Origin of the sequence: Saccharopolyspora sp. NPDC050642 (genome assembly GCF_040654735.1) — a bacterium.
Taxonomy (GTDB): domain Bacteria; phylum Actinomycetota; class Actinomycetes; order Mycobacteriales; family Pseudonocardiaceae; genus Saccharopolyspora; species Saccharopolyspora elongata.
The window spans coordinates 1-56,064 of sequence record NZ_JBFAIN010000016.1 but is presented as its reverse complement, the minus strand read 5'-3'; the positions used below and the strand labels follow the sequence as shown (position 1 = coordinate 56,064).

56 protein-coding genes and 1 pseudogene are annotated in these 56,064 nt (G+C 70.7%); 37 read left to right on the top strand and 20 right to left on the bottom strand.

The features are described from left to right. Positions 1-55 precede the first annotated feature (55 nt). Positions 56-556, top strand: a complete 501-nt coding sequence (gene rbfA / locus AB0H93_RS24000; protein WP_358575309.1) for a 30S ribosome-binding factor RbfA — start codon at positions 56-58, stop codon at positions 554-556. A gap of 164 nt (positions 557-720) precedes the next feature. After that, complete coding sequence (locus AB0H93_RS23995) at positions 721-1,677, top strand: DHH family phosphoesterase (RefSeq protein ID WP_358575444.1); 957 nt, start codon at positions 721-723, stop codon at positions 1,675-1,677. A 203-nt stretch (positions 1,678-1,880) separates the two neighbouring features. Here AB0H93_RS23995 and AB0H93_RS23990 read toward each other — a convergent pair whose 3' ends face one another. Next, entirely contained in the window at positions 1,881-2,408 is a 528-nt protein-coding gene (locus AB0H93_RS23990; RefSeq protein ID WP_358575307.1) for a CGNR zinc finger domain-containing protein, read from the bottom strand. A 69-nt stretch (positions 2,409-2,477) separates the two neighbouring features. Here AB0H93_RS23990 and AB0H93_RS23985 point away from each other — a divergent pair, with 69 nt between their 5' ends. Continuing rightward, positions 2,478-3,806: an MATE family efflux transporter gene (locus tag AB0H93_RS23985; RefSeq protein WP_358575306.1), complete on the top strand. Its 1,329-nt coding sequence runs from the start codon at positions 2,478-2,480 to the stop codon at positions 3,804-3,806. Between the two features lie 15 nt (positions 3,807-3,821). Here the strand turns inward: AB0H93_RS23985 and def are convergent, their stop codons facing one another. Next, positions 3,822-4,319, bottom strand: coding sequence for a peptide deformylase (gene def, locus AB0H93_RS23980; protein ID WP_358575305.1), 498 nt, complete (start codon positions 4,317-4,319; stop codon positions 3,822-3,824). 72 nt (positions 4,320-4,391) lie between these two features. Between def and truB the strand changes: the two genes are divergently transcribed. The 10 genes from truB (at position 4,392) to AB0H93_RS23930 (ending at position 14,173) form a co-directional block, all read left to right on the top strand. Further along, complete coding sequence (gene truB, locus AB0H93_RS23975) at positions 4,392-5,300, top strand: tRNA pseudouridine(55) synthase TruB (protein WP_358575304.1); 909 nt, start codon at positions 4,392-4,394, stop codon at positions 5,298-5,300. A gap of 129 nt (positions 5,301-5,429) precedes the next feature. Next, entirely contained in the window at positions 5,430-6,071 is a 642-nt protein-coding gene (locus tag AB0H93_RS23970) for a DUF4232 domain-containing protein (protein WP_358575303.1), read from the top strand. Between the two features lie 88 nt (positions 6,072-6,159). Beyond that, a complete protein-coding gene (locus tag AB0H93_RS23965; protein WP_358575302.1) occupies positions 6,160-7,146 on the top strand; it encodes a bifunctional riboflavin kinase/FAD synthetase in 987 nt (328 codons plus the stop codon). A 168-nt stretch (positions 7,147-7,314) separates the two neighbouring features. Beyond that, entirely contained in the window at positions 7,315-7,803 is a 489-nt protein-coding gene (locus AB0H93_RS23960) for a helix-turn-helix transcriptional regulator (RefSeq protein WP_358575300.1), read from the top strand. A gap of 52 nt (positions 7,804-7,855) precedes the next feature. Beyond that, complete coding sequence (locus AB0H93_RS23955) at positions 7,856-8,425, top strand: 2'-5' RNA ligase family protein (protein WP_358575299.1); 570 nt, start codon at positions 7,856-7,858, stop codon at positions 8,423-8,425. Positions 8,426-8,569: 144 nt separating this feature from the next. Next, positions 8,570-8,839: a 30S ribosomal protein S15 gene (gene rpsO / locus AB0H93_RS23950; RefSeq protein ID WP_093261676.1), complete on the top strand. Its 270-nt coding sequence runs from the start codon at positions 8,570-8,572 to the stop codon at positions 8,837-8,839. A gap of 251 nt (positions 8,840-9,090) precedes the next feature. Beyond that, a complete protein-coding gene (locus AB0H93_RS23945) occupies positions 9,091-11,337 on the top strand; it encodes a polyribonucleotide nucleotidyltransferase (protein WP_132487404.1) in 2,247 nt (748 codons plus the stop codon). 111 nt (positions 11,338-11,448) lie between these two features. Continuing rightward, positions 11,449-12,786 (top strand): pitrilysin family protein, encoded by a 1,338-nt coding sequence (locus AB0H93_RS23940; protein WP_358575298.1) that lies wholly within the window; start codon positions 11,449-11,451, stop codon positions 12,784-12,786. Positions 12,787-12,952: 166 nt separating this feature from the next. Next, entirely contained in the window at positions 12,953-13,705 is a 753-nt protein-coding gene (gene dapB, locus AB0H93_RS23935; RefSeq protein WP_358575297.1) for a 4-hydroxy-tetrahydrodipicolinate reductase, read from the top strand. Between the two features lie 15 nt (positions 13,706-13,720). After that, complete coding sequence (locus AB0H93_RS23930; RefSeq protein ID WP_358575442.1) at positions 13,721-14,173, top strand: hypothetical protein; 453 nt, start codon at positions 13,721-13,723, stop codon at positions 14,171-14,173. An 18-nt stretch (positions 14,174-14,191) separates the two neighbouring features. Here AB0H93_RS23930 and AB0H93_RS23925 read toward each other — a convergent pair whose 3' ends face one another. Genes AB0H93_RS23925 through AB0H93_RS23910 form a run of 4 tightly spaced genes read right to left on the bottom strand, consistent with a single transcriptional unit; the run spans position 14,192 to position 16,993 of the window. Then, positions 14,192-14,866: a response regulator transcription factor gene (locus AB0H93_RS23925; RefSeq protein ID WP_358575296.1), complete on the bottom strand. Its 675-nt coding sequence runs from the start codon at positions 14,864-14,866 to the stop codon at positions 14,192-14,194. Further along, a complete protein-coding gene (locus tag AB0H93_RS23920) occupies positions 14,863-16,014 on the bottom strand; it encodes a sensor histidine kinase (RefSeq protein ID WP_358575295.1) in 1,152 nt (383 codons plus the stop codon). Before AB0H93_RS23920 ends, AB0H93_RS23925 begins: the two co-directional genes overlap by 4 nt. A 29-nt stretch (positions 16,015-16,043) precedes the next feature. Then, positions 16,044-16,496, bottom strand: coding sequence for a hypothetical protein (locus AB0H93_RS23915; protein WP_358575294.1), 453 nt, complete (start codon positions 16,494-16,496; stop codon positions 16,044-16,046). Then, on the bottom strand, positions 16,496-16,993 hold the full coding sequence (locus AB0H93_RS23910; RefSeq protein ID WP_358575293.1) for a DUF1772 domain-containing protein: 498 nt from the start codon (positions 16,991-16,993) through the stop codon (positions 16,496-16,498). The genes AB0H93_RS23915 and AB0H93_RS23910 overlap by 1 nt, the downstream gene beginning before the upstream one ends. Before the next feature lie 640 nt (positions 16,994-17,633). Here AB0H93_RS23910 and AB0H93_RS23905 point away from each other — a divergent pair. The 5 genes from AB0H93_RS23905 to AB0H93_RS23885 all read left to right on the top strand — a co-directional run bounded on the left by AB0H93_RS23905 (position 17,634) and on the right by AB0H93_RS23885 (position 23,027). Next, a complete protein-coding gene (locus tag AB0H93_RS23905) occupies positions 17,634-19,454 on the top strand; it encodes a hypothetical protein (protein ID WP_358575292.1) in 1,821 nt (606 codons plus the stop codon). A gap of 157 nt (positions 19,455-19,611) precedes the next feature. Next, complete coding sequence (locus AB0H93_RS23900) at positions 19,612-21,267, top strand: hypothetical protein (RefSeq protein WP_358575291.1); 1,656 nt, start codon at positions 19,612-19,614, stop codon at positions 21,265-21,267. Positions 21,268-21,286: 19 nt separating this feature from the next. Next, positions 21,287-22,522: a YeeE/YedE family protein gene (locus AB0H93_RS23895; protein WP_358575290.1), complete on the top strand. Its 1,236-nt coding sequence runs from the start codon at positions 21,287-21,289 to the stop codon at positions 22,520-22,522. Between the two features lie 45 nt (positions 22,523-22,567). After that, positions 22,568-22,759 (top strand): hypothetical protein, encoded by a 192-nt coding sequence (locus AB0H93_RS23890; RefSeq protein WP_132487414.1) that lies wholly within the window; start codon positions 22,568-22,570, stop codon positions 22,757-22,759. Positions 22,760-22,793: 34 nt separating this feature from the next. Beyond that, positions 22,794-23,027, top strand: coding sequence for a hypothetical protein (locus AB0H93_RS23885; RefSeq protein WP_358575288.1), 234 nt, complete (start codon positions 22,794-22,796; stop codon positions 23,025-23,027). A gap of 130 nt (positions 23,028-23,157) precedes the next feature. Here the strand turns inward: AB0H93_RS23885 and AB0H93_RS23880 are convergent, their stop codons facing one another. Together AB0H93_RS23880 and AB0H93_RS23875 are read right to left on the bottom strand one after the other, a co-directional pair. Beyond that, complete coding sequence (locus AB0H93_RS23880) at positions 23,158-23,649, bottom strand: VTT domain-containing protein (RefSeq protein WP_358575287.1); 492 nt, start codon at positions 23,647-23,649, stop codon at positions 23,158-23,160. An 82-nt stretch (positions 23,650-23,731) separates the two neighbouring features. Next, positions 23,732-24,295, bottom strand: a complete 564-nt coding sequence (locus tag AB0H93_RS23875) for a GNAT family N-acetyltransferase (protein WP_358575286.1) — start codon at positions 24,293-24,295, stop codon at positions 23,732-23,734. A gap of 150 nt (positions 24,296-24,445) precedes the next feature. Here AB0H93_RS23875 and AB0H93_RS23870 point away from each other — a divergent pair, with 150 nt between their 5' ends. Beyond that, entirely contained in the window at positions 24,446-25,663 is a 1,218-nt protein-coding gene (locus tag AB0H93_RS23870; RefSeq protein WP_358575285.1) for a crosslink repair DNA glycosylase YcaQ family protein, read from the top strand. Between the two features lie 45 nt (positions 25,664-25,708). Here the strand turns inward: AB0H93_RS23870 and AB0H93_RS23865 are convergent, their stop codons facing one another. Next, complete coding sequence (locus tag AB0H93_RS23865; RefSeq protein ID WP_358575440.1) at positions 25,709-26,095, bottom strand: helix-turn-helix domain-containing protein; 387 nt, start codon at positions 26,093-26,095, stop codon at positions 25,709-25,711. Between the two features lie 97 nt (positions 26,096-26,192). Between AB0H93_RS23865 and AB0H93_RS23860 the strand changes: the two genes are divergently transcribed. Then, positions 26,193-26,885, top strand: coding sequence for an NADPH-dependent F420 reductase (locus AB0H93_RS23860; protein WP_358575438.1), 693 nt, complete (start codon positions 26,193-26,195; stop codon positions 26,883-26,885). Between the two features lie 96 nt (positions 26,886-26,981). Here the strand turns inward: AB0H93_RS23860 and AB0H93_RS23855 are convergent, their stop codons facing one another. After that, positions 26,982-27,983 carry a DUF4097 family beta strand repeat-containing protein gene (locus AB0H93_RS23855; RefSeq protein ID WP_358575284.1) on the bottom strand — a complete coding sequence of 334 codons (1,002 nt, stop codon included), beginning with the start codon at positions 27,981-27,983 and terminating at the stop codon, positions 26,982-26,984. A 15-nt stretch (positions 27,984-27,998) separates the two neighbouring features. Continuing rightward, complete coding sequence (locus AB0H93_RS23850; protein WP_358575283.1) at positions 27,999-28,562, bottom strand: toxin-antitoxin system HicB family antitoxin; 564 nt, start codon at positions 28,560-28,562, stop codon at positions 27,999-28,001. Between the two features lie 163 nt (positions 28,563-28,725). On the opposite strand from AB0H93_RS23850, the gene thyX reads away from it, so the two are divergent. The 6 genes from thyX (at position 28,726) to AB0H93_RS23820 (ending at position 35,085) form a co-directional block, all read left to right on the top strand. Beyond that, on the top strand, positions 28,726-29,478 hold the full coding sequence (gene thyX, locus AB0H93_RS23845) for an FAD-dependent thymidylate synthase (RefSeq protein ID WP_358575282.1): 753 nt from the start codon (positions 28,726-28,728) through the stop codon (positions 29,476-29,478). A gap of 223 nt (positions 29,479-29,701) precedes the next feature. Then, entirely contained in the window at positions 29,702-31,147 is a 1,446-nt protein-coding gene (locus AB0H93_RS23840; protein ID WP_358575281.1) for a serine/threonine-protein kinase, read from the top strand. Positions 31,148-31,191: 44 nt separating this feature from the next. Then, complete coding sequence (locus AB0H93_RS23835; protein WP_358575279.1) at positions 31,192-31,818, top strand: TIGR03085 family metal-binding protein; 627 nt, start codon at positions 31,192-31,194, stop codon at positions 31,816-31,818. A gap of 148 nt (positions 31,819-31,966) precedes the next feature. Beyond that, positions 31,967-32,899, top strand: a complete 933-nt coding sequence (dapA, locus tag AB0H93_RS23830) for a 4-hydroxy-tetrahydrodipicolinate synthase (protein WP_358575278.1) — start codon at positions 31,967-31,969, stop codon at positions 32,897-32,899. 7 nt (positions 32,900-32,906) lie between these two features. Continuing rightward, positions 32,907-34,631 carry a ribonuclease J gene (locus AB0H93_RS23825; protein ID WP_358575276.1) on the top strand — a complete coding sequence of 575 codons (1,725 nt, stop codon included), beginning with the start codon at positions 32,907-32,909 and terminating at the stop codon, positions 34,629-34,631. A 214-nt stretch (positions 34,632-34,845) separates the two neighbouring features. Then, complete coding sequence (locus AB0H93_RS23820) at positions 34,846-35,085, top strand: hypothetical protein (RefSeq protein ID WP_358575275.1); 240 nt, start codon at positions 34,846-34,848, stop codon at positions 35,083-35,085. A 124-nt stretch (positions 35,086-35,209) separates the two neighbouring features. Here the strand turns inward: AB0H93_RS23820 and AB0H93_RS23815 are convergent, their stop codons facing one another. Beyond that, entirely contained in the window at positions 35,210-36,790 is a 1,581-nt protein-coding gene (locus AB0H93_RS23815) for an alpha/beta hydrolase (RefSeq protein WP_358575274.1), read from the bottom strand. Between the two features lie 132 nt (positions 36,791-36,922). Next, positions 36,923-37,759, bottom strand: a complete 837-nt coding sequence (locus AB0H93_RS23810) for a lysophospholipid acyltransferase family protein (protein WP_358575273.1) — start codon at positions 37,757-37,759, stop codon at positions 36,923-36,925. Between the two features lie 119 nt (positions 37,760-37,878). Between AB0H93_RS23810 and AB0H93_RS23805 the strand changes: the two genes are divergently transcribed. Together AB0H93_RS23805 and AB0H93_RS23800 are read left to right on the top strand one after the other, a co-directional pair. Next, on the top strand, positions 37,879-40,374 hold the full coding sequence (locus AB0H93_RS23805) for a DNA translocase FtsK 4TM domain-containing protein (RefSeq protein WP_358575272.1): 2,496 nt from the start codon (positions 37,879-37,881) through the stop codon (positions 40,372-40,374). 215 nt (positions 40,375-40,589) lie between these two features. Then, on the top strand, positions 40,590-41,870 hold the full coding sequence (locus tag AB0H93_RS23800; protein ID WP_358575271.1) for a sialidase family protein: 1,281 nt from the start codon (positions 40,590-40,592) through the stop codon (positions 41,868-41,870). Positions 41,871-42,021: 151 nt separating this feature from the next. Here AB0H93_RS23800 and AB0H93_RS23795 read toward each other — a convergent pair whose 3' ends face one another. The 4 genes from AB0H93_RS23795 to AB0H93_RS23780 all read right to left on the bottom strand — a co-directional run bounded on the left by AB0H93_RS23795 (position 42,022) and on the right by AB0H93_RS23780 (position 45,152). Then, a complete protein-coding gene (locus AB0H93_RS23795; RefSeq protein ID WP_358575270.1) occupies positions 42,022-43,239 on the bottom strand; it encodes an alpha-hydroxy acid oxidase in 1,218 nt (405 codons plus the stop codon). 131 nt (positions 43,240-43,370) lie between these two features. Beyond that, positions 43,371-43,940, bottom strand: coding sequence for a phospholipase (locus tag AB0H93_RS23790; protein WP_358575269.1), 570 nt, complete (start codon positions 43,938-43,940; stop codon positions 43,371-43,373). A gap of 120 nt (positions 43,941-44,060) precedes the next feature. Next, positions 44,061-44,594 (bottom strand): amino-acid N-acetyltransferase, encoded by a 534-nt coding sequence (locus AB0H93_RS23785; protein WP_358575268.1) that lies wholly within the window; start codon positions 44,592-44,594, stop codon positions 44,061-44,063. A gap of 51 nt (positions 44,595-44,645) precedes the next feature. Then, the gene (locus AB0H93_RS23780) at positions 44,646-45,152 is read right to left on the bottom strand and encodes an amino-acid N-acetyltransferase (protein WP_358575267.1); all 507 of its coding nucleotides are present in this window, start codon (positions 45,150-45,152) and stop codon (positions 44,646-44,648) included. Positions 45,153-45,279: 127 nt separating this feature from the next. Between AB0H93_RS23780 and rimO the strand changes: the two genes are divergently transcribed. The 7 genes and pseudogenes from rimO to AB0H93_RS23745 all read left to right on the top strand — a co-directional run bounded on the left by rimO (position 45,280) and on the right by AB0H93_RS23745 (position 51,859). Next, positions 45,280-46,716 (top strand): 30S ribosomal protein S12 methylthiotransferase RimO, encoded by a 1,437-nt coding sequence (gene rimO / locus AB0H93_RS23775; RefSeq protein WP_358575266.1) that lies wholly within the window; start codon positions 45,280-45,282, stop codon positions 46,714-46,716. Beyond that, on the top strand, positions 46,713-47,342 hold the full coding sequence (gene pgsA, locus AB0H93_RS23770) for a CDP-diacylglycerol--glycerol-3-phosphate 3-phosphatidyltransferase (RefSeq protein ID WP_358575265.1): 630 nt from the start codon (positions 46,713-46,715) through the stop codon (positions 47,340-47,342). The genes rimO and pgsA overlap by 4 nt, the downstream gene beginning before the upstream one ends. Further along, positions 47,339-47,830, top strand: a complete 492-nt coding sequence (locus tag AB0H93_RS23765; RefSeq protein ID WP_358575264.1) for a CinA family protein — start codon at positions 47,339-47,341, stop codon at positions 47,828-47,830. The genes pgsA and AB0H93_RS23765 overlap by 4 nt, the downstream gene beginning before the upstream one ends. 170 nt (positions 47,831-48,000) lie before the next feature. Continuing rightward, positions 48,001-48,474 (top strand): helix-turn-helix transcriptional regulator, encoded by a 474-nt coding sequence (locus tag AB0H93_RS23760; RefSeq protein ID WP_358575262.1) that lies wholly within the window; start codon positions 48,001-48,003, stop codon positions 48,472-48,474. Between the two features lie 255 nt (positions 48,475-48,729). Further along, a pseudogene (locus AB0H93_RS23755) lies at positions 48,730-49,443 on the top strand (PspA/IM30 family protein); the annotation flags it as partial. A 134-nt stretch (positions 49,444-49,577) separates the two neighbouring features. Next, a complete protein-coding gene (locus AB0H93_RS23750; protein ID WP_358575261.1) occupies positions 49,578-50,423 on the top strand; it encodes a hypothetical protein in 846 nt (281 codons plus the stop codon). A 158-nt stretch (positions 50,424-50,581) separates the two neighbouring features. Continuing rightward, the gene (locus AB0H93_RS23745; protein WP_358575436.1) at positions 50,582-51,859 is read left to right on the top strand and encodes a solute carrier family 23 protein; all 1,278 of its coding nucleotides are present in this window, start codon (positions 50,582-50,584) and stop codon (positions 51,857-51,859) included. 278 nt (positions 51,860-52,137) lie between these two features. Here the strand turns inward: AB0H93_RS23745 and AB0H93_RS23740 are convergent, their stop codons facing one another. Genes AB0H93_RS23740 through AB0H93_RS23730 form a run of 3 tightly spaced genes read right to left on the bottom strand, consistent with a single transcriptional unit; the run spans position 52,138 to position 54,393 of the window. Beyond that, positions 52,138-52,917 carry a DNA-formamidopyrimidine glycosylase family protein gene (locus AB0H93_RS23740; protein WP_358575435.1) on the bottom strand — a complete coding sequence of 260 codons (780 nt, stop codon included), beginning with the start codon at positions 52,915-52,917 and terminating at the stop codon, positions 52,138-52,140. Positions 52,918-52,924: 7 nt separating this feature from the next. Further along, entirely contained in the window at positions 52,925-53,560 is a 636-nt protein-coding gene (locus AB0H93_RS23735; RefSeq protein ID WP_358575259.1) for a LysE family translocator, read from the bottom strand. Continuing rightward, positions 53,557-54,393, bottom strand: coding sequence for a ParA family protein (locus tag AB0H93_RS23730; protein WP_093261620.1), 837 nt, complete (start codon positions 54,391-54,393; stop codon positions 53,557-53,559). The genes AB0H93_RS23735 and AB0H93_RS23730 overlap by 4 nt, the downstream gene beginning before the upstream one ends. A 163-nt stretch (positions 54,394-54,556) precedes the next feature. Between AB0H93_RS23730 and AB0H93_RS23725 the strand changes: the two genes are divergently transcribed. Then, complete coding sequence (locus tag AB0H93_RS23725; RefSeq protein WP_358575258.1) at positions 54,557-55,288, top strand: class I SAM-dependent methyltransferase; 732 nt, start codon at positions 54,557-54,559, stop codon at positions 55,286-55,288. A gap of 230 nt (positions 55,289-55,518) precedes the next feature. Further along, positions 55,519-55,938 carry a DUF3040 domain-containing protein gene (locus AB0H93_RS23720; protein WP_093261617.1) on the top strand — a complete coding sequence of 140 codons (420 nt, stop codon included), beginning with the start codon at positions 55,519-55,521 and terminating at the stop codon, positions 55,936-55,938. Positions 55,939-56,064: the final 126 nt, after the last annotated feature.

The window sequence follows — 56,064 nt, the reverse complement described above, 5'->3', positions numbered from 1 at the left end:
AAGCGGCTAGCGCCGCTTTTCAGACGAACTGAACTTTCCCCGAAGGAGGTGCGCCGTGGCTGATACGGCGCGCGCCCGCAAACTCGCCAAGCGCATCGCCCAGATCGTGGCATCCGGGCTGGAGCACGAGGTGAAGGACCCGCGGCTGGCGATGGTGACGGTCACCGACGCGCGGGTCACCCCCGATCTGCGGGATGCCACTGTCTACTACACCGTGTTCGGCGACGACGCCGACCACGCCTCCACCGCGGCCGCGCTGGCGAGCGCGACCGGGGTGCTGCGGTCCCGGGTCGGGCAGCAGACCGGCGTCCGGTTCACCCCGACGCTGACCTTCGTCGCGGACACCGTGCCGGACAACGCGCGGCGGATGGAGGAACTGCTCGCCAAGGCCAAGGAGGCCGACGAGGAGGTCGCCCGGTTGGCCTCCGGAGCGTCGCCGGCCGGCGACGCCGATCCGTACCGAGCCAGCACCGACGATGACGAGTTCGCCACCGACGGTGCCGACGAGGGGTCGTTTTCCGACGCCGATGTGCGTCGTGGGCCACAGAGTGGTTGAGTCGCAGCTCAGCATCAGGTGCGTTGGACATCGGCGGCCGGAACGGCCACCGATGTCGTGGAGGTGAACCTGTGCGCGGGCAACCCGATAGCGGCCGCACCGGCGGCGGCCAACCGGTCACCGTCGATCCGGTCGAGCAAGCCGTAGCCGAGGCCGCTCGCAAGCTGTCCGAGGCCTCGGACGTGACGTTGTTCGCGCACATCAACCCGGATGCGGACGCGCTCGGCAGCGCGCTGGCGCTGGGCCGGGCGCTGCGGCGGCGTGGCTGTGCGGTCCGGGTGTCCTTCGGGATGCCGGACCTGCCGCCGTTCTCGCTGCGCGATCTGGACGGCGACGACCTGGTGGTGTCGGCGGATGAGGTGCCCGCCGCGCCGCCGGTGCTGGTCGTCTGCGACACCGGGAGCCTGCAGCGGCTCGGCAAGCTCGCCGATCGGGTCGAGGCGACGATCGCCGCCGGCGGCGACGTCATCGTGATCGATCACCACGTGTCGAACACCCGCTACGGCACGCTGCACCTCGTCGACGAGCACGCCGAGGCGACGGTGATGATCGTGCTCCGGCTGCTCGACGAGCTCGGCGCGGAACTCGACCTGCCGACCGCGCGGTGCCTCTACGCGGGCCTGGTCACCGACACCCGGTCGTTCCGGCACGCCAGCGCGTCGACGCACCGCGTGGCGGCGCGGCTGCTGGAGGCCGGGGTCGACCCGGAGGCGACGACGCGGCCACTGCTGGACACGCATCCGTTCGCCTGGATGAACATGCTGTCCGGGGTGCTGGGCGAGGCCCGGCTGGAGCCGACCGCGGCGCAGGGCCTCGGGTTCGTGCACGCGACGGTGCGGCTGGCCCATTCCGACGGGCTGCGCAGCGAGGACGTGGACAGCGTCATCGACGTGGTGCGCACGACGAGCGAGGCCGAGGTCGCCGCGGTGCTCAAGGAGACCGCGCCGGATCACTGGTCGGTGTCGTTGCGCTCGGACAGCCGCATCGATGTCGGCCACGCGGCGGCGGCCTGTGGCGGTGGCGGGCACCGGCTCGCCTCCGGTTTCACGGCGCAGGGCCCGGCGGAGGAGATCATCGCGGCGATGCGCAAGGCCCTCGACGAGGCCCCGCTCCTGGACTGACGCCCGCAGGGGTCCTGCTCCCACCGGGTCCTGCTCCCGTTCGGGTCCCCGCAATTTCCATTGAAATCGAACCTTCGATTTCAATGGAAATTGCGGACCTCCGGTGTGTCGCATCCCGACATGCCGGAGGTTGTGGACAAATTGCCCGACTTCCGTGGGGATTCGAGGTCCAGTTTCAATTGAAACTGCCGGAGAACTCGGGCTCAGGTTCGGCGGCGGGCTCGGAAGGCCGCGACGTGCATGCGGTTCGCGCAGCGGGGGCTGCAGAAGCGCTTGGCCTGGTTCGTCGACGTGTCCAGGAAGTAGGTGTAGCAGCCCTCGGCTCCGCACCGTCCCCAGCGCGTCGTGCCGTGCTGGACCACGCCCTGCGCCAAGCCCCACGCGGCCGCCGCCGCGACTTCGTCGACCGCCGGTGCGTCCGGGCCGGCGACGTGGACGTGCCAGTTCGGGGTGCCGTCGCGGCTGCCGTGCCCGGAAAGCCTGGGCCGGGGCGGGTGCGCCGACAGCAGGGCGTTGATCTCGGCGAGCACCGTCTCGCCGTCGTCGGCCACCATCGCGTCCAGCGCCCGGCGCAGCCCGGCCCCCACCGAGCGCAGGAGCGGCAGGTCGTTCGCGTGGAGCCGGTCGGCCCACCAGGGCTCGTCGTGGAGCGCGGCGCGCACCGCGTCGAGGCTGCTCAGATCGGCGTTGGCGATCCGCAGCGCAACGGCGGCGTAATCAGCGTTGTCCATCTGTGGTCCTTACCAGTACCCTTGGTCGTCAGGGGCGAACCCGCCGATCACAGCTTACAAGGAGACAGGGTGTCGGATCTGGGGGAGCGCGTATCGCCGCGCCGGGTGCTGGCGCTCGCGGTGCCCGCGCTCGGCGTGCTGGCCGCCGAACCGCTGTACGTGCTCGTGGACACGGCCGTCGTCGGTCACCTCGGAGCGGTGCCGCTCGCCGGGCTCGCGCTGGGCGGCACGCTGTTCACCCTGGTGTCGAGCCAGCTGACGTTCCTGAGCTACGGGACCACCGCGCGCACGGCCCGGCTGCACGGCGCCGGTCGCCGCAAGGACGCCGTCGCGGAGGGCGTGCAGGCGACCTGGCTGGGCGTCCTCGTCGGCGTCGTTCTCATGCTGCTCGCGCAGCTGCTGGCCGTCCCGATCGCGGAGCTCATGGCGGGCCCCGGGCCGATCGCCGATGCGGCCGCGACCTGGATGCGCATCGCGCTGTGCGGCGCGCCGATGGTGCTGATCACCATGGCCGGCAACGGCTGGATGCGCGGCGTGCAGGACACCGCGCGGCCGCTTCGGTACGTGCTGGTGGGCAACGGTGTTTCCGCCGTGCTGTGCCCGCTTTTCGTCTACCCCTTCGGCTGGGGTCTGGAGGGTTCGGCGGTCGCGAACCTGATCGGCCAGACGATCGCCGCCGCGCTGTTCGTGCGCGCGCTGTTCGTCGAGCGGGTGCCGCTGAAGCCGGAGCTCGCGAAGATGCGTGCTCAGCTCGGGCTCGGCCGCGACCTGGTGCTGCGGACGCTGGCGTTCCAGGCGTGCTTCCTGTCGGCGACGTCCGTGGCGGCGCGGACCGGCGCGGAAGCCGCGGCGGCGCACCAGGTCGTGTGGCAGCTGTGGGCGTTCCTGGCGCTCGTGCTCGACTCGTTGGCCATCGCGGCGCAGTCGTTGGTCGGCGCGGCGCTCGGGGCCGGTTCCGCGCCGCGCGCCAAGGGAATCGCCCGGCAGGTCACCTGGTACAGCCTGGGGTTCGGCATCGTGCTCGGGTTGGTGTTCGCGGCGCTCGCCGGTCCGCTGCCGACGTTGTTCACCACGGACGGCGCGGTGCTTGAGGCGATCCCGCACGCGTGGTGGTTCTTCGTGCTCATGCAGCCGGTTGCGGGCGTGGTGTTCGCGCTGGACGGGGTGTTCCTCGGCGCCGGTGATGCCGCCTACCTGCGAACCGCGACGTTGCTGAGCGCGGCCATCGGTTACCTGCCGCTGATCTGGTTGTCGCTGGCGTTCGGCTGGGGCCTGGTGGGGATCTGGACCGGGCTGACCCTGTTCATGGTCCTGCGGCTGATCACGCTGCTGCTGAGGGCCCGCTCCGGCCGCTGGGCCGTCGTCGGCGCCACCCGGGCCGAAGCCACCGCGGGGTGATCCCCGCCGCGCGGGTCACTGCCAGAACCAGGACTGCTCCCGGACCTGGCGGTAGGCCTCGCGGCGGCGCTCCGGGTCGAGGCGCTGGATGTAGACCATGCCGTCGAGGTGGTCCGTCTCGTGCTGGAGGCAGCGCGCCATCAGGCCGCTGCCCGACACCGTGACCGGCTCGTTGTCCGCGTCCACGCCGCGCACCACCGCGTGCTGGGCGCGGCGGGTTCCGAACCCGAGCCCGGGCAGCGACAGGCACGCCTCCACGTCGTCCTGCACCTCGTCGGAGAGTTCGACGATCTCCGGGTTGACGACGTACCCGATCTCGCCGTCGACGCGGTAGCTGAACGCCCGCACCCCGACGCCGATCTGCGGCGCGGCGACCCCGGCGTGCCCGGGCGCGTCGACGGTGTCCAGCAGGTCCGCGACGATCGAGCGCAGCCGCTGGTCGAAGACCGTGACCGGCTCGGCCGCCATGCGCAGCACCGGGTCGCCGAAGCGCCGGATCGATCGGAATGCCACCGCTGACCTCCTCGCAGTTCCGCCGCCACCCTAGCGACGCGTGCCGCGCCGGGTCGGGGAAGATGTCTCCTCGTGTCCGAGCACTCCCGCAAAACGCGTCCCACCGTTCCACCCGGCCTGCTGGTGATCGACAAGCCGGCGGGGATGACCTCGCACGACGTCGTGTCGCGGGTCCGCCGCATCATGGGCACCCGCCGCGTCGGGCACGCCGGGACGCTGGACCCGATGGCCACCGGGGTGCTGGTGCTGGGCCTGGAGCGGGCCACCAAGCTGCTCGGCCACCTCGCCCTGGACACCAAGGCGTACCTGGCGACGATCCGGCTGGGCGCGGCCACCACCACCGACGACGCGGAGGGCGACGTGGTGTCCGAAGCGGACGCCTCCGGGGTGGACGAGGAGGCGATCCGGGCCGGCATCGCGGAGCTGACCGGCGACATCCAGCAGGTGCCCAGCGCGGTCAGCGCCGTGAAGATCAACGGCCGCCGCGCCTACGAGATGGTGCGCAACGGCGAGACCGTCGAGCTGGCCGCCCGGCCGGTCACGGTGTCGCGCTTCGACGTGCTGGCGCTGCGCCGCACGGAACGCACGACCGACCTCGACGTGCTCGTCGAATGCTCGTCGGGGACCTACGTGCGCGCGCTGGCGCGCGACCTGGGTGCAGGGCTCGGCGTCGGCGGGCACCTCTCGGAACTGCGCCGTACCCGGGTCGGCCCGTTCGGGCTGGCCACGGCGCGCACCCTGGACGCGCTGGAGGCCGAGCCCGGGCTGTCGATGGGCCTGGACCAGGCGGTCGAGACCGCCTTCCCGCGCCGCAACGTGGACGCCGACACCGCCCGCGCCCTCTCCCACGGCCAGGTCGTGCCCGCGGCCGGCGTCGAGGGGACCTACGGGATGTTCGATCCGGACGACCGGGCGGTGGCCCTGGTCCGCGACCGCGGCCGGACCGCGAAGCCGGTGCTGGTGATCATTCCGGCGAACTGACGCATTCCGGTCGAACCCCCTCCGCTTCGCGGGCGATTCCGGTGACCGGTGTCACATCCCTGGAACCAGGGGAGGAGTCGCTCGTCCCACGGCTAGTCCGATCCAGTGACGACAGACGTGGGGAGCAGCATGCGCAAGCGATTAGTCGGGGCGACCGTCGTGGTGGCGGCGGGGTTGGCGCTGAGCGGCTGTGCGGCAGGCGGCGCACCGCAGCAGACGGTCGGCAGTGGTTCGCAGGCCGAGAGCCGGCCGGTCGAGGCCAGTGCCGGACCTCAGCAGGAGACCACCGAGGCGGCCGGCTCGAACCAGGGCGGGAACGGCACCGGCGACCGGCCGTGCGAGGCCTCCGACCTCGATGCGAAGTTCGTCACCGCCGAGAACTACGACGGGCGCCCCAGCAACGGCCAGTTCAGCGTGACCAAGAACAGCAACGACATGACCCCGTGCGTGCTCGACGGGTACCCGGAGATCAAGGCGATGCGCGGCTCCGAGGGCGGTGCGACCATGCCGGTGGCGATCCGGCAGGTGGCGGCCGACGGCGCGCAGCCGATGCGGCTGGACGGGCACGGCGGTTTCGCCAGCTTCAACATCACCTGGACGACCTCCGGTGACGACGGCGGGTGCGACATGCCGGGGGCGCTCTCGGTGCGGCTGCCGCGCGCCGGTTCCCAGGACATCGAGGTGCCGGTCAACCAGGGCCGCGACAACTCCCTGCGGATCTGCGAGAACGACGAGCTCCAGGTCCAGCCGTTCGGCGACTACACGAACTGAGCCGATCCGCCCGCCCGTGCCGCGCGGACCCGCGGCACGGGCGGTGGCGTTCCGGCCGTCGGGTGGCGGCGCAGTAGGCTTCCTGGTCGTGCAGCGTTGGCGTGGTTTGGAGCAGATTCCCGGTGGCTGGGGCCGGTGCGTGGTCACCATCGGCGTCTTCGACGGGGTGCACAGGGGGCATCAGCAGCTGATCGCGCACGCGGTGCGGCAGGCCCGCCGCCGCGGCGTGCCGTGCGTGCTGATGACCTTCGACCCGCACCCGTCCGAGGTGGTGCGTCCGGGTAGTCACCCGGCGCAGCTGACGACCCTGCGGCGCCGCGCCGAACTGGCCGAGCAGCTCGGGGTCGACGTCTTCTGCGTGCTGCCGTTCACCCGCGAGATCTCCCGCGTGCCCGCCGAGGAGTTCGTGCACGCGATGCTGGTGGAGCGGTTGCACGCGGCGGAGATCGTGGTCGGCGAGAACTTCACCTTCGGCCACAAGGCGGCGGGCAACATCGAACTGCTGGCCAAGCTCGGCGAGCGGTTCGGCTTCGAGGTCGAGTCCGACGCGCTTGTCTCCGGGCCGGTGGAGCGCGCCGACGACGCGGCGGGCCCCTCGGTCACCTTCTCCTCGACCTACATCCGCTCCTGCATCGACGCCGGCGACGTCGTGGCGGCCGCCTCCGCGCTGGGCCGCTTCCACCGGCTGGAAGGCATCGTGGTGCGCGGCGCCGGGCGCGGCGGCAAGGAGCTCGGCTTCCCGACCGCCAACCTGTCCACCCCGCCGCACGCGGCGATCCCCGCCGACGGCGTGTACGCCGCGTGGTTCACGCACCGCCGGCGCGGCTCGATGCAGCCGGGCGAGACGCTGCCCGCGGCGGTGTCGGTGGGCAGCAACCCGACGTTCTCCGGCACCGAGCGCACCGTCGAGGCGTACGTGCTGGACATCGACGCCGACTTCTACGGCGAGCACGTCGACCTGGACTTCGTGCAGCGGCTGCGGTCGATGGAGCGCTACGACACGGTCGAAGCGCTGATCGAGCAGATGCACCAGGACGTCGCCGAAACCCGGCGGATCCTGGCCGTGGGCGGGTGAGGCGGTATGCCGAACCCCCGAACGGGGCAGCCGCGTCCGCCGCGCGGCGCACCGCGGTCGGAACGCTTTTCGGATTCCCGGCCACGCCCGGCCGGTGACCTGGCAGTATTCAGGGCCGGATCAACAGCCGCCCGCGGCCGGGTCGGCGCCGACACGGGGGGAACGAAGGTGGCGGAGAACAGCAACGTCCAGCGGAACCTCGCACTGCAGCGGCAGTGGTACGGAGAGCCGCTGGGGGACCGGGTGCGCCGCCTGGTCGTTGCGTTCCGCATCTCGCAGGCCCAGCTCGCGGAAGTGCTCGGGATCAGCGCTCCGATGCTCAGCCAGGTGATGAGCGGCCGCCGGGCCAAGATCGGCAATCCGTCGGTGCTGGCCAGGCTGGTGATGCTGGAGCGCAAGGTGCTCATCCCCGGTGTCGCCGCGGGTGACGAGGACGCGATCAAGCAGGCGCTGGAGGACGTCCGCCAGTCGCGCCCGTCGGTGGGCCGCGACAACCTGCCGGTCATGGGTTCGGCGAACGGCGAGGAGGCCGCCTGGCCGGTGCTTCGCGAGGTGGCCAAGCCCGGCGAGCTGGCGGCGGCGGCGTCGCTGCTGGAGGGCCGCTACCCAGCGCTGGCGCAGCTGCTCCGCCGCGCCGCCAACGGCGACCCCGACTGAGCTCCCGCGGAGCCGCCGCGCGGGCGTCCGGGGAGTGCGCGGACACTGGGGTATGCGTTTGTTCACCGCGCTGTGGCCGTCGGACGAGGCGGTGCGGCACCTGGCGTCGGCGGTAGACCGGCTCCACCCGGACCGGGTGGCCGAGGCGACCGCGGGCCTGCGCAAGTTCCGCTTCACACCCCCGTCGCGCTGGCACCTGACGCTTCGCTTCCACGGAGACGACGCCGACGAGCAGCGCGTGACCGACCGGCTCGACCAGCGCGTCGCGAAACTGCTGGAGACCGACCCGTCGTCGCCGCGCCTCCGGCTGGCCGGCGCCGGGACGTTCCGCGGCGTGCTGTGGGTCGGCGTCGAGCCGGAAACCGGCTCCGACGACGCCGCGCTGCGCGAGCTGGTTCGCGCGGCCGGTGGCGATCCGCGCGGTCACACCGCGCACCTCACCATCGCCAGGTGGGTCGCCGGGCGCGCCGACCGCGAGCTGCTGCCGGGGCTGTTCGCTGGCTACACCGGCCCTTGGTGGCGGCCGCGCGACCTCGCGGTGGTGTGCAGTGACCTGCGGGAAGGCGTTCGGGAGTACCGGACCGTGCACCGGGTGGCGGTGACGCGCGAGACGCCGGGTTGACCCGATCGCAGCAGGTCTCCCTGTTATCCTGGCATGTGGAGCGGCTGCAGTCCGTGGTGGCCGCGTCCGGTCGACCTGGGGTCGACCCGCCACCCGATCGATCGGTCGGGCGTCGCTGACACGGGACATCGAAGGAGTCAATTCGTGGCGTTGTCCACTGAAGACAAGAAGCAGATCCTGGCCGAGTACGGCCTGAAGGACGGCGACACCGGTTCGCCGGAGGCCCAGGTGGCCCTGCTGACCAAGCGGATCGTCGGGCTGACCGAGCACCTCAAGCAGCACAAGCACGACCACCACTCGCGTCGTGGTCTGCTGCTGATGGTCGGTCGTCGCCGCCGTCTGCTCAACTACCTGACCAAGGTGGACATCGAACGCTACCGTTCGCTGATCCAGCGACTCGGTCTGCGTCGTTGACGAACACCGGGGGGAGCGGCCGATGGGCCGCTCCCCCCGGTGCATGAAGAACGGACGGCGCCCCGCGCGCCGTCGCAACTGAAGAGCGCTCACGGTGGCACGCACCGGACAGGCGTCCGCCGGTCCTCGGTAGTGGCTGCCGGGCAAGTCGTCGCAACAGACGTTCCCGGGGGCTTCGATCGATGGCCGGCCTCGTCGGACCACGATCCGGATGCTCCTGCCGTGGGCCTCGTGAAACCGAGGAGTCAACCTTGACTGAACCCCAGATCGACGAGGGCGTCTACGAGGCCACCGCCGTGCTGGACAACGGCGCGTTCGGGACCCGGACCGTCCGGTTCGAGACGGGCCGGCTGGCCAAGCAGGCCGCCGGCAGCGTCGTCGCCTACCTCGACGACGACACCATGCTGCTGTCCGCCACCACGGCGTCCAAGCAGCCGAAGGAGCACTTCGACTTCTTCCCGCTGACCGTCGACGTCGAAGAGCGGATGTACGCCGCGGGCCGCATCCCCGGCTCGTTCTTCCGCCGCGAGGGTCGCCCGTCCACCGACGCGATCCTCACCTGCCGGCTGATCGACCGGCCGCTGCGCCCGTCCTTCGTGGACGGCCTGCGCAACGAGGTCCAGGTCGTCGTCACCGTGATGAGCCTGGTGCCCGGCGACCTCTACGACGTGCTGGCGATCAACGCCGCGTCGGCCTCCACCCAGCTGTCCGGTCTGCCGTTCTCCGGCCCGATCGGCGGCACCCGAGTGGCTTTGATCGACGGCCAGTGGGTGGCCTTCCCGACCCATGAGCAGCTCGAGCGGGCCGTGTTCGACATGGTCGTCGCGGGTCGCATCGTCGGCGACGACGTGGCGATCATGATGGTCGAGGCCGAGGCCACCGAGAAGACCGTCAACCTGGTCGCCGAGGGTGCGCAGGCGCCGACCGAAGAGGTCGTCGCCGCTGGTCTGGAGGCCGCGAAGCCCTTCATCCGGACCCTGTGCCAGGCGCAGCAGCAGCTCGCGCAGGCCGCCGCCAAGGAGGTCCAGGACTTCCCGGTGTTCCCGGCCTACGCCGAGGACGCCTTCACCGCCGTCGAGCAGGCCGTCTCCGGTGAGCTCGCCGAGGCGCTGAAGATCGGCGGCAAGCAGGAGCGCGAGAGCCGGCTCGACGAGATCAAGGCCGCGGTGCTGGAGAAGGTCGGCACCGGCGAGGGCCAGCAGTTCGAGGGCCGCGAGAAGGAGGTCGGCGCCGCCTTCCGGTCGCTGACCAAGAAGCTGGTGCGCCAGCGGATCATCCGCGACCAGGTCCGCATCGACGGTCGCTCGCTGACCGACATCCGCAGCCTGTCCGCGGAGGTCGGCGTGATCCCGCGGGCCCACGGCTCGGCGCTGTTCGAGCGCGGCGAGACCCAGATCATGGGTGTCTCCACGCTGAACATGCTGCGCCTGGAGCAGACCATCGACTCGTTGTCCCCGGACACGACGAAGCGGTACATGCACCACTACAACTTCCCGCCCTACTCGACCGGTGAGACCGGCCGGGTCGGCAGCCCGAAGCGGCGCGAGATCGGCCACGGTGCGCTGGCCGAGCGCGCGCTGATGCCGGTGCTGCCGACGCGCGAGGAGTTCCCGTACGCGATCCGCCAGGTCTCCGAGGCGCTGGGCTCCAACGGGTCCACCTCGATGGGCTCGGTGTGCGCCTCGACGCTGTCGCTGCTGAACGCGGGTGTGCCGCTGAAGGCGCCGGTGGCCGGCATCGCGATGGGCCTGGTGTCCGACGAGGTCGACGGCCAGACCCACTACGTGGCGCTGACCGACATCCTCGGTGCCGAGGACGCCTTCGGCGACATGGACTTCAAGGTCGCCGGCACGAAGGACTTCGTGACCGCGCTGCAGCTGGACACCAAGCTGGACGGCATCCCGTCCGAGGTGCTGGCCCAGGCGCTCGGCCAGGCCCGCGACGCCCGGTTCACCATCCTCGAGGTGATGGCCGAGGCGATCGGCAAGCCCGACGAGATGAGCCCGCACGCCCCGCGGGTGACCTCCATCAGCATCCCGGTGGACAAGATCGGCGAGGTCATCGGCCCGAAGGGCAAGATGATCAACTCGATCACCGAGGAGACCGGCGCGGAGATCACCATCGAGGACGACGGCACCATCTACGTCGGTGCCGCCGACGGCCCGTCCGCGGAGGCCGCGATCGACAAGATCAACGCCATCGCGAACCCGCAGCTGCCGAAGGTCGGCGAGCGCTTCCTGGGCACCGTGGTCAAGACCGCGGCCTTCGGCGCGTTCGTCTCGCTGCTGCCGGGCAAGGACGGCCTGGTGCACATCTCCAAGCTGGGCAACGGCAAGCGCATCGGCAAGGTCGAGGACGTGGTGAACGTCGGCGACAAGCTGCGCGTGGAGATCGCCGACATCGACAGCCGCGGCAAGATCAGCCTGGTGCTGGTCAACGACGAGGCGGAGAAGGCCGAGGGCGAGGCCAAGCCGGAGGCCGAGACCCCGGCGCAGTGACCGATCGGCGCGCGTGACGCGCTGTCCAACGCGGCCCGTCCCGGAACTCCGGGGCGGGCCGTACGGTTGTGAGTCGTCAACTCACGATGTCGCGACGAGACCTAAAGGGACATGAAGAAGCAGACACGCGCCGGGTACCTGCAGCGTCCCGGGACCACTCGAATCCTCGGCGGCACCGGCGACGCGGCCGTGCGCCGGACGGTTTTGCCGGGCGGCTTGCGGGTGGTCACCGAGCCCGTGCCCGGTGTGCGCTCGGCCTCCGTCGGCATCTGGGTCGCGGTGGGTTCGCGCGACGAGGGCCGCCCGCAGGCCGGTGCCGCGCACTACCTGGAACACCTCCTCTTCAAGGGCACCGCCAAGCGCACGGCGGTGGACATCGCGCAGGAGATCGACGCCGTCGGCGGCGAGCTGAACGCCTTCACGGCCAAGGAGCACACCTGCTACTACGCGCACGTGCTCGACCGCGACCTGCCGCTGGCGATCGACATGCTCTGCGACGTGGTCTTCGACGCGCTGAACGCGAAGTCCGATGTGGATGTCGAGCGCAGCGTGGTCCTGGAGGAGATCGCGATGCGCGACGACGATCCCGAGGACCTGCTGCACGAGCTGTTCACCTCGGCGGTGCTCGGCGACCACCCGCTCGGCCGTTCCGTGCTGGGTACCGAGGACTCCATCACCGAGATGACCCGGGCCCGGGTCAACGGCTTCTACCGGCGCAGCTACGAGATGCCGAAGATGGTCATCGCCGCTGCGGGCAACGTCGACCACGGCCGGGTGCTGCGGCTGCTGCGCAAGGCGCTCGGCGACCGGCTGGACGGCGACGTGCTGCCCGCGCCGCCGCGCACGGGGCGGGCGCGGCTGCCGAAGCAGAAGCCGCTGGCGCTGCACACCGACGACACCGAGCAGGCCCATCTGCTGATGGGCTGCCGCGGCTTCGACCGCTACGACGACCGCCGCTTCGCGCTCGGCGTGCTCAACGCGGCGCTGGGCGGCGGCATGAGCTCGCGGTTGTTCCAGGAAGTGCGGGAGCGGCGGGGCCTGGCCTACTCGGTGTACTCGGCCACCACGGCGTACTCCGACGCCGGGACGTTCTCGGTGTACGCGGGCTGCACCCCGGACCGGCTCGGCGAGGTCGCGACGGTGATCCGCGGCGTGCTCGCCGGCGTCGCGGCCGACGGGCTGACCGCGGACGAGGTGGAGCGCGGGCGCGGGCAGCTGCGCGGCGGCCTGGTGCTCGGCCTCGAGGACAGCGCGTCCCGGATGAGCAGGATCGGCAAGATCGAGCTGAACTACGGCAGGCACTTCACGGTCGAGGAGACCCTGGAGCGCATCGACGCGGTCACCGTCGACGACGTCGCGGAGCTCGCGGCCGAGCTGCTGCGCCGGCCGCTGACCACCGCCGTCGTCGGGCCGTACGACTCGCCGACGGATCTGCCCGACGGGGTGTGATCCCGGACTCGACCGCCCGCAATTTCCATTGAAATCGAACCTCCGATTTCAATGGAAATTGCGGGCCGGGACACCCGCGAGCGGGCGTGGGGTGCCCGTTACCTCGGAGAACGCCGGTGCATAGACTCGCGACAGTGCGGCGTCGAGGTGGAAAGGTAGTCGTCACGTGAACAGCCCGATCAAGGTCGGCGTGCTGGGTGCCCGCGGGCGGATGGGATCCGAGGCGGTTCGCGCCGTCGGCGAGGCCCCCGACACCGAACTGGTCGCCGCGATCAACCGCGAGGACGGCCTCACCGGGTTGCTCGACGGCGGCGCCCAGGTCGCGGTCGACCTCACCCATCCCGACGCGGTGCTCGACAACATCCGGTTCTGCGTCGAGCACGGCATCCACGTGGTGGTCGGCACCAGCGGGCTCGGCACCCCGGAGCTGGACACCGTCCGCTCCTGGCTGGCCGACCGGCCGGAGGTCGGCGTGCTGGTGGCGCCGAACTTCGCGATCGGCGCGGTGCTGTCGATGCGGTTCGCCGAGCTCGCCGCGAAGTTCTTCGAATCCGTGGAGATCGTCGAGCTGCACCACCCCAAGAAGGCCGACGCGCCGTCGGGCACCGCCGCGCGCACCGCGCAGGTGATCGCGCAGGCGCGTGCCGAGGCGGGCCTGGGCGAGGTGCCGGACGCGACGACCAAGGAGCTCGACGGCGCCCGCGGCGCGGACGTCGACGGCGTGCGGGTGCACTCGGTGCGGATGACCGGGCTCGTCGCGCACCAGGAGGTGCTGTTCGGCACCGAGGGCGAGACGCTGACCATCCGGCACGATTCCTACGACCGCCGCTCCTTCATGCCCGGGGTGCTGCTGTCGATCCGCGAGGTCGGGTCCCGGCCGGGCCTGACCGTCGGCCTCGACGCGCTGCTGGGGATCTGAGTGGCCCGCAAGCTGATGACCCCGCGGACGTCCGCGTTCGTGGTGGCGATCGTGCTGCTGGTGTACCTGGTGCTCATGGGTGGCCGCGCAATCACCATGATCACCAGCGGGCAGCCGGTGTTCATCGCCCTCGGGGTGGCGGTCTTCGTGCTGCCGGTGCTCGGCGCGCTGCTGGTCGTCGATCAGCTGCGGTTCGGCGCGAGCACCGAGCGGCTCGCGCAGCGGCTCTACGACGAGGACGCGCTGCCGGACGTCTCGCACCTGCCCCGGCGGCCCTCCGGCCGCGTCGAGCGGGAGGCGGCGGACGCGTACTTCGACGAGAAGCAGGCCGAACTCGAAGCCTCGCCGCAGGATTGGCGGCGCTGGTTCGCGCTGGCGCAGGCATACGACCTGGCCGGCGACCGCAACCGCGGCCGCAAGGCGATGCGCCGCGCGATCGAGCTGGAGCGCGAAGAATCCGCGCGGTGACGCGGTTTTCGCCCGGCGCTACTCGTCCCCGCCGCGGGACCGTCCCGGCGTGATCAGCCCGGTTTCGTAGGCCAGCACCACGAGCTGCGAGCGGTCCCGGGCGTCCAATTTGGACAACAGCCGGCCGACGTGGGTTCGCGCGGTGGCCGGGCTGATGAACAGCCGCTCGGCGATCTCGGCGTTGGAGCACCCGGCGCCGACCTCGGCCAGCACCTGGAGCTCCCGCTCGGTCAGCCCGGCCAGGCGATCGGCGTCGAGCGAGCGGGAGCTCGCCGCCGCGGCCCGCATGACGCGGCGGGTGACCCCGGGCGACAGCAGCGCCTCACCGCCTGCCACCACCCGCACCGCCTCGCGCATCTGCTCCGGCGCGGTGTCCTTCAGCAGGAAGCCCGCCGCCCCGGCGCGAACCGCGTCGAGGATGTTCTCGTCCGTGTCGAACGTGGTGAGCACGACCACCTGGACCTGCCGGAGCGCGGGATCCGCGACGATCCGGCGCGTCGCGGAGAGGCCGTCGCCGCCGGGCATCCGGATGTCCATCAGCACCACGTCGGGCCGCAGCCGCGCGACCTCCGCCACGCCGGCATCGCCGGTGGCCGCATCGCCGACGACGGTGATGTCCGGCGCCCGTTCCAGCAGCGCCCGCAGCCCTTCCCGGATCAGGTGCTGGTCGTCCACCAGCACGACCCTGATCACGGCTGCTCCGCGAGCGGAACGTGCGCCTCGACCACGAAACCTCCATCCGGCCGCGAGCTCACCCGCAGGTCTCCGCCGAGCAGCGCCAGCCGCTCGCGCATCCCGATGATGCCCCAACCGCCCCGTGCCGCGCCGAGGTCGGCGCCGCGACCGTCGTCGCTGATCCGCAAGGCCAGCTCGGCGGTGCGGTAGCCGAGTTCCACGGTGACGCTGCCCGCGCCGGAGTGCCGCAGCACGTTGCTCAACGCTTCCTGAACCACCCGGTAGGCCGTCCCGTCCGCGATCACCGGCAGCCGCCTCGGCTCGCCCTCGGCGCGCACCTGCACGTCGATCCCGGCGGCCCGTACCGGGTGCAGCAGCACATCGAGCTGGTCCAAGCCCTCGATCGCGGTGTCCGGGTCCTCGGGATCGCGCAACGCGCGCACTGTCGTCCGCAGCTCCTGCACCATGTCGCTGCACGCGCCCCGTGCTGCGACCAGTGAACGCTCGGCGGCGTCCGGGTCGTCGCGCAGCGACTCCCGCGCAACATCGGTGTGCAGGGAGATCACCGACGTGGTGTGCGCGAGCAGGTCGTGCAGATCACGCGCGATCCGCAACCGCTCCTGCTCCACGCGGCGGGCAGCCTCCCGCTCCTGCTCCAGCTCCGCTGCTCGCGCCTGCCGCTCCAGCTCGGCACGCCAACCGCGCCGCGATCGGACGCTGTCGCCGAGCGCGATGACAGCCGCCATGAGCCCGGCGGAACTGGTGAACTCGAAGCCGAGCACGAAGGCCGGATCGTCGCCCGTTCGCAGCCGGGCCACCGTGGAGATCAGCAACAGCGCGACCGCGACCCCGCTCGCGATCCGCAGCCTGCCTTGCTCCGCCGCCGAATACAGCGCCGCAGCCACCGGCACGGCCAGCCCGATCGGCGGGTACGAGAGCACGTAGTACGCGAGCAAAGCGACCGTCGTCACCAGCAGCGTCCCGACCGGCCACCGGCGGCGCACCAGCATCAACACGGCGAACAGCGCGCTGAATCCGTACGCGCCGACGCCCGGCGGTTCCGATCCGCCGACGTTCGCGGTGATCGCAGTGCCGACCACCACCAGCACCAGCATCGCCAGGCCGGTGTCGACCGCTAGCTGCCGCCGGCCGCTCGGAGCGTCCACGTCGACGGATCTCCCTTCCACGCGGAACATCAGTGCTTCCGGAAACCGGGCACCGCCTTCGCGATCACCCAGCCGACCATGCCGGTACCAGCGCCGACCAGCACTCCGGTCACGAGACTGCTCAGAAAGGCGAACGCCCGCAACAACAATCCCTCGGCCGCGGGCGCGAGCACCCCGGCGACGTTCCCGCCGAGGCTGGGCGCAGCACCTCCGAATGCTTGCGTCCAGAGCAGCTGGTGCACAACGCCCAGCAGAACGCCGTAGATGACGCCGACGATCAGCAGCGTGCGGAACGCGTTGGGCACCCGAAGCCACAGCACGACCGCCAGCCAGACCGCGATGGGCACGAACACGAGCAATGAATTGACCAGCGGGCTCGCGAGGCGGAGATCGTGGGCGACCACCCGCGGCACGCCCAGCAGCGCCAACCCGAACACCGCCGACAGCGGCATGCCGAGGGATTCCCGCAACCGAGCGAGCATCAGCGCACCTCTTCCCGGTGGTAGCGGAGGAAACCGATGAACGCCGTCGTCGCGGTCACGGCGCTCGCCGCCAGCCGGAACCAGTGCCCGGTCTCGAACTCGACCGCGACCTGCCGCAGGAACTCGGCGGAATGCACGGCGATGCCCTCGGTGAACATGATCTCGTTGCGCGGCCAGAAGTAGAGCGCGGAGAACAAGAACTCACCGCCCAGTAGCGTTGCCAGGCTGCCCGCGAGCCACTGGCGCGGCACCGGATGGCGCCACAGCAGGACGAGGCTCGCCGCCGCCGCCAGCACGGTCACGGCCCCCATCGGCGGGAAGAAGTCGGCGGGCCCGGTGATCTGGAAGAACTCCACGGCACCGGCCAGCGACCGCGGCGGGTCGTGGAAGACGTTCGGGTAGATGACGATCGTCTCGACCGCGATCCCCCCGAACGCCACCATCGCTATCCAGACGTAGGCCCCGGCGATGCCGAGGGAAAGAGCGCGCCTGCGCAAAGTTCCTCCTAAGGGCGAAACATGTTGCGCCCGAAGCTATTCGGGCATCGCGTTCACGTCGTCGGCCTGGAAGCTCTCGCGCCGTACGCATCTCGACGTACGCCGTGCCCGGTCCGAAGTGGACCGCCTCTTGGCGCGCCGCGCCGGCGGCGGCATCGCGGGCGATCCTCAGGCACAATGGGTGCAGGCGCGCGGACTGCAGCTTTTCGGGATTTCTGAAAGAAAATGTTTCGCGGTGGCCGCAAGGTAGGGTTACGTTGTTAACTCCTCTACCGCTCTTCGGGTGAACGCGGGCGCGTGCTGCGCTTTTCCGGGTAACGATGTGCGGCGATCTCACCAAGTGGTTGGGCCATTGACAGCGTCCCCGGTAGTCCCGATCATTTCAGCCATGTCTAGGTTCGCCACTCTGGTGGCTCGCCTGCATGTCGATTTGGTGCAGCAGGCCAGCGCGCTCTGTTGCGCCGGATAGGGCTCTCCTTTCGCGGAACCGGGCCTGGCGTGACAACGCAGGTTTCCCCCGGTCCGATGTGTTCCCTTCGGCATCGCCGCTTTCTCCTCTAGCGCGCGTTTTCCGAACGTGCCGCCGGTGGGGTTCCGGCATGCCTTCAGTCGGGTGATTCCACGGATTCTCGGAGCACAAATGAAGATACGTTTTCGCAGATGGCCCACCGGGCTGGCCGCCGTGCTGCTGGCGGTCGGCGCGGTCACGCTACCCGTCCAAGATGCCTACGCAGATGTCGAAGTATCGACGCAATCGGTCAAAGGCGCCGACGGCAAGGACTACACGGTCACCAACCACCTGGTGAAGAGCGCGCTGGAGAAGTCGCAGTCCGACGGCAAGCGCAAGGAATGGCTGCTGGTCTGGGCCGGCGACGAGAACATCGCCGACACGGTGGTCCCGGACGTGCGGAACCTGCCCGGATCGCTGGGCGGCGGCCTCGGCAAGGCCTCGAACGCCCTGCCCGGTCCGGACTTCCTCGCCGTCATCGATGCCACCCCGGGATCGCCCGGATACGGCCAGGTCGTCAACACCATCACCGTCGGACCGCTGGTGGAGAACGAGCCGCACCACATGCAATACGTGTGGCACAAGGGCGACACCATCTACGCGGGCGCGCTCTTCGGCGCCGCCACCTACGCCTTCGACGTGACCACCCTGCCCAACGTGAAGCTGAAGGGCATCAGCCTGCCGACGCAAACGCTCGGCGGCTCCGTGCCCGACGCCTACTGGGTGCTCAAGGACGGCACGGCGTACGCGACCTACATGGGCGGACCGGTCGCGCCCGGCCCCTACCGCTACGACGACGGTTCGGTGCACATCGGCAACGGTTTCGCCGGCAGCCCCGGTGAAGTCGTGCGCTTCGACGAGAACGCCAAGGTGCTCTCGCAGTCCCCGGCGGCCACGCCCGGCGGCGACAACGAGAAGCTGTGCGCCAACCTGCCGAGACTCGGCGAGCCGACCTGCGCCAACCCGCACGGCATCCAGGCCCGCGAGGACCTGAACACGCTGGTGACCGCCGACTACGTCGAGCCGCGCAACATCATCCTGGACCCGGTGAAGGCGCCGTCGCCGTACCTGCGCCGTCCCACCGTGCGCACCTGGGACATCTCCGACCGCAACCACCCCAAGCTGAAGGCGGTGTCCTACCTGCCGGACGGTCCCCGCGCCGATCCGAACGACCCGCTGCACCAGGAAAGCCGCGCGGTGATGGAGACGACCGTCACCAACCTCCCCGGTCACAAGGGCGCCTTCGCCCAGACCATGCAGGGAGGCGCGGTCTTCTACACGCCGGACATCACCGCGGCCGAACCGCACTGGCGGCAGGTCTTCGACGACGGCACGGCCAGCCCCGGCTTCGACGCGGCCAACGACCGCAACGGCGGCAGCTCCAACGGCGGCTGGATCCAGACCAGCCCGGACGACCGGTTCCTGTACCGGGCGATCCAGGGACGCCAGCCCGGCACGTTCGGGGCCGACGACCCGGGCACCACGGGCGGCGTCTACGTGCTGGACATCTCCAAGCTCGTCGGAGCCGGCGACGACTACAAGTGCTCGATCGACACCAAGCAGGAGTCCGAGCACGGCGGTGCCGAGGCCGACTGCCCGACGCTCGCCGGTGCCACCCCGATCAACCCCGGCAAGCCCGGCGCCGGCCCGCACTGGGGCGCGTACGACAACTTCGTGCTCGGCCCGGACGGCTTCTACCGGGAAACCCAGCAGCCGCAACGGCTCGCGGTGTCGAACTACTTCGTGGCCCGATCTGGTCTGGACGGCGACCACAAGGTCAACGTCGTGAGCCTGGGCAACGACGGCTCGGTGTCGGTCGACGACGAGTTCCGCGACGAGGTCACCGGTGAGGTCGGCGTGAACTTCAACCGGCGGTCCTGGCCGCACGGCGAGTTCGGCAACGCCAAACCGCACTCGGAGCTGTTCGTGGTCGCCGACGGCGACGTGAAGTAAACCGCGCACCCGGGTGGAGGAGCCGTTCCCGCACGGAACGGCTCCTCCCCAGGAGGCGATTTCACGCGAAATCGCCATTCCCCACGCGTGGCAGGTGGCGATTTCGCGCGAAATCGCCGGAACCCGAGCGAGAGAACGCGAGTGGCTGATGGAGAACATGCACTCCCACACCGGGGTGTCCAGTGTGGATCTGCTGGCCTTGGTGCTGCGGATTCTCCTGTTGACCAGCACCGCGGTGGTCGCGGGCGTCGGCCTGCTGCGCGCCGTGGTGGCGGTGCCGCCGTGGCTGGCCTGGACGGCCGGCGGCATCGCCGCGCTGGCCAGCGGGTGGTCCGCGGCGGTGCTCGACATCAACATCGGTTTCGCGGTGGCGCACGCGATCCTCGCGCTGGCGGTGCCGCTCGCGTTGCGGTGGCGGGCCGCCGCGACCTACCTCGGGTTCGCGCTGGCGCTGCTGCTGATCGCCGAGGCCGGGCTCGGGCATTCGTCGCTCGCGTTCTTCCTCGACACCGTGTTCGCCGCCGTCGCCGTGGTCTGGTTCGGCTTCGCCGTCGGATCCTGGCGCGACGAGGGCGGGCTGCGGCCCGGCCCGGTGGCCCTGACCGCGGCGTTGGCGCTGGCCGGGGCCGCGCTCGCTCAGTTGCTGCTGTCGGGCCTGCTCGACCGCCGACTGGTGGACAGTGCTTACGGCTTGGCGCTCGTCGGGCTGGTCGTGGCGTCACTGGGAGTTCTGGTGCTGACCGCCGTAGTCCGCGACGTCCGGCGGGTCTACCGGCTGGGCGCGGTGGGCGTGCTGGTCGCGGTCGTCGCGTGGACCGCCCTGCCGGGCATTCCGCAGCCGCACGACCTGGCGGTGCCCGGCATCCCACGGCTTGCGTCGGCCGCCGGGACACCGGTGCTGGTCAGCCCGCACCGGCCGGGGCGAAACCTGGTGCACTTCCCGGCGAGCGCGGGACTGGACGTTGTGGTCGAATCCGGCGACCGGATCTCGCGGGCCGTGCCGAGACCGGGCAGCACGGGGACCTGGGCCGAGGTCGAACTGGCCAGCGGTCGCAGCGATTTCGTGGTGCGTCGCGGGGCGGAGCAGGGCACGGTGGACGTCGACACCGGCGAGCTCCCGGCGTTGCCGGACGCCGTCGCCGCGGACGGGCCCGAATGCGCCAGCGCCGCGCTGGGCGGCATCGCCGCCGGCGCCCCGTCGGTGCTGGACAGCTGCCCGTCAGAAGAGTTGTCCGCAGAGGACGAGGATGCGCTCCGCAAGCAGGTCGGCTACCTCGCCGCAGCCGGGGTTCCGTCGATCGCCGTGATCAGCGACGAATCGCCCCGCTCCCGAGCCGCCGCCGACGTGGTGCTTTCCCAAGCACAGCAACGCGGACTGGTGATCCGGGATGATCCCGGCGGCGCGTTGCTTGTCGTCTCCGGCTGGTCGCGCGCCGCAGAAGCCCTCGAATCCAGCAACAGCGGGCCGGGCTACATCTACGGCGTCCACCTAGCCCCGTGGCTGCTGCACGGGCCGGTCGTGAACGCCGTTGCCGGCTCGTCGATCCCGCTGCGCTTCGACCCCCGCGACGAGCGCTCGCTGACCTACGGCATGACGCTGGCCGGCGTATTCGGCGGCGAGCCCCCGTCGCTCGCCGGATTCCGCCGCTGGCTGGCGGCGCGTCAGGAGAACCTCACCGGCGACGTCGCGATCTACGCCTCCGCCCAGGTGGACGTGATGCGGATGGCCAACCACCCGCACGGTAGTTCCGCCGCGGGCCAATGGATTCCGAAGGGCACCATCGTCGCCATTTCCGGCCCCCTCCCGTCCTGACCCAGAACCAGGAGTGCTCATGTCTGTTGTGGACGTTTCGCGTCCGGTCGTCCCACCTGTGCAGGCGCCACCGGCGCAGCGCGGCGTGGTCGCGATCGGAGTCGCAGTAGCCGTCGTGATCGGCCTCGCCGTCAACAACGCCGCAGGCTGGAAGCTCACGGTGCTCTACGCGATCGGCCTCGCGCTCGGGCTCGTGCTGTTCCATTCCCGCTTCGGCTTCACCTCGGCGTGGCGGCAGCTGGTGACCGTCGGCCAAGGCCGGGCGATCCGGGCGCACATGCTGATGCTGGGCGTGGCGTGCCTGCTGTTCTCCGTGCTGCTGGGCAGCGGCGCGAGCCTATCCGGAACACCGGAGGGCACCGTGGCGCCGGCCGGGCTCGGCGTGGTGTTGGGCGCGTTCCTGTTCGGAGTGGGCATGCAGGTCGGCGGCTCGTGCGCCTCCGGGACGCTGTTCGCCGTCGGCAGCGGGCAGACCGCGATCCTGTTCACCCTCGGCGGCTTCATCGCCGGCTCGGTCGCCAGCGCCTTCGCCGCCGACTGGTTCAAACTGCTGCAGAACACCGGACCCAGCGTTTCGCTCGCCGACACGCCACTGGGGTACGCCGGAGCACTGGTCATCTCGCTGCTGGTCATCGGTGCCATCGCCGGCGCATCGGTGCTGATCGAACGCCGCCGGACACCGCCGCCGATCGAACAGCCGCCGACCGAACGCGGCGTGTTGCGGGCGCTGCGCGGCTCCTGGCCGTTGTGGGTCGGGGCGCTGCTGCTAGCCGGGCTGAACGCGCTGACGCTGTTCGTGTCCGGGCACGCCTGGGGAATCACCTCGGCGTTCGGCTTGTGGGGCGCCAAGATCCTCGGCTGGGTCGGCATCGACATCTCGGGCACGCCGTTCTGGAGCGTGCCCGAGAACGCCGCGAAGCTCTCGGCTTCCGTGCTCACCGACCGGATTTCGGTGATGGACTTCGGAATCATGATCGGCGCGCTCATCGCCGCCGCCCTCGCCGGCGTCTTCACCCTGCACCGCAGGATTCCGTGGAAGCTGGCGGTCGGCGCCGTGCTCGGCGGCGTGGTCATGGGAATCGGCGCCCGGCTCGCCGGTGGCTGCAACATCGGCGCCTACTTCTCGGGCGTGGCCTCGTTCAGCCTGCATGGCTGGTTGTGGGGCGCCATGGCCCTCATCGGCACCTTCGCGGGCGTCGCGCTGCGCCCGCTGTTCGGGCTCACCAACCCCAAGCCGTCCGACTCCGTCTGCTGATCTGCCGCGCGGAAACCGCGTGGAACACCGAGAAATGGAGGAACCATGGCCACATCCATCCGCAGGTTCGCCGCGGCGACCGCGACCGCGCTGGCCGCCTGCCTGCTGACCGGCGGCGTCGCCACGGCCGAGCCGATCTGGGTGCTGCCCGGCGTCGACCTGGGCGCGGTGCTCGGCCCCACAGTCCAGTTGCCCACCCAGCTGCTGCAGCCCGTCTTCGACGTGCTCGGCGGCTGAGGAACGACCCGAAGACGGATTGAGGAGGAAGAACATGAAGCGGACCGCAGGACGTGCCGTTGCCGCCTCGTTGCTCGCCGGAGTCGCCTTGCTCGGCGCCGGCCCGGTGGCACTCGCCGAGGCGCCGCAGGGGGACGGTGTGGCAGTCGTCGACGAACCCGACACCGGCGACCTGAACAACAAGTGGACCTTCGCACCGTTGGGTGTGCCGGTCTTCGGTCTGATCGACTCGGTCAGCGGCGTCCCCAAGCGCCTCGGCCTGATCTGAGCCGTCACGCTCGGGATGCCATCGCCGGTCACGGGGCCGTGAGTCCTTCGGGTCGCAGCAGCGGCCCAACGGACTTACGGCCCTGCGCCTGCAGGTCAGGAGCCTTCTCGTCGGGAGCGCGGCCTTCCGGTCACAGCCAGCCGACGACCACACCCGGCGCGATCGCCAGCGCACCGAAGCGGATGAAGCGCCCGATGAAACCCGTGACCAGGAACGTGGTCAGCGGCACCTTCGCCCAGCCCGCGATCACCGCGATCGCGGCGAACGGCGGCAGGCTCGCGGCCGCGCTGATCAGCAGCACCGCGCCGGTCCACACCGGCCGACGACGGCAGTTCGTCCGGAACTTCTCCATCCACTCGCGCCAGCGGCTGTCCTTCCGCTCCCGCTCGGTCTTGCGCCGGAACATCCGGGGCAGCCGGATCGAGCCGCGCGCCGCGTAGTAGTGCAGCAGCTTTCCGCCGATCTGACCGGCGGCGATGACCAGCGCCAGCAGCCACCACGGGATCTCCGGGCTCTTGAGCACCAGCCCGATCGCGAACAGCTCGACGCTGATCAACGGGAGCAGCGCGGAGGCTACCGACACCCCGAAGGCGGTGGACAGCAAACCGATCACGGTCAGCACGATCGCTCCCAGCGAGCTCGGACCCCAGCAGGCGATGTGGCCGGCAACTCCGCGCGCGCCCGAGCGGGCACGGCACCGGTGTTCACCGTTCTTCGAACTGCAATTCCATCGGACCCGACAACCGCAATTCCCGCAGCGGACGGCCGCCGGCGTCCAACGTGCGTACCGTACCGTCCGGAGCCCAGCCCGCACTGCCGAAGAAGGCCATCGACGCCGTGTTCGCCTCGGGCACCCACGTGATGCCGCGCGTGGCCCCGCCCGCGGCGAGTCGCTCCACCATCGCGCCGAGCAGCCGCCTGCCGTGGCCGCGCCGTCCCCAGCGCGGCTCCACCAGCAGCGTGCTGACCAGCGCGACCGTGGCCGCATCCGCCGGCAGGGTGCCGTTGGCCGCCGCCACCTCCGCCTCCGGGGCCGGGCCTGCCGCGCAGAACCCCACGATCCACGGGCCTTCCGTCGCGACCAGCACCGCGGCCGGACCGTCGGTCAGGGCGTGCCGCCACTCCTGCTCGGTCGCCGCGCTGTCCAACTCGTCCAGCACCGCCGCGGGCAGCAGCTCGGTGAAGGCGGTGCGCCACGTCGTCAGCTGGATGCGAGCGATCTCCGCGGCATCGGACGGCACAGCTTCCCGCACATCGGCATCAGCCATGGCGACAACCTAACGTGCCCGAACGGTTACCGAACCGGCCGCCCTGCAACCGGTACCGGGACTTCCGGTTCCGGGTGAATCGGCCCGGGGGCGCGGCAGAACGGGCCGCTGGTGATCGGGTTGTCGGGGGTTGCTGGCACGATCTGGCGGGTGCAGACCATGAGCCGCGACACCGCACGCCGACTCGCTTTGGCCGCCCAGGGATTCGCCGACCCGCCGCCGCGCGGCGAGGTGACGCGCCGACACCTGCAGCGTGCCCTGGCCCGCACCAAGCTCCTGCAGCTCGACTCGGTCAACGTGGCCGTCCGGGCCCACTACATGCCGCTGTTCAGCCGGCTCGGCGGCTACGCGGCCGAGCTACTCGATACGGCGGCCTGGACGCACCGGTCGCGGCAACCACGCCTGCTCGTCGAGTACTGGGCGCACGAAGCGTCGCTGATCCCGATCGAGGACTGGCCGCTGCTGCGGTGGCGGATGCGGGAGTACGGCGGGGCTTGGCGACGGCGCAGCCGCGAGCTGCTGGAACGCTCGCCCCAGCTGATCGACGACGTGCTGACCGCGGTGAAGGAACTCGGGCCGATCGGCGCGGGTGGCCTGGAACGCGAGCTCGGCGGCGGCGAACGCCAGGGGAGGGGGCCCTGGTGGAACCGCACCGACACGAAACGGGCCTGCGAACTGCTGTTCGCGATGGGCGAGCTGACCACCGGCACCCGACGCGGCTTCGAGCGGCTCTACGACCTTCCCGAACGCGTGCTGCCAGCGGATGTCCTCGCGCACGAACCGGAGGACGACGAGGCGATTCGCGCGCTGGTGGAGCGGTCCGCGCACGCGCTCGGCGTTGCCACCGAACCGGATCTGCGGGACTACTACCGGCTTTCGCCCGCGCAGTCCCAGCAGGCCGTGGCCGAGCTGGTGGAGGACGGTGTGCTGGAACCGGTCGCGGTGCAGGGCTGGCGGCAGCCCGCGTACCGCTACACCGCGGCCCGCATCCCCAGGAAGGTCACCGGCCGTGCGCTGCTCTGCCCGTTCGACCCGCTGATCTGGGAACGTTCCCGCGCCGAACGGCTTTTCGAGTTCCGCTACCGCATCGAGATCTACGTGCCCGAGCCCAAGCGGCAGTTCGGCTACTACGTTTTCCCCTTCCTCCTCAACGGTGAGCTGGTGGCCCGCGTCGACCTGAAGGCCGACCGCGCCGCCGGCGTGCTGCGGGTACCGGGCGCGTTCCTCGAAGCCGGCCACGATTCGGGCGAGGTCGTGCCGGAGCTGTCCGCCGCGTTGCGCGACATGGCGTCCTGGCTCGGTCTCGATGACGTCGTGGTCGGCGCCAGGGGAGACCTGGCCAAGCCGCTCCGCGCTGCCGGCCGCTGATCGCGGAAGCCCGCCGAGAGCGGTGACCGTGCGGGCGGCGCGCGTTCAGCTCGCGCAGGTGCCGTCCGCGCGGTCGTGTTCTTCTTGCGCCGCCATGACTTCGTCGCCGTGGCGGAATCCCCATTCGCCGAGCATCCCGATCGGGCCCAGCAGGCTCTCGCCCAGCTCGGTCAGCCGGTACTCGACGCGGGGCGGAGCCTCCCGGTAGGTGCACCGGTCGATCAGGCCGTTGTACTGGAGCCGGCGCAGCGTCTCGGAAAGCACCTTGGTGCGGATGCCACCGATCTGCCGCCGCAGGTCGATCGGACGCAACGGCCCCTTGCGGAGCGCCCAGACGACCACCGGATTCCACGTGTTAGACAGCAGGTCGAACGCCAACCGTGCCCGGCAGTCGGCGAGGAACTCGCTGTTCGCGGGCAACGCCTCGGACATCTCGGTCATGGGACTCTCCTCACCTGCCTGGAACCCCATCCTGCCCGGCCGTGGGACACCGATTGGTAGCCATCGGGCCGCTTAGCGTCGGACCGGCATCCCACCGGAGAACTCGAACGAAAGAGAGAAGAGACCTGTGCGAATCGGGATTCTGGGCGCCGGGAACATGGCCGACGCACTCGGTACACAGTGGACGCGAGCCGGTCACCACGTGATAGTGAGTGGTCGCGACCCGGCCAAGGCAAGCGCACTCGCGGAGCGGCTCGGGCCGTCGGCGCGGAGCGGAACCTTCGCGGAAGCCACCGAGTTCGGCGATGTCGTCCTCGTCGCCGTGCCGCACTCGGCGGTCGCCGACGTGCTCACCGCCGCCGGAGCCGAGGTCGGCACCTTGCAGGGCAAGGTGTTGATCGACTGCACGAACGCCGTTATCCCCGATCGCTTCACCCTCGACCTCCCCACCGGAACCTCGATGGCCGAACGGATCGCCGGCCAGGCGGTCGGGGCGCACGTCGTCAAGGCCTTCAACACCTGCCACGAATCCGTCTGGCGTTCGACCCCACCGGTTTTCGACGGCCGACCGCTGGTCGTTCCGCTGTGCGGGGACGACGACGAGGCGATCGCCACCGTTCGGTCGCTGGTGACCGACATCGGCTGCGTACCGGCCGACGGAGGCCCGCTGGAACGAGCGTCGCTGCTGGAAGCCACCACCGCTTTCATGATCGGCCTGTGGTTCCGCGGCATCGATGCACAGGCCATGTTGCCTCCGCAGAAGTACGGCACCGGCGGCTGACCACCCGCGGCGACGAGCCCGGCCGCGTCGATGGATCGGTCGTCGTGCGGCCGATCCATCGACGCCGTTCGGCGCTCGTACCAGGCCTTCCACGTTTCACGTGGCTGTCGTCAACATGGCATCACCCGTTCCTGTGCGGCCGAAGATCTGCAGCTTCGGTTCCTTCTCGGGCGGTACTTCGGAGACCACCAGGTCGCTGCTCGCCGTGCCGGTGGACGAGGTGAGGTCCACCTCCGCGGAGGTTCCGCGATGGACGGACACCTGCAACTCGCCGGAGCCGGTGATCAGCTCGACCTGCCCGGCGGTCGCGTCCGCGACCGTCAGGTCGCCGCTGCCGGAACGCACCAGCACGTCACCGGACACGGTGCCGAGCCACACGTTCCCACTGCCGGTGGCCACCGACGACGCCGTCTCGATCACGGCGATCTCGACGTCGCCGCTCCCGCTGCGCGCATGCACGCCGCCGGCCATCGTGCCCAGCCGGAGCTGGCCGGAACCGGACCGGATCGTGGCCCGATCCGACGCCCGCTCGATCGACACCGTGCCGGAACCGGCCTGAACGTTGATCCGCCCGGCCGTGCCGGTCACGCTGATCTCGCCGGAGCTGGAGTGCACCCCGACCTCCGAGTCCAGCGGGGCGCGAACCTTGACCGCCAGCGGGACGTTGCGCAGCGGGGCGTTGGCCGGGGTCCGGACGGCGAGCCGGTTGCCGGTGAGGTCGATCCGCGTCCGCCGCACGGCCTCGGAGATCGGCTCCTGCGCCCCGCGCCCGCGGTCGGCCTCGCCACCGGTGCGGATGCCGGCCTCGCTGAACTGCTCGGTGACCCAGCTCAGCAGCCCGGTCAGGCCGCCGCGCCAGTCCGGTCCGCTGGCGGCTGCATCGTGCCGGACCTCGACGTGGGTCGTCGCGGTTTCGGCCAACTCGATCACGACCGGCCCCAGGCTGTTGCCGATGTCGATGCGAATCGGCCCGGCGGTGTCGAAGTCCTGGCTGCGCACCAGTTCGGCCAACCGCTCCTCGGCGCTCGACCGCTCCTCCGCGTCCGGCCGGTCGGCGGGCTCGGCCGGGCCGCCGCCCGTGGTCTCGTCGTTCGTCATCGCGATCCCCTCCTCTCAGCCTTCGACCCAGCCGCGCACCCGCGAGCCGGGCTCGCCGCGCCACCGCCCGCGCGGGCCGCCGCCGGGCGGTCCCCATGGTCGGCCGCGACCGTGCCGCGGGTGGTCCCACGGGCCGCGCGGCCGCCCGGTGTGCAGCGCACCCTGAACCGCCTGCGCGACCCAGGTGTTCAACGACACGCCCTGGCTCGACGCGGCCTGTTCGGCCTGCGACTTGATCTCCTCCATCAGGCGGAGCGTGATGCGGCTGATGTCACCGCTGTCGCCGCTCGGCGGTGGTGGCGGCGGCTCGGCCTCGTCCTCCACCGTGGGTGGTGCGGTGTCGCCGCTGACCACCACTCGGACGTCGCGGCCGTCGAGGCGGATGTCGACGACCTGGCCGTCCAGCAGGGTCGTCACCTCCGCTGCCAGGTCGGACAGTGCGTTCATGATCGCCAGCCGTGCGGCCGGCTCGATCGCGCCGGACAGCACCGCCGCGGTCTGCCGGGTCTGGTCGTCCCCGGCGGAGGCGGCGGAGCTCAGGTCCTCGCGAAGCTGCTCGATGTAAGGGCTCAGATCCATGACACCACTATGACTTCATCTATGGCGTCATGCAATGACCTGATGGTGTCATCTGGCGTCATGGGATCTTGTCGGGACCGCCGGTTACGCTCGATGCACACATGGGGAGTCGCAAACGGCAGTCGTCGACCGCCGTCCAGAGCAGGAAAGGGGCCCGCCCGTCGTGACCGAGATCGTGCGGCCGAAAGTGCAGCTGATCGGCAAGACCGAGTTCTTCCCGCCGGAGGACGTGCCCTGGTCGACCGACGCCGACGGCGGGCAGGCGCTCGCGGAGTTCGCCGGTCGCGCGTGCTACCAGTCGTGGCGCAAGCCGAACCCGGCCACCGCCACCAACGCTGGCTACCTGAAGCACATCCTCGAGGTCGGCCACCTGTCCGTGCTGGAGCACGGCTCCGTGTCCTTCTACCTGTCGGGGATGTCGCGCTCGCTGACCCACGAGCTGATCCGGCACCGGCACTTCTCCTACTCGCAGCTGTCGCAGCGGTACGTGCCGGAGCGCGACGCCGCGATGGTCGAGCCCGACGTCATCGCCGGTGACCCGGAGCTGCACGAGAAGTTCGTGCAGGCCACCGAGGCGAGCGTCGCCGCGTACACCGAGCTGCTCGCCGCGCTCGAGGAGAAGTTCGCCGACGAGCCGAAGGCGACGCTGCGCCGCAAGCAGGCCCGGCAGGCGGCCCGCGCGGTGCTGCCCAACGCGACCGAGACGCGGATCGTGGTGACCGGCAACTACCGGGCGTGGCGGCACTTCGTGGCGATGCGCGCCTCCGAGCAGGCCGACGTCGAGATCCGGGCCCTCGCCATCGAGTGCCTGCGGCAGCTGCAGAAGGCCGTGCCGAACGTGTTCAGCGACTTCGAGATCACCACGCTGAAGGACGGCACCGAGATCGCGTCCAGCCCGTTCGTCACCGAGGGCTGAACCGGGTTCGCCAGGTTTTCGCGAATCGGACGGCCGGCTCCCGCCTGGGGCGCCGGCCGTCCGCGCATCCCGGGCAGCCGGCAGCGGTCCCGCCCCAGCAGGGAACCGATCGGTCCGCCGCACAGTCAAAGGACCTATCCGGCTCATCTGATTGGATGAACGGCGAGGCGGGAACGTTTGCGCTGCGTGGTCGCGCGCGAGGACTTCGGTGGAGGACGGCGCAGTGGTTGAGCAGATCGGGCCAGGGCAGCAGGCCCGGGTGATCGGCGGTCGGTACCAGGTCGTCCAGGAGCTCGGACGCGGCGGCATGGGGATCGTCTGGCGTGCCTGGGACCAGGTCATCGGCCGCGAGGTCGCGATCAAGGAACTGCACCTGCCCGACGGCGTGCCCCCGGCCGAGCGGCAGGTCTTCGAGGAGCGGGTGCTCCGCGAGGCGCGCACCGCGGGACGGCTGAACGACCCGGCGGTGGTCACGGTGCACGACGTGCTGGCCGAGTCCGGCGTCACGTACATCGTGATGGAGCTGGTGCAGGCGGTCACCCTCAGCGACTACGTCGCGCAGTGGGGTCCGCTGCGGCCAGAGCAGGCCGTGGACCTGACCCGCCAGGTGCTTTCCGCGCTGGAGACCGCGCACGCGGCCGGGATCGTGCACCGCGACGTGAAGCCGAGCAACATCATGGTCGCTGACGGCCGGGTCAAGCTGGCCGACTTCGGGATCGCCCAGACCCTGGACGACCCGCGGCTGACCAGCAGCGGCGCGATCGTCGGCTCGCCGTCGTTCATGGCGCCGGAGCGGATCAAGGGCGCGGACGCCTCGCCGGCAAGCGACCTGTGGTCGCTGGGCGCGACGCTGTTCTTCGCGGTCGAGGGCTGGATTCCGTTCGAGCGGCAGACGACGGCCGCCACGCTGCACGCGGTGCTCAACGATCCGCCCCGCCTGTCCGGCCCGCACGGCATGATCGGCTCGGTGATCACCGGGCTGCTGATCGCCGATCCGCGGGCGCGGTTCACCGGCCCGCAGATCCGGGCGCTGCTGGACAGCGCTCCCGCCAACGGCGGCAACCCGGACCAGACCCTGTCGGTCGGCAGCCCCACCCGGGTCGCCCCGGGGGCGCCGAAGCCGAAGCGTTCCAAGGGCCCGTGGCTGATCGCTGCGGCCGTCGCCGTCGTCGTGCTGTTCGTCGCCGGGCTCCTGGTCGGGCGGTTCGCGCTGGTCGGCGGAGGTGCACCGGCCGCGATGGATTCGACCCTGGTGTTCGGCGAGGGCGGCGACGTCGCCGGTTTCGACCCCGACGCCAAGGACTGCGGCACCGGGAAGATCACCGCGGGCAAGCCCATCAACAACACGACGTCCTGCTCCGACCCGCACGACTTCGAGTTCTACGCGTCGGGCTCCGCGTTCAGCTCCAGCGGCTACGACACGGCCTACCCCGGCAAGGACGTGCTGGTCGCATACGGCGAGGGCTACTGCTCGATGTACTTCGCCTCGGACAAGGTCGTCGCGCCGGGCAAGCAGACCACGTTGCGCTACGTCACTCTCGTCCCCTCGGAACAGGACTGGAACGCACACCGCCAGTCCGAAGGCGACCGGAAGACCGGCTCGCAGAGCATCTACTGCGCCCTCTACAGCGCGTCCGGCGACAAGCTGCAGACTTCCGCGACGAAGTGATCTCCTGCGCCACCCCGAGCATCGGCGGTGGCTAGAGTGGGCGCATGGGTGTGGCCAGCGATGAGCGCCAGCAGTTGTGCGACCTGTTCGAGCGGCTCGGCCCGGATGCGCCGACGCTGTGCGCCGGGTGGAGTACCAAGGACCTCGCGGTGCACCTCGTGGTGCGCGAACGGCGGCCGGACGCGGTGGCGGGCAAGTTCGTGAAGGCGCTCGTCGATCGCAGCGAGCGCATCCAGAACGAGCTGCGCGCGCTGTCCTGGCCGGAGTTGATCGACCAGATCCGGCAGGGGCCGCCGAAGTGGAACCCGCTCGGCTTCTCCGGCGTGGACGAGGCGGTCAACGCCGCCGAGTTCTACGTGCACCACGAGGACGTCCGGCGGGCTCAGCCGGATTGGCAGCCGCGTCCGTCCGACCCGGAGCGCGAGGAAGCGCTGTGGAAGTCGCTGACCCGGGTCGCGAAGATGTTCTACGGGCGCAGCCCGGTGGGCGTGGTGCTGCGGCGCCCGGACGGCACCGAGATCGCGGCCAAGCGCGGCCCGCGCACGGTGCGCTTCGTCGGCGAGCCCAGCGAGCTGATCCTGCACGCCTTCAGCCGTCGTGCAGCGAAGGTCACGTCCGAGGGCAACGAGGCCGATGTGCTCGCGGTCGAGGACCTGCGCCGGTCTTTTTGACGCGAGGGGCGGAAACTCGCTCGCGCGGCGGCGGCCGGACCGGAAGAAACACGGCGTTCCCGGGCCTGCGGACGCCGGGTTTCCCGAATGTGCGCTGAGGCTGATCCGGCCGCTCTGAACAGGGAACTCACCAGGTAGCGTCAGGGCCATGACCGTCTGCCCCACTGCCAGTCCGGGCCGCCCGTTCGGCCGCGTCCTGACCGCCATGGTCACGCCGTTCGACGAAGACGGAAAGCTCGACCTGAAGCTGGCGCAGGAGCTCGCCACGTATCTGGTCGACAGCGTCGGCAACGACGGCTTGGTCGTCAACGGCACCACCGGCGAGAGCCCCACGACCAGCGACCACGAGAAGCAGCAGTTGCTGCGCGCCGTGGTCGAGGCGGTGGGCGACCGTGCGGCCGTGGTGGCCGGCGTCGGCACCAACAACACCGAGCACTCGGTCGAGCTCGCGCGCGCCGCTGAGCACGCCGGTGCGCACGGCCTGCTGGTCGTGACGCCGTACTACTCGCGCCCGCCGCAGGAAGGGCTGTTCCAGCACTTCTGGACGGTCGCCGACGCCACCGAGCTGCCGGTGATGCTCTACGACATCCCGCCGCGCTCCATCGTGCCGATCCAGGTCGACACGTTGAAGCGGCTGGCGGAGCACCCGCGGATCCAGGCGGTCAAGGACTCCAAGCACGACCTGCTGGCCGGCAGCGAGGTGCTGGCCAGCACCGACCTCGCCTACTACTCGGGCGAGGACCCGCTGAACCTGCCCTGGCTGTCGGTCGGCGCGGTCGGCTTCGTCAGCGTGATCGGCCACGTGGTGGGGGACCGGCTGCGCAAGATGCTGGACGCCTACGAGGCGGGTGACGTCGTCGGCGCCCGGGAGGTCCACAATGGACTTCTGCCGGTGTACCGGTCGATGAACTTCGTCGGCGGGGTGATCTTCTCGAAGACGGCGCTCCGGTTGTGCGGCTACGAGACCGGGCAGCCGCGGCTGCCGCTGCCCGCGGCGACCGAGGAGCAGGTGCGGTTGATCACCAGCGACCTGTGGGATGCTGGCCTGGTACTGGTCAATCCGGACGCCGCACAGAGGTGAACCAGCGTTGAGCGCAAAGGCGACAGCCACCGAGTACCACCCGGTGACGCCGACATCGTCGGCCCCACCACCCCCGTTGGCCGACGGTGGGCTGCGCGTCGTAGCGCTCGGCGGCATCGGCGAGGTCGGCCGGAACATGACCGTGTTCGAGCACGCGGGCCGGCTGCTGATCGTCGACTGCGGTGTCCTGTTCCCCGAGGACGACGCGCCGGGCGTGGACCTGATCCTGCCGGACTTCGCCGCGATCGAGAACCGGCTGGACGACATCGACGCGCTGGTGCTCACGCACGGGCACGAGGACCACATCGGGGCGGTGCCGTTCCTGCTGCGGCTGCGGCCGGACCTGCCGGTGGTGGGGTCGAAGTTCACCCTCGCCCTGCTGGCGGCCAAGTGCCGCGAGCACCGGCTCGACCCGGTGCTGGTGGAGGTGGCCGAGGGGCAGCGCAGCAAGCACGGCGCCTTCGAGCTCGAGTTCTTCGCGGTCAACCACTCGATCCCGGACGCGCTGGCGGTCGCCATCCGGACCCCGGCCGGGGTCGTGCTGCACACCGGTGACATCAAGCTCGACCAGCTGCCGCTGGACAACCGGCTGACCGACCTCGCCGGCTTCTCCCGGCTCGGCGACGAGGGCGTGGACCTGTTCCTGGTGGACTCCACTAACGCCGAGGTGCCGGGGTTCGTCACGCCCGAACGCGAGATCGGGCCGGTGCTGGACCGGGTGATCGGCAAGGCGACCCAGCGCGTGATCGTGGCGTGCTTCGCCAGCCACGTGCACCGCGTGCAGCAGGTGCTGGACGTGGCCGAGACGCACGGCCGCAAGGTGTGCTTCGTCGGCCGTTCGATGGTGCGCAACATGGGCATCGCGAACGATCTGGGCATGCTGCGCGTGCCGGATGGCCTGCTGGTCGACCTCGACGAGGCGCTGGCGATGCCCGAGCACATGGTGGCGTTCGTCTCGACCGGGTCGCAGGGCGAGCCGCTTTCGGCGCTGTCCCGGATGGCGCGCGGTGAGCACAAGCAGATCCACATCCGCGCCGGCGACACCGTGGTGCTGGCGTCCTCGCTGATCCCCGGCAACGAGACCGCGGTGTTCAGCGTGGTCAACGGCCTGGTCCGGCTCGGCGCCGACGTGGTGCACCAGGGCCACGCGAAGGTGCACGTGTCGGGGCACGCCTCGGCGGGCGAGCTGCTGTACCTCTACAACGCGGTGCGGCCGAGCAACGTGATGCCGGTGCACGGCGAGTGGCGGCACCTGCGGGCGAACGCCGAACTGGCGCGGCTGACCGGGGTTCCGGCGGATCGCGTGGTGATCGCCGAGGACGGCGTCGTGGTCGACCTGGTGGACGGCATCGCCGCGATCGCCGGCCGGGTCGAGGTGGGGCACGTCTACGTCGACGGCCTGTCCGTCGGTGACGTGGGCGAGTCCACGCTCTCCGACCGGCTGGTGCTGGGCGAGGGCGGGTTCATCGCGATCACGGTCGCTGTGGAGGCGTCGACCGGCCGGGCGGTGTCGTCCCCGACGATCTCCGGTCGCGGCTTCTCCGACGATCCGAAGGCGCTGGACGACGTGGTGCCGCTGGTCGAGATGGAGCTGGCCCGCACCGAGGCGGAGGGCATCGCCGACACCCACCGGATCGCCCAGGCGGTGCGCCGGGTGGTCGGGCGGTGGGTGGCCGAGACCTACCGCCGGCGGCCGATGATCGTGCCGAACGTGCTCCCTGTCGGATCCTGAACCGATCACCTGGTCGAGTGACTCATTAGTCCGTTTTGCCGACTATTGTTGATCGCTGTCGGTGTCCGGGATCTCCAGTGGGTGATCTGCGGAACCCGTTGGGAGCGCACGGCGGGCCTGCCTGGAGATCCACTGCGAGGGTGGGTCTCGCCGGTTCGGGGCGCATTCGGACTCCTGGACCGGAGGAATCACCAACGGGAGATTGGGGTCTGAAGTGCGTACTTCCGCTCGACTCTTCGGCGCTGCCACTGCCGCGGCCGCAATGCTGGCGATCGGTTCCCCCGCGTTCGCCGACAGCTACGGCAACGACGGGATCAACGTCCTGAACGACAACAACGTCAGCGTGCTGCCGATCCAGGCGTGCGGCAACAACGTCGGCGTCCTCGCCATCGTGGCGCCGATCGCGTCCCCGCAGATCAACAACTGCGTCAACGCGCCGATCTTGGACCACTGACGCACGACCTCGTCACCTAGGACAAAGTGCCGGCCTCCCGCGCGGAGGCCGGCACTTCGCTTGTTCCCGGGCGCCGACGACGAAGGGCCGGTCTCCGTGTGGAGCCCGGCCCTTCAGCGGGTTATCAATGCCAGTTCGCTTGCAGGGCTTCTTGCAGGACCGCGGGTTGTTGTGGGCGGATCTTCAGCGCGCCCACGCCCTCCGGGGTCGGTTGCGGAAGCGGCTCGCACGTGGTGTCCGGACCGTCACCTGGCTTGCGGGCCGGCAGCTTGCCGGTGGCCAGGTAGTCGGCGATCTGGTCGTCCAGGCAGGCGTTTCCGCCGAGCGAGCCCGAGTGCGTGGTGCCGCCGGGAAGGCTGATCAGGCTGGCGTTCGGAAAGCGCTTGCGGGCTTCCAGCGCGCCGGGGAACGGGGTCGCGGCGTCCAGTTCCTCGCTGATCAGCAGCGCGTCGGTAACCTTGCTGCCGTCGACCTCGACCGGCTTGCCCGGCTTCGCCGGCCACGAGCGGCACGGCGCGTTGTACCAGGCGTTGGCCCACGTCTCGAAGGGCGCCTTCGCGTACACCTCCCAGTTGTCCTTGCTCCACTGCTGCCAACTCCGCGGCCACTTCACGTCGGTGCACTGCACCGCCAGGTAGACCGCGAAGCCGTTGTCGTCGCCGGGCGGGTTGGCGCCGTCGTAGACCTTCTTCAGCGACTCCCAGTCGCCGTTGTGCACCCAGCCCGAGAACGCCTTGGCGCGGCGGTCCCAGGTCGCCTGCGAGTAGCCCGCGTTCAGGAACAGGTCGGTCCACTCGTCGGAGCCGATCACGTCGCCGGCCGGCTGCTGGTCGAGCTTGGCGAGCTGCTCGTAGTAGAGCTTCTCCACGTCGGCGCCGGTGGTGCCCAGGTGGTAGGTGGCGTCGTTCTTCGCGATCCAGTCGAAGAAGATCTTGATGTTGCGGTCGAAGGCCACGTCCTGGTTCAGGTTCGCGTCGTACCAGACGTCGTCGACGTTCACGACGCCGTCCATCACGACCCGGCGCATCCGCTCGGGGTGCAGGGTGCCGTAGACCTGGCCGAGGTACGTGCCGTACGAGAAGCCGTAGTAGTTGATCTGCTCGACGCCCAGCGCCTTCCGGATGCTGTCCATGTCCTCGACGACATCCGTGGTCTTGATGTGCTCGATCAGCTTGCCGTTGTTCCCGCACGCCCGCGCGTAGCCCTCGGACCGGTCGAGCCAGGTCTTCTCCAGCTCCGGGGCGGTCGGCACGTAGTGCGGGCGGTTGTAGGAGAAGTAGTTCGGGTCGCAGGAGAGCGCAGGCCGGCTGGAGCCCACCCCGCGCGGGTCGAACCCGATCCAGTCGTAGGCGGCGCCGGCGCCCTTCGGCACGTACGCGCCGAGCATCGACAGGGTCAGCCCGGATCCGCCCGGTCCGCCCGGGTTGACCAGCATGACGCCCTGGTACTGGTCGTCGGGCACGGTGTGCTTGATCCGCGAGACCGCGAGCGAGACCTGCTCGCCCGCCGGATCGGCGTAGTCCATCGGGACGGTGACCATCCCGCACTCCGCCCCGGCCTTCTGCAGGTTCGCGTCCTCGCACTGGCCCCATTCGACCGGTGCGGGCTGGAAGACCGGTCCGGGCGCGGCCGTTGCCGAGCCGATGGCAGGCGACAAACCGACCAGCAGACCGGCTGCCATGGCAGCGGTGACGACTTTTCTCATGTTTGCCCCGTCTGTCCAATTTGGTGCGCCCGAATGGCGACCAGTGTGGACAGTTAACGGGATCAGCCCCGGTGGGGCCGCGACATTGGCGAGAAATGCTCTACCGGAACCCCTTCGGCTTACCGGACGGGCTCACGAGCGCCAGGGGCTGGGTTTGTCGGTGGCCGGGCGCGTCGGGTCGAAGTGGTGGGGCGCTCCGAGTTCTCCCTCGCGCAGCGGCACCATGCCGGTTGCGATGGCCCGCATGATGCGGTCGCGGGCCCTGGTCGCGTCGCCGACCCGGTCCGCGGACAGGTCGCTGAGGTCCACCGGCGCTCCGAAGTGGACCTTCAGCTTCGGCCGGCGGCGGACGGCTCGCAGCCACGACGCGAACAGGATCCAGAGGTCGCCGGTCTTCTCGACGCGGACCATGCCGTAGCACATCGCCTCGTGGGCGCCCCACTGGCTGACCGGCACCACCGCGGCGCCGGAGGCCAGCGCCATCCGGGCCACGCCCGTCTTCCCGCGCTCCGGCCACATGTCCGGTTCGAGGGTGATGCGACCCTCCGGGTACATCAGCACCGGGTGGTGATCGCTGGTCAGCGCCGTGATGACCCGGCCCAGCGCCTCGCCCGCGGTGCTCTTGCCGCGATCGGCGCGGACGTGCCGGCAGGTGCGGAGCACCGTGCCCAGCACCGGCGTGTCGAAGAGCCCGCCGGTGGCGAGGAAGCGCGGCGCGAGGCGGCGGGTGCGGCAGGCCGCGATCAGCACCAGCGCGTCGAGGTTGCCGATGTGGTTGGCGGCCAGCAGCAGCGGCTTGCCGCGCACCGAATCCGGCACGTCGCCGGTGACCTCCAGGCGCCCGGTCAGCCCGATGATCGCGCGGTCGACCCGCATCAGCGCGCGCCACAGCAGCGGCGCGTCGCGGAACAGCTTCTCGCGGTCGGTTCGGCGTGTCGGCTCGTTCGGACTGGAAGGTAGGGCGACCATGATGGTCGAGGATCTCACGCGCGCTGCGCCGGTTGGAGCGGATTGCCCGAAAAACGGCCGACCTGCGATCTCCCGTGGCTGGTGTGACGCGCGAGGCGGGTGGAGATACCGTGTGGGGCATGGCGAGCCGGACATCGAACGGGGGACGGGGCTCGTCGCGTGGCAAAAGCGCGACCAAGAGTAACGGCTCCGCTGCCAGGAGTGGCGGATCGGGCAGGTCGGGCACCACGCGGAAGAGCACCGGGAGCGCCAAGCCCCGCCCCGGATCGACGCACGCACCCCGCAGACCAGCACCGAAGCGATCCGCCAGGACGAGTTCCAAGGGCGGCGGGAGCATCGCGCGCGGCGTCGGGAGTGTGGTCCGGGCGGTGGGCAAGACCAAGGAACTCGACCCCGCGCACCGGCGCGACGGGCTGGCGCTGATCTTCCTCGCGACCGCGGTGATCGCCGCCGCCGGCGTCTGGTGGCAGGCCGGCGGCCCGGTCGGGCACTGGTTCGACTGGGCGCTGCGCTCGGTCATCGGCGTGGCGGCCGTGGTGCTGCCGATCGTGCTGCTGATCACCGCCGTGCTGCTGATGCGCACCGAGACCAGCGCCGAGGCGCGGCCCCGCGTGGTGATCGGGTCGATGCTGCTGATCTTCACCACGCTCGGCGTCCTGCACATCGTGTCCGGCGCCCCGCTCGACCCCGAGAACTGGGCGAACGCCGGCGGAGCCCTGGGCTTCGTCGCCGGCGGCCCGCTCGCGCACGGGCTCACCGGCTGGGTCGCGGCGCCGGTGCTGGTGCTGATCGGCCTGTTCGGACTGCTCGTGCTCACCGGCACGCCGGTGCGCGAGGTGGCGGCCCGGTTGCGCGGTCTCGGGCAGGAGGCCGAGGAGGCCCGCCCGGCGGCTGCCGCCACCAAGGAGCTGGAGGCCGATCCGGCTTCGGTCAAGCTGCGCAGGCCGTCCCGCCGTCGCCAGGCGGCGATGTCCGAAGAGGACCGGCAGCTGTCGCTGGAGGACGTGCCCGAAGAGCAGGCCAAGCCCGCCAAGGCGAAGGCCGCCGCGGTGCCCGCCAAGCCGGTCGCCGAAGCCGCCGAGGAGAAGCCGAAGAAGAGCAGCAAGCCGCAGATCAGCCGCAGCGTCGAAGGCGATTACCAGTTGCCGCCGCTGGACGTGCTCACCGACGGCGACCCGCCGAAGAGCCGCAGCCGCGCCAACGACGCCATGATCGAGGCGATCACCGCGGTGCTGGAGCAGTTCAACATCGACGCCCAGGTCACCGGCTTCACCCGGGGGCCGACCGTGACCCGCTACGAGGTCGAGCTCGGCCCCGGCGTGAAGGTCGAGAAGATCACCGCGCTGACCAAGAACATCGCCTACGCCGCCGCGACCGACAACGTCCGGCTGCTGGCGCCGATCCCGGGCAAGTCCGCGGTGGGCATCGAGGTGCCCAACAGCGACCGGGAGATGGTGCGGCTGGGCGACGTCCTGCGCTCCGCCGAGGCGGGCAAGGACAGCCACCCGCTGGTGATGGGGCTGGGCAAGGACATCGAAGGCCACATGGTCACCGCGAACCTGGCGAAGATGCCGCACCTGCTGGTGGCCGGCTCGACCGGGTCCGGTAAGTCCAGCTTCGTCAACTCGATGCTGGTGTCGCTGCTCGCGCGGGCCACCCCGCAGGAGGTCAGGATGATCCTGATCGACCCGAAGATGGTGGAGCTGACGCCGTACGAGGGCATCCCGCACCTGATCGCGCCCATCATCACCCAGCCGAAGAAGGCCGCCGCCGCGCTGGCCTGGCTGGTGGAGGAGATGGAGCAGCGCTACCAGGACATGCAGGCCAACCGGGTGCGCCACATCGACGACTTCAACCGGAAGGTCTCCTCGGGCGAGATCACCGCGCCCCTGGGCAGCGAGCGCGAGTACCGGCCGTACCCGTACATCCTGGCCATCGTCGACGAGCTCGCCGACCTGATGATGACCGCGCCGCGCGACGTCGAGGACGCCATCGTGCGGATCACCCAGAAGGCGAGGGCCGCCGGCATCCACCTGGTGCTGGCGACCCAGCGCCCGTCGGTGGACGTGGTGACGGGCCTGATCAAGACGAACGTGCCGTCGCGGTTGGCGTTCGCGACGTCGTCGCTGACCGACTCGCGGGTCATCCTGGACCAGCCGGGTGCCGAGAAGCTGATCGGCATGGGCGATGCGCTGTACCTGCCGATGGGGGCGTCCCGGCCGGTCCGGGTGCAGGGCTCGTTCGTCGGTGACGACGAGATCCACCGCATCGTCTCGTACACCAAGGACCAGGCCGAACCGGAGTACACCGACGGCGTCACGGCGGCCAAGGCGGGCGAGAAGAAGGAAGTCGACTCCGACATCGGCGACGACCTCGACGTCCTGCTGCAGGCCACCGAGCTGGTGGTGACCAGCCAGTTCGGCTCCACCTCGATGTTGCAGCGCAAGCTGCGGGTCGGGTTCGCCAAGGCCGGCCGGCTGATGGACCTGCTGGAGTCGCGCGGCGTCGTCGGTCCGTCGGAGGGCTCGAAGGCGCGCGAGGTGCTGGTCAAGCCGGACGAGCTGGAGAACACGCTGTTCTCGATCCGCGGCGGGCCGCCACCGGATGCCGAGTGATTCCGGCGTCCCCGCATCTCCTGGATGCGGGGACGTTGCCGTTTTCCGCGTTTTAAACGGCATTTTCTCGGCCGGTTCTGCCGGGTTCGCACTGCTCCGTTTGCGCTTCTCAGATTGCGCTGAACGGAATTGTTCGAAGGGTTGATCTCCCGGTTCCGTGCGATAGTGTCCCGCCCGCTGACGGTTTATCCGCCGCGATTTCGAAGGGCTCTCGCATGGTCGTCCGGAAAGTCCGCGCCTGGTTATCGGTGCTGTTCGCCGCGTTGCTGCTGGTGGTGGGATTTCAGCAGATCGCTTCTGGTGTCCCGGCCGGAGGGCAGGATGTAGCGCCGTCCGATGTGGACAAGGGTGAGCTGTTGCGCACCGGTGGCAGCAGCTATCCGCGAATGGTGCGGTTGCAGCACTCCGGCCTGGCCGACGGGCGCGTGCTGGCCAGCATGACGACCTATGTGGACCGCGCCGGTTTCGCGGTCATCTACGAAAGCCGTGACGACGGCGAGACGTTCCGGCAGATCGGCGAGATCCGCGACCCGGAGGGCGCGGACGCGAAGGGCATGTGCTGCTCGACGCTGTACGAGTTGCCGCGACAGGTGGGCGACATGCCGGCCGGAACCCTGCTGTGGGCGGGCACCGCCGGCGTCGGCGCGGACCCGGAGGAGCGGCAGAGCAGCATCCGGGTGTGGCGCAGCGACGACCACGGGCGCACCTGGAGCTTCCTGTCGACCATCGTGCAGGCGCCGGTCGGGCCGGGCGTGTGGGAGCCCGAGTTCACGGTGTCCGCGCAGGGCGATCTGGTCGCGTTCTATTCCGACGACGGCGATCCGAAGCACGACCAGAAGATGGTCCAGGTGCGTTCCGCGGACGGTCGCAATTGGACCGATTCGCGGGAAACGCTGAAGAACGACAAGTTCACGGTGCGTCCCGGGATGTCCGGGATCCGGCAGCTGCCGGACGGCACCTACGTGATGGTCTACGAGGTCTGCAACTACGATCCGGTGCACATCTGCACGGTGTGGATGCGGACCTCGGCCGACGGCTGGGATTTCGGCGACCCGTACGACCTGGGCACGGAGATCGTGTCGGAAACCGGCGGGCAGCCGCTGGGCACGCCGACGATCGCGTGGGCGCCGGGGCCGGGCCCGAACGGCCGGCTGCTGCTGGCGTACCAGATGCTCGGCGGCGACAACGGCGGTTGGGCGCCGGGCAACGGGCGCACGCTGATGGTCAACGACAACCCGTCCGACCTGGCACGGGGCTGGCGGGAGATCCCGTCCCCGGTGCAGCTCAGCTACAACAAGGGCAGCGTCTGCCGCAACTTCAGCCCGACCGTGTTGCCGACGTCGGACGGGAAGTCGGTCATCCACATCACGACGGACTTCGAGAAGTACATCGGGGGGCCGTGCGAGGCGTTCCACGCGACGGGCCCGATCGATGCGACGGCCGGAACGGCGAGCAGCCACGAGGCGAAGCCGATGGACCCGCGCCCCGGCCGCTGACGGTCCGCAATTTCAATGGAAATCAGAGGTCCGATTTCCATTGAAATTGCGGGAGTTGTCCACAGCCGTCGGCGTGTCGTGGTCCGACACGCTGACGGTCCGCAATTTCCATTGAAATCGAAGGTTCGATTTCAATGGAAATTGCGGAGGATCAGCCGTGGCGGAGGGTGGCGTGGGTGGTGTTGAGGTCGTCGATCGCGTGGACGCCCAGCAGTTGGAGGGTCCGGACGATCTCGGCGCGGAGGATGTCCACCGTCTTCTGGACGCCGCGTTCGCCGCCCGCCATCAGGCCGTACAGGTAGGCCCGGCCGATCAGGCACGAGTCCGCTCCGAGCGCGATCGCCGCGACGATGTCGGCTCCGCTGACGATGCCGGTGTCCAGCAGGATCTCGGCCCGGCCGCCGATGGCCTCGCGGACCGACGGCAGCAGTTCCAGCATCGTCGGGGCCCGGTCGAGCTGCCGCCCGCCGTGGTTGGACAGCACCACCGCGTCCGCGCCCCGCTCGACCACGCGCCGGGCGTCGTCGGCGTTCTGGATGCCCTTGACGATCAGCGGCCCCTGCCACAGCTCCCGCAGCCACTCCAGGTCGGCGAGGTTCAGCGACGGGTCGAACATCGAGTTGATCAGTTCCTGCACGGTGCCGGACCAGTGCTTGAAGGAGGCGAACGACAGCGGCTCGGTGGTGAGCAGATTGAACCACCACGCCGGGTGCATCGCGCCGTCGGCGATGGTCTTGAGCGTCAGCTCCGGCGGGATCGTCAGCCCGTTGTGGGCGTCGCGCAGGCGCGCGCCGCCGACCGGCGTGTCGACGGTGAGCATCAGCGCCTCGTAGCCGGCGTCCTGGGCGCGCTGCACCAGCTCGCGGCTGGCCTCGCGGTCGCGCCAGAGGTAGAGCTGGAACCACTTGCGGGAGTTCGGCGCCGCTGCGGCCACGTCCTCGATCGAGGTGGTGCCCATTGTGGACAGCGCGTAGGGGACGCCCGCGCGGGCCGCGACGCGGGCCACCGCGGGCTCGCCCTCGTGGTTCATCATGCGCGTGAAACCGGTGGGGGCGAAGGAGAACGGCAGCTCGGAGCGGCTGCCGAGGATCGTCCTGCTGGTGTCCACCTTGGACACGTCCTGCAGCACGGAGGGGCGGAACTCGACGTTGCGGAAGGCCTGCCGGGCGCGGCGCAGGCTGATCTCGGCCTCGGCGGCGCCGTCGGTGTAGTCGAACACGGCGCGGGGCGTCCGGCGGCGGGCGATGGCCCGCAGGTCGGCGATCGAGTGGGCGGCCGATAGGCGCCGCTCGGTCGTGTTCAGCTGCGGGGGCTTGACCCGCAGCAGCGGACGCAGTTCGGACCAGCGCGGAAGTTGCCGCTTGACCATTCGTGTTCCCTTCTCGCCGTGCGCCGGGGCGCGAAGGGCACATTACCTTTTCGTGGCGGCGGAAAAACCCGGCGAAGACGGGGGAGGGCGCGTCCCGCTTGGACGCGCCCTCCGCCGATCGCGCTCGGTGCTCAGCCGTTCGCGCCGAGCCGCACGACCTCGCCCGTGGCGTTGACCGCGTGGTACTCCAGCAGCGACCCGGTGCCGGAGAGCACCGGCTTGACCTGCGCCAGTTCGACGGCCTCGGCGGTCGAACCGCTCGTCCCGCCGAACTCGCGCACCGCGTAGTAGTAGATGTTCGCGGTGCCCTTGCAGACCACGTCGCTGCCGCAGACCGAGTACATGTCGGCCTTGAAGTTGTCGTCGACCTTCTTGCGGTCGTCCTCGCCGAACCGGTCCTGCCGCTTGTAGTTGCGGTAGCCGAAGTCGTGCCGCTCGCAGCTGGTGCGGAACTTGTAGCCCAGCGGCTTGTCCGGCGACATCGAACAGCCGTCGGAGGACCAGTCGAGCTGATCCGCGTGGGGCTGCTCGGCGCGGGTTTCGGTGAACGCGTCGAGGGAGAACTCGTACAGGTACTCGTCGGTCACCGCCCGCAGCTGGGTCTGGCTGAGGTCGGCGTGCGCGGTGCCGGCGGTGAGCAACAGCGCGCCGGTTGCCGCGGCGCAGGTGAAGAAGCCACGGCGAGCAGGGGAACGTTCCACGGCTGGTCTCCTCGGAGCCGAACGGATCACTCCCCGTGTTATAGCTGTTGCAGGTGGTGTTCGCGGGACGTTAGGGCATCCGGCACGAGAACGATGACCCCGAATTCGACCGGTCGGGCGCTATCGGTCGAGTTCCAGGAGCATCCGGGTGTTACCGAGCGTGTTCGGTTTGATGTTGGCGAGGTCGAGGAACTCCGCCACGCCCGCGTCGACGGAGCGGCGCATCTCCTCGTAGACGTCGGGGCTGACCGGGGCGCCGTCGATGGTGCGGAAGCCGTGGCGGCCGAAGAACTCGGTCTCGAAGGTCAGCACGAACACCCGGGACAGGCCCAGCTCGCGGGCGAGGTCGACGAGCTGGTGCACGAGGCGGTGGCCGATGCCGTGGCCCTTCGCCGCCGGATCCACCGCGACGGTGCGGATCTCGGCGAGGTCTTCCCAGAGCACGTGCAGCGCGCCGCAGCCGACGACGCGGCCGGCGCCGTCCGGCTCGGCGCGCTCGGCGACCCAGAACTCCTGGATGTCCTCGTAGAGGGTGACGAGTTCTTTGGCCAGCAGCACTTCGCCCGCGTAGGCGTCGACCAGGGACTTGATCGTCCGCACGTCGGCGATGCGAGCCCGTCGAATTGTTATCGCCGACGACGCATAGTCATTCATGCGAGCATCGTAGCGCCGCGATCCTGGCGTGGCATGCGCATTCTCCGCGCGTCACGAGCCCAGTCGCAGCAGCATGCGCGTGTTGCCGAGGGTGTTCGGCTTCACGTGCGCGAGGTCCAGGAACTGCGCCACGCCTTCGTCCGGCGAGCGGCGGATCTCGTCGTAGACGTCCGGCGGGACCGGGGTGTCGGCGATCGGCAGGAAGCCGTGGCGGCCGAAGAACTCGGTCTCGAAGGTCAGCACGAAGATCCGGGACAGGCCCAGCTCGCCGGCGGCGGTGACCAGGCTGGCGACGAGCGCGTGGCCGATGCCGCGGCCCTTGGCCATCGGATCGACGGCGACGGTGCGGATCTCGGCGAGGTCTTCCCAGAGCACGTGCAGTGCGCCGCAGCCGACGATCTGGTCTGCCTGTTCGGCGACCCAGAACTCCTGGATGTCCTCGTAGAGCGTGACGAGTTCCTTGCCCAGCACCACTTTCCCCGCGTAGTGGTCGATCAACGCCTTGATCGCGCGGGCGTCGCGGACTCGGGCCGGGCGCACCTCGGCGAGAGCTGTCATGTTAGGCAAGCCTAACCAACTGCGGGTTCGAGTGGTCGGATGGCGGCCGTAATCTTGACCACGGCCGGGGTTTTCGCCCGACGGGCTCGTGCGCAGGGGGCGGCGGCCGGGACGTTACGCTCCTCGCATGTCAACCGAGCAAAATCACCGCCGAGTCGCCATGGTCACGCTCGGTTGCGCCCGCAACGAGGTCGATTCCGAAGAACTCGCCGGCAACCTGCACGGTCGCGGCTGGGAACTCGTCGACGCCGACGACGCCGACGTCGTGGTGGTCAACACCTGCGGCTTCGTCGAATCGGCGAAGAAGGACTCCGTCGACACGCTGCTCGCCGCCGCCGACACCGGCGCGAAGGTCGTCGCCGTCGGCTGCATGGCCGAGCGCTACGGCGCCGAGCTCGCCGAGCACATGCCCGAGGCCGACGCGGTGCTCGGCTTCGACCACTACGCAGAGCTCGCCGACCGGCTCGACGACGTCGTCGCAGGACAGGCCATCCAGTCGCACCAGCCGCGGGACCGGCGCAAGATGCTGCCGATCACCCCGGTCGCCCGGCCCGCCGCGGCCGCCGAGGTCTCGGTGCCCGGCCACGGCTGGGTCCCGGCCACCCGCGCGGTGGCGCGCCGCCGGCTCGACGACTCGCCGGTCGCCGCGTTGAAGCTGGCCTCCGGCTGCGACCGGCGCTGCTCGTTCTGCGCCATCCCGTCCTTCCGCGGTTCCTTCCTGTCCCGGCCGCCGGAGGAGATCCTGGGCGAGGCCGCCTGGCTGGCCGAGCACGGCGCGAAGGAACTGTTCCTGGTCAGCGAGAACTCCACCTCCTACGGCAAGGACATGGCCGACGCGCGGGCGCTGGAAGTGCTGCTTCCGAAGCTCGCCGCCGTCGACGGCGTCGACCGGGTGCGGGTGTCCTACCTGCAGCCCGCCGAGACCCGTCCCGGCCTGGTGCGCGCCATCGCCACCACGCCCGGTGTCGCGCCGTACTTCGACCTGTCGTTCCAGCACTCCAGCGAGTCGGTGCTGCGCCGGATGCGCCGGTTCGGCTCCACCGAGTCGTTCCTGGCGCTCATCGAGCAGATCCGCGAGCTCGCCCCGGAGGCGGGCATCCGCAGCAACGTCATCGTCGGCTTCCCCGGCGAGACCGAGGACGACTTCGCCGAGCTGCAGGACTTCCTCACCCGGGCGCGGCTGGACGCCATCGGCGTGTTCGGCTACTCCGACGAGGACGGCACCGAGGCCGCCGGCTTCGACGGCAAGATCGACCCGGACGTCGTCGACGAGCGCGTCGAGAAGCTCTCCGACCTCGTCGACGAGCTGATCGCGCAGCGCGCCGAAGACCGCATCGGCACGGAGGTGCGGGTCCTCGTCGAGCGCGTCAGCGACGAGGAGTGCGCCGGTCGCGCCGAGCACCAGGGACCGGAGGTGGACGGGGAATGCCTCGTCACCGATCCTGGAGAGGTCAACGTGGGCGATGTGCTGCTCTGCCGGGTGGTGGACAGCGAAGGCGTGGACCTCGTGGTGCGCCCGATCGACAGCACGCCCGCGCAGAACAGGCCCGGGGAGCAGCCATGACGGCCGATGGCGCGACGTCCGACTCCGCAGCGGCGAACCCGACCGGGGCGCGGTCCGAACCCGTGCCGCTGGTCAACATCGCCAACATCCTGACCGTTTCCCGGCTCGCGCTGGTGCCGGTCTTCCTCGTCGCGCTGTTCTGGGAGGACGGGCACGACACGCTGTGGCGGTGGATCGCCACGGCGGTGTTCGCGATCGCCTCCATCACCGACCGCATCGACGGTGACCTGGCCCGCAAGCGCGGCCTGGTCACCGACTTCGGCAAGGTCGCCGACCCCATCGCGGACAAGGCTCTGACCGGCGCCGCGCTGGTCGGGCTGAGCCTCCTCGGCGACCTCGGCTGGTGGGTCACCTGGGTGATCATCGGCCGTGAGGTCGCCGTCACGCTGCTGCGGTTCTGGGTGATCCGGCACGGCGTCATCGCGGCCAGCCGCGGCGGCAAGGTCAAGACGCTGCTGCAGGCCCTCGCCATCGGCTTCTACCTGCTGCCGCTCGGCGCCTGGGCCGACGTGCCGCGCTGGATCGTGATGGGCGCGGCGCTGGTCGCCACGGTCGTGACCGGGCTTGACTACGTCGTGCGCGCGGTGCGGCTGCGCGCCGCCGGCCGGGCCAAGGTCGGCGCGTGATCGTCGATCAGATCGGGTTGTCGTTATCGCAGGTCGCGGCCTTGCTCGAGGCATTGCGGCGGCGCGGCGAGACGGTCGCGACCGCGGAATCGTTGACGGCCGGCCTGGTGTCCGCCGTGCTGACCGAGGTGCCCGGGGCCAGTGACGTGGTCCGCGGCGGGCTGATCGTCTACGCGACCGATCTGAAGGCGGAGCTGGCCGGGGTCGATCGCGATCTGCTCGCGGCGCACGGCGCGGTGCACCCGCGGGTCGCGGAGATGCTGGCGGACGGAGCCCGGCGGCGCTGCGGCGCGGACTGGGGCATCGGGCTGACCGGCGTGGCCGGGCCCGACCCGCAGGACGGGGTGGCGCCGGGCACTGTGCACCTCGGGTTCGCCGGGCCGGACGGCGCGACGGTGCGGTCGGTGCGCCTCGACGGCGACCGGCACGCCGTGCGGGCTGCGGCCGTTCGGGTGGCGCTGGAACACTTCGCGGGTCTGCTGCGTTGATTCAACGGGGCGCTGTGCGCTGGCAGAAGGCCGCGCCCGGGAACGGTCACCGTGCGTTCGCCCTCGGCGGACTTGTGGACGATCGTTCTCGTTCGGGCCCTCGGATGAGTAACGTAGGTGGCGTTCACGCGTGGTGCACGCGGTAGGCGACGAAGGAAGGGAGGCGCGCGATGACCGTATTGTTGCGGGAGGCGGTCGGTGAACGACTGCGCCGCGCCCGGACCGCACAGTCTCGGACCTTGCGGGACGTTTCGCGCGCTGCCCGGGTGAGCCTCGGATATCTCTCCGAGGTGGAACGGGGCCGCAAGGAGGCGTCCAGCGAACTGCTCGCCTCGATCTGCGACGCCCTGGACCTGCCGCTGCCGGAACTCCTGGTCACCGTGGCCGGCGACCTCGACGAGACGCTGGTGGTGCCGTCGGTCGTCGAGCAGGCCACGTCGGCGGAGATCGACGGCGGCCGCCTGGTGCCCAGCCTGATCGGCACCGAGCTCTCCGACGCCGAACTGGCCAAGCAGCAGCTGACCGGCGCCGAAGTCAGCGCGGAAGCGGAACCGCGCGCCTGCGCGGACCGGCTCCAGCCGATGCTCAGCCAGCGGATCAGCGCGCCGGTGCGCAAGCCCGGCGGCGTCGTGGTAGCGGCATAGGAGCAAGACCGACCTCGTGAGTGCCGGAGCGGGTATATGCCCGTTTCGGCACTCACGACCGTTTTCGGGGCCCGGTGGCCGGGTGGTGGCGGCTTTCTGGTTCGATCTTGGGTCGTAGCTCCGGGTAAATCCCGGAGAACTACCGTGTTTGGTGGAAGCCGACACGACTACCTGACACGATGGAACCAGCGGGCACGCCCGGTGCGGTCGTGTCGGCATGGGGCAGCCGAGCACAGAAGAAGGCAGGCGGAGGAGATGGCCAACCCGTTCGTGAAGGCCTGGAAGTACTTCATGGCGGCGTTCTCGTCGAAGGTCGATGAGCACGCGGACCCGAAAGTACAGATCCAGCAGGCCATCGAGGAAGCCCAGAAGCAGCACCAGAGCCTCTCCCAGCAGGCCGCTTCCGTGATCGGCAACCAGCGCCAGCTGGAGATGAAGCTGAACCGGCAGCTCGGCGAGGTCGAGAAGCTGCAGGCGTCGGCGAAGCAGGCGCTGGTGATGGCCGACCAGGCGCGCGCCAACGGCGACGAGGCGACCGCGCAGAAGTACGAGGAGACCGCCACCCAGCTGGCCAGCCAGCTGGTCACCGCGGAGCAGGGCGTCGAGGACCTCAAGACGCTGCACGACCAGTCGCTGGGCGCCGCCGAGCAGGCGAAGCAGGCGGTGGAGCGCAACGCGCAGATCCTGCAGCAGAAGATCGCCGAGCGCACCAAGCTGCTCAGCCAGCTGGAGCAGGCCAAGATGCAGGAGCAGGTCTCCGCGTCGATGCGGCAGATGACCGAGATCGCCGCGCCCGGCAACACGCCGTCGCTGGAAGAGGTCCGGGACAAGATCGAGCGCCGCTACACCACCGCGCTGGGCGAGGCGGAGCTGGCGCAGAACAGCGTGCAGGGCCGGATGCTGGAGGTCCAGCAGGCGTCCATCGACGCCGCCGGCGCCAGCCGGCTCGCGCAGCTGCGCGCTTCGATGGGCACCGGGCAGCAGCAGGTGACGGGCGGACAGCAGCAGCAGATCGCCGGCGGTTCGCAGGCTGCCGGTGAGCCGGCGACCCAGCCCCAGCAACAGCAGAATCCGCAAGCCGGCCAAGCCTGAGCGAGCGAGGCGTGAAGTCCCGCAAGCAGGAACTGACGCAGTTGGGCGAGGCCGCGCTGGAACAGATGCGCGGCCCGCTCCTCTCCGAGGTGCGGCGGAGGTTCGCCAACTGGCGCGATCCGCGGGCTCGGCTGCTTCGGCAGCGCAAGCGGACGAAGCGGGCTGCTGCGGGCAGCGCAGCCTCGGCCGGCGTGTTCGGCGCCGGCGCGGCCGCCTCGGCGTCCCTGCCGGAGATGTGGGGCGCGCTGGGCGGCCTGGGGGAGTTCCTGCAGTACACGAGCACCGTCGGCCTGGGCGGCCTCGCCGTCATCAGCGGCGTGGGCGCGGTCAAGGTGGGACTGAAGTACCGGCGGCTCATGAGGACGCCGCTGCCCGAGCCGCAGCCGGAACCTGCGGCGCTGCCCCCGCAGGGGTCGGCGGCGCGGGTTCCGATGCAGCGGTTGCGCGATGCGGAGCAGAGCCTGCGCCATGCGTTGACGCAGCTGACGTCGGCGGGCGCGGGCAGCGCCGCAGCGGACGCGAGGGCCACCGCGGACATCGCGGCAGCGGAGCTGCGGCGCGTCGCGGAGCGGATCGTCGCCGTGGAGGCGGCGATCCCGCACGCGCCGGAGACGCAGAAGCCCGCGTTGCAGGCTGATGTGCAGCGGTTGCGCGAGGAGCTGGACGAGGGCCTCGACGGTTACGGCGGTCTGGTCGCCGCCGCGGGGCGGGCCGTGGCCGCCAGCGGTGCTCCGGAGCAGAAGTACCTGATGCAGGACGCCACCGATCGGCTGGCCGGGCTCGCCGCCGGTTTGCGGGAGATCTTCGGGCCGGACGGGCCCAGCGCGGACCCGCAGCGCCGATCCGGCCAGGACTGACGCGACACGCCGGGCCGATATCACTGCTGGTAGTCGACGTTTTCGTTGATCCGCCGAGCGGGTTGGCTTGATTGTGTGATGCGAAATAGTAATCTTCCCTTTGTCATCACATGCCGTGGCAGGGCCTCGCCCGACCGGGCGGCTCGGGGGAGGACGATGTGGCGTTGTGGACCGTGCACGGCAACGGTCGACGCCTGGTGCGCGATGCCGTGGTGGCCTCCGAGGAGCGGCTCAGCTGGCCGCTGACCATCGGATTCGGACTGCAGCACCTCCTGGCGATGTTCGGCACCACGACGCTCGTGCCGCTGCTGACCGGCTTCCCGCTGACGACCACGTTGCTGCTCTCCGGCATCGGCACCCTGCTGTTCCTGCTGCTCACCCGGAACCGGGTGCCCACCTACCTCGGCGCGTCGGTGGCCTTCGTGGTGCCGTTGGGAACTGCCGCGGGCGAGGCCGGTGCGAGCCCGGCCGCCCTGCTCGGCGGGATCATGGCGGTCGGCCTGGTGGTGATGGCCGTCGGTGTGGCGGTCAAGGCGCTGGGCGTGCGGCTGCTGGAGTCCGCGATGCCGCCCGTAGTGACGGGCGCGGTCGTGCTGATGATCGGGCTCAGCCTCGCGCCGCAGTCGGTGTCCTGGTTCAGCGAGCAGCGCGTGCCCGCGGCGCTGACGCTCGGCACGATCGTGCTGCTCACGGTCCTCAGCCGGGGCATGGCAGGGCGGGCCGCAGTGCTGATCGGGGTGCTGGTCGGGTGGATCTACGCCGTGCTGGCCGGTGACCTCGTCCCGGAGCGGCTCGACGAGCTGGCCGCCGCGCCCTGGTTCGGGCTGCCCCAGCTGATCGCCCCGCAGGCGCACATCTCGGTGATGCCGTTCGTGCTGCCGCTGGTGATCGTGCTGGTCGCCGAGCACGTCGCGCACCTCAAGGCGGTCGCCGCGATGAGCGGCCGCGACCTCGACCCGCACGTCGGGGATGCGCTGATCAGCGGCGGCCTGGCCACCACGCTGGCCGGCTCGGCAGGTGGGTCGGCGCTGAGCAGCTACGCGGCGAACATCGGGGTGATGGCCGCGACGCGGGTGTACTCGACGGCGGCCTGCCTGGTCGCCGCGGTGGGCGCGATCGTGCTGTCGTTCTCGCCGAAGCTCGGTGCCCTGATCAACACGATTCCGCTCGGCGTGCTCGGTGGCGCGACGCTGGTGCTCTTCGGGCTGCTGGCGCTGGTCGGGGCGCGGATCTGGCTGGACGCCGCGGTCGACTTCGCGGATCCGGTGAACCTGGTGGTGATGGGCACCGCGGTGATCGCCGGGGTCGGCAACCTGACGCTGCAGGTGGGGGAGCTCCGGATCACGGGCCTGGTGTGGGGCTCGGTCGGCATCGTGCTGGTCTACCCGATCCTGCGGAGCCTCGCCGACGCCCGCGACGCGGCCGCCGAAAGCTGACGCCCGAATCCGCGAATCCTTGGGCGCTGCAGAGGCTGTTTTGTATGCGGTGGTGCGGGTGCGGTAGGGCGGGTCTTAAGCGGCGCAGCCGCTCAGCCCACCCTCGCAGCTTGCACCGCCGCGGGTTCACGGTGCCCACCCCTGCGGGGTTCTCCCGGCGAGGACAGCCCCGATGTGGTGAATTGGTCATTCATGATGTCGGGGATCCCACAGCGAGAAGGCCTCTGAGGTTCCGCTACCCACACCGCCACGCAAAGCGAGCCTGGAAACAACCTCTGTCAGGGTTGGCAGCGGGGGCAGTGGTAGGTGACGCGCGCTTCGACGTCGTCGCCCTGGGTGCCGCGGCGGACCGGGCCGCCGCAGCGCAGGCAGGTGCGCCGGTCGTAGACCCAGTGCCGGGTGCCGCGCCGCAGGCTCTCGGTGGTGGACTGCTCGGGGTGCCAGGCGTTGCGCAGCAGCAGTTCCCGGCACAGCCGCACCGCGCGGGCCGCGTCGATCTCCGCGACGGGCGTCCACGGCGAGCGGCCCAGCAGGAAGCACACCTCCGTCTTGTAGATGTTGCCGACCCCGGCCATCACGGTCTGGTCCAGCAGCGCCCGGCCGAGTTCCCGGTCCGGGTCGGCGGTCAGCCGCCGGATCGCCTCGGCCGCGTGCCCGTCGTCCCACGCCGGATCGAGCAGGTCCGGCCCGAGGTGGCCGATCAGCTCGGATTCCGCCGAGGTCGGCAGCCAGCGGAGGTCGTGCAGGTTGAACCCGACCGCAACCCGGTCGGCCGTGCCCAGGACGGCCCGGGCCTGGTGCGCCGGCCGCCGCCACCTGGTGCCGGGGGAGTAGAGGTGCCAGGCGCCGTCCATGCGCAGGTGGTTGTGCAGGGTGTGGCCGTCGTCGAAGCGGATCAGCAGGTGCTTGCCCGCCGGGCGCACCTCGCGCACCCGCCGGCCGTTGAGGTCCAATGTAGACAGACGGGGGTGCCGCAGCTCGCCGCGGGTCAGGACCTGCCCGGCCAGCGCCTCGTCCAGCCGGTGGCAGGTGAGGAAGACCGTGTCGCCTTCGGGCAGGGCTCGCTCACCCCTCGGCTGCCAGCTTCAGGCCGAGGCCGATCAGCACCGTCGCGGTGATCCGGTCCAGCCAGGCGCGCACCCGCTGCCGCTGGAACAGCGCGCGGGCCCGGCCGGCGAGCCACACCAGCGCGGTGGACCACAGCAGCCCGATGAAGATGTGCGTCGCCACGAGCAGCGGGCCCCAGGCGAACGCCGCCGCCCCGGGCGGCAGGAACTGCGGCAGCAGGCTGACGTAGAACACACCCACCTTGGGGTTGAGCAGGTTCGTGACCATCCCCGAGCGCAGCGCGCCGAAAGCGGTCAGCGCCACCGGCTCGACCGGGACGTCGTCGGCCTGCTGAACCCTGTTGCGGGGCAACGACTTCCACAGCGCCGAGCCGCCCAGCCAGAGCAGGTAGGCGGCGCCCGCCACCCGCACGATGTCGTAGGCCACCTGGGAGGCGGTGAGCAGCGCGGTCAGGCCCGCGATGCTCGCCGTGCCCCAGATCAGGCAGCCGAGGTTGATCCCGAGGAACGTCGCCACCCCGACGCGGCGCCCGCCGAGCAGCGAATGCCGCAGGATCAGCATCGTGTCCAGGCCGGGCGTCAGGACACCGATCAGCGCGACGAAGACGAACGTCAGGAACAACGTCGTCGTCATTCGGCACCGTCCAGCAGTTCGTCGTCGTCCGGCTCGGCTCGGCGCGGCCGGCCGGCCCGCAGCGTGCGGGCCAGCACCAGGTTGAACGCCAGCGCGACCTCCCGCGCTCCCGGCGTGCCCCACTGGTGGATCGGCATGCACGCCCCTTGCGCCTGCTGCACGGCCAGCCGATCGGGCAGCGCGACCGGCAGCACCAGCGGGCCGAAGATGTCCCGCAGCTCGTCGATGCGGAACTGGTGCTCGTGGGAGCGCGGCCGAACCCGGTTGACGATGACGCCGAGCGGCTGCAGGTCCGGGTTGGTCGACTGGCGCTCGGCCTGCACCGCCTCGAAAGCCCGCTGCACGCCGGAGACCGCGAAGATCGTCGGCTCGGTGACCAGCAGCGCGCGATCGGCGGCGATCAGCGCGGAGCGGGTCAGCCGCCCCAGCGACGGCGGGCAGTCCAGCAGCACCAGCTGGTACGGCAGCTCGCCGTCGGCGATCAGGCCGTCCAATTCGGACAGTGCCGTGGTGAGGCGGGACAGGTGCTCGCCGTCGCCGTGCTGTCCGTTGTGGCTCTCGGCGTCCTCGGAACCGACCAGGACGTCGACCTCTTCGCCCCAGGAGCTGCCGGTCACCGCCGCCCGCAGCACCTCCGGGCTCGGATCGGCCAGGACGTCGCTGAGACCCTTGGTGGTCTCCTCCGGCTCCAGGCACGCGGTCGCGTTGCACTGCGGATCGAGGTCGACGACCAACGTCCGAACCCCGCGGCGCATGGCGGCCGAGGCAAGCCCGAGCACCACGGTCGTCTTGCCCACGCCACCCTTGAGACTCAGCACTGCCACCGTCTGCACGGTCGTAGCCTACGGAACCGGGGACCGTCCCAGAACTGCTCCCTGAAACTTGATCAACGCCAGTGGTGCGGGTGGCGGAACGGGTTCTGCGGAATGCCGCCGGGGATCCGCCGATCCGCACTCCGGTGAAACCCGCCCGCGATCCCGCATTACGCTGCTCACCATGAGATCCGACGCCGTCCACCAGGTGCTGGAAGCCGAACTCGACGCTGCGCGGCGGCGACGCGGCGGGCGCCCGCCGCGGGTGCTCGACGTCGGTGGCGGCAGCGGTGTGTGGGCCGTGCCGCTGGCTTCCGCGGGCTGCTCGGTGACGGTGATCGATCCGAGCCCGAACGCGTTGGCGATGCTCCAGCGCAGGGCCGTCGACGCCGGTGTGGCCGACCAGATCACCCCGTTGCAGGGCGACACCGACGCGCTGTCGGCGCTCAGCCCGGAAGGCGGCGCCGATCTCGTGCTGGCGCACGGGCTTCTGGAGGTCGTCGACGACGTCGAAGCGGCGGTGGCGGCGCTGGCCGAGGCCACCGCACCCGGCGGCGCGGTGTCGGTGCTGGCCGCCAACCGGTACGCCGCGGTTCTGGGCTGGGCACTGGCCGGCCGGCTCGCCGAGGCGCTGCAGCTGATCCAGGATCCGAACGGGCGGCTCGACGAGGCATCGGACACCTTGCAGCGGCGGTTCGACACCGACGGCCTGCGCGAGGTCCTGACGGGTGCCGGATTGGCCGTGGAGCTGATCCAGGGCCAGGGTGTGCTCAGCGACCTGGTGCCCGGCTCGGCGCTGGACAACAACCCCCGGGCGGCCGACACGATGGCCGAGCTGGAGCGGGCGGCGGCACGCCGAGCGCCGCTGCGCGACATCGCGACCCGGCTCCACGCCATCGCGCGCCGACCGGCCTGACGTCGCCGTTTCCGCCAGGCGTGGCGGCGCGGCGCGGATCGATCACTGCCCCGAGGGGATGATGTCGGCAACCTCGCACAGTTCCGGTGCCGGGACCGGGTAGTACTCGCGTGCCGGGAACCGTATCCTCAGGGGTGACGCCCCCAAGCGTTCGCCGGTCCCCAGCCTGTGTGGGCAAAAGCCCACCGGGTCTCCGGCGCCACTGAGAGACCTGTGCCGGAGGAGGAGTCATGCCACTCTCCGAGCACGAGCAGCGACAGCTCGAACAAATCGAGCGCGCGCTCTACGCCGAGGACCCCAAGTTCGCCTCCACCGTGCGCGGAGGACGGCTGCATCGCCCATCCAGACGTCGGCGGCTGCAGGGCATCGCCGTCTTCGTCCTGGGGTTGGCCCTGCTGGTAATCGGTGCGGTGATCCCGGCCCTCAGGCCGGCCGACATCCCCGTGTTGAGCGTGGTCGGCTTCCTCGTGATGTTCGGCGGAGCAGTGATCGTCCTGTCCGCGTTGCGCGGTGGCGGGGACGACATCGAATCGGGACTGGAGAACGGCGGTGGTGGTCGGCCGAAGAGGGGCGCGGACCGCAGCAAGCCCGGACGCAGCTCCTTCACGCAGCGCATGGAGGAGCGTTTCCGCAAACGCTTCGATCAATAGCGGCTGATCGACCCGGAGATCGCCGCCACCAGGTCTCGATGCGGGTCCGGCCGTCGGAGCCGGTGGCGGTGATCTCCAGCCGGGCGGGCCGGGCCTGGCTGCGGAACTCCTCGTCCTTCCTCGACG

What these genes read in the sequence shown, in the direction of transcription:
- AB0H93_RS23990 (WP_358575307.1), bottom strand. Translation starts at nt 2,408, where the DNA reads ATGGACAACGCTGATTACGCCGCCGTTGCGCTGCGGATCGCCAACGCC.
- AB0H93_RS23970 (WP_358575303.1), top strand. Translation starts at nt 5,430, where the DNA reads ATGCGCAAGCGATTAGTCGGGGCGACCGTCGTGGTGGCGGCGGGGTTG.
- AB0H93_RS23955 (WP_358575299.1), top strand. Translation starts at nt 7,856, where the DNA reads ATGCGTTTGTTCACCGCGCTGTGGCCGTCGGACGAGGCGGTGCGGCAC.
- AB0H93_RS23940 (WP_358575298.1), top strand. Translation starts at nt 11,449, where the DNA reads ATGAAGAAGCAGACACGCGCCGGGTACCTGCAGCGTCCCGGGACCACT.
- AB0H93_RS23930 (WP_358575442.1), top strand. Translation starts at nt 13,721, where the DNA reads ATGACCCCGCGGACGTCCGCGTTCGTGGTGGCGATCGTGCTGCTGGTG.
- AB0H93_RS23915 (WP_358575294.1), bottom strand. Translation starts at nt 16,496, where the DNA reads ATGCTCGCTCGGTTGCGGGAATCCCTCGGCATGCCGCTGTCGGCGGTG.
- AB0H93_RS23905 (WP_358575292.1), top strand. Translation starts at nt 17,634, where the DNA reads ATGAAGATACGTTTTCGCAGATGGCCCACCGGGCTGGCCGCCGTGCTG.
- AB0H93_RS23900 (WP_358575291.1), top strand. Translation starts at nt 19,612, where the DNA reads ATGCACTCCCACACCGGGGTGTCCAGTGTGGATCTGCTGGCCTTGGTG.
- AB0H93_RS23895 (WP_358575290.1), top strand. Translation starts at nt 21,287, where the DNA reads ATGTCTGTTGTGGACGTTTCGCGTCCGGTCGTCCCACCTGTGCAGGCG.
- AB0H93_RS23890 (WP_132487414.1), top strand. Translation starts at nt 22,568, where the DNA reads ATGGCCACATCCATCCGCAGGTTCGCCGCGGCGACCGCGACCGCGCTG.
- AB0H93_RS23885 (WP_358575288.1), top strand. Translation starts at nt 22,794, where the DNA reads ATGAAGCGGACCGCAGGACGTGCCGTTGCCGCCTCGTTGCTCGCCGGA.
- AB0H93_RS23875 (WP_358575286.1), bottom strand. Translation starts at nt 24,295, where the DNA reads ATGGCTGATGCCGATGTGCGGGAAGCTGTGCCGTCCGATGCCGCGGAG.
- AB0H93_RS23865 (WP_358575440.1), bottom strand. Translation starts at nt 26,095, where the DNA reads ATGTCCGAGGCGTTGCCCGCGAACAGCGAGTTCCTCGCCGACTGCCGG.
- AB0H93_RS23855 (WP_358575284.1), bottom strand. Translation starts at nt 27,983, where the DNA reads ATGACGAACGACGAGACCACGGGCGGCGGCCCGGCCGAGCCCGCCGAC.
- AB0H93_RS23850 (WP_358575283.1), bottom strand. Translation starts at nt 28,562, where the DNA reads ATGGATCTGAGCCCTTACATCGAGCAGCTTCGCGAGGACCTGAGCTCC.
- AB0H93_RS23835 (WP_358575279.1), top strand. Translation starts at nt 31,192, where the DNA reads ATGGGTGTGGCCAGCGATGAGCGCCAGCAGTTGTGCGACCTGTTCGAG.
- dapA (WP_358575278.1), top strand. Translation starts at nt 31,967, where the DNA reads ATGACCGTCTGCCCCACTGCCAGTCCGGGCCGCCCGTTCGGCCGCGTC.
- AB0H93_RS23815 (WP_358575274.1), bottom strand. Translation starts at nt 36,790, where the DNA reads ATGAGAAAAGTCGTCACCGCTGCCATGGCAGCCGGTCTGCTGGTCGGT.
- AB0H93_RS23810 (WP_358575273.1), bottom strand. Translation starts at nt 37,759, where the DNA reads ATGGTCGCCCTACCTTCCAGTCCGAACGAGCCGACACGCCGAACCGAC.
- AB0H93_RS23805 (WP_358575272.1), top strand. Translation starts at nt 37,879, where the DNA reads ATGGCGAGCCGGACATCGAACGGGGGACGGGGCTCGTCGCGTGGCAAA.
- AB0H93_RS23800 (WP_358575271.1), top strand. Translation starts at nt 40,590, where the DNA reads ATGGTCGTCCGGAAAGTCCGCGCCTGGTTATCGGTGCTGTTCGCCGCG.
- AB0H93_RS23795 (WP_358575270.1), bottom strand. Translation starts at nt 43,239, where the DNA reads ATGGTCAAGCGGCAACTTCCGCGCTGGTCCGAACTGCGTCCGCTGCTG.
- AB0H93_RS23785 (WP_358575268.1), bottom strand. Translation starts at nt 44,594, where the DNA reads ATGAATGACTATGCGTCGTCGGCGATAACAATTCGACGGGCTCGCATC.
- AB0H93_RS23780 (WP_358575267.1), bottom strand. Translation starts at nt 45,152, where the DNA reads ATGACAGCTCTCGCCGAGGTGCGCCCGGCCCGAGTCCGCGACGCCCGC.
- rimO (WP_358575266.1), top strand. Translation starts at nt 45,280, where the DNA reads ATGTCAACCGAGCAAAATCACCGCCGAGTCGCCATGGTCACGCTCGGT.
- pgsA (WP_358575265.1), top strand. Translation starts at nt 46,713, where the DNA reads ATGACGGCCGATGGCGCGACGTCCGACTCCGCAGCGGCGAACCCGACC.
- AB0H93_RS23760 (WP_358575262.1), top strand. Translation starts at nt 48,001, where the DNA reads ATGACCGTATTGTTGCGGGAGGCGGTCGGTGAACGACTGCGCCGCGCC.
- AB0H93_RS23735 (WP_358575259.1), bottom strand. Translation starts at nt 53,560, where the DNA reads ATGACGACGACGTTGTTCCTGACGTTCGTCTTCGTCGCGCTGATCGGT.
- AB0H93_RS23725 (WP_358575258.1), top strand. Translation starts at nt 54,557, where the DNA reads ATGAGATCCGACGCCGTCCACCAGGTGCTGGAAGCCGAACTCGACGCT.
- AB0H93_RS23720 (WP_093261617.1), top strand. Translation starts at nt 55,519, where the DNA reads ATGCCACTCTCCGAGCACGAGCAGCGACAGCTCGAACAAATCGAGCGC.